This window comes from Pseudomonas glycinis, assembly GCF_054871425.1.
On record NZ_JBTYHF010000002.1, the window covers coordinates 1 to 57,671 of the forward strand.

A 57,671-nucleotide genomic window follows, 5' to 3' on the forward strand; every position below is an offset into this window, starting at 1 on the left:
CCCCAATTTCAACTTTATTCAGATTTCAGCGTAATACGTGCAAAAGCCTTCTTGCCGGCCTGGCAAACGTGAGTCGCGCCCAGTGCATATATAAAGGAGCGATCAACCACCTCACCATCGACACGCACGCCGCCAGCCGCCAACAGATCTCGCGCCGCCGCTGAGTTCTTCACCAAGCCAGCCTTATTAAGGACAGCAGCGATCGGCATATCCTCAACCGAAGACAGTTCGATCTCAGGCAAGTCATCTGGAAGCTCGCCATCCTTCATGCGGTTGCCGGCGCCTCGGTGAGCATTCGCCGCAGCTTCTTCACCATGGAAGCGCGCAACGATCTCTTCAGCCAGCTTGATTTTGATGTCGCGTGGATTCGCTCCAGCTTCGACGTCAGCCCGGAAGGCGTTGATCTCATCCATCGAGCGAAAGCTGAGCAACTCGAAGTAACGCCACATCAGCGCATCCGGGATGGAAACCAGCTTGCTGTACATAACGCCTGGTGCTTCCTGAATACCGACATAGTTGCCCAGCGACTTGGACATCTTCTTCACGCCATCCAGACCTTCCAGCAATGGCATGGTCAGAATGCACTGTGCCTCCTGGCCATAACCACGCTGCAACTCACGCCCCATCAGCAAGTTGAATTTCTGATCGGTACCGCCCAGCTCGACATCGGCGCGCAGCGCGACCGAGTCATAACCCTGAACCAGCGGATAGAGGAACTCGTGAATAGCGATCGGCTGGTTGGTGGTGTAGCGCTTGTCGAAGTCATCGCGCTCAAGCATGCGAGCGACGGTGTATTGCGAGGTCAGACGAATGAAATCCGCCGGCCCCATCTTGTCCATCCAAGTGGAGTTGAAGGCAACTTCGGTTTTCGCCGGATCAAGGATTTTGAAAACCTGAGTCTTGTAGGTCTCGGCATTCTCCAGAACCTGCTCACGCGTCAGTGGCGGACGCGTGGCGCTCTTGCCACTCGGATCACCGATCATCCCGGTGAAGTCACCTATAAGGAAGATCACCTGGTGCCCCAGCTCCTGGAACTGACGCAGCTTATTAATAAGCACGGTATGACCAAGATGCAGATCCGGAGCGGTAGGGTCGAAACCAGCCTTGATACGCAGCGGTTGGCCGCGCTTGAGCTTCTCGACCAGCTCGGACTCGACCAATAGTTCTTCCGCACCACGTTTAATCAGCGCTAGCTGCTCTTCAACCGACTTCATAACAGACCCGCAAGGCTCAGATTCAAAGGGAACCAACCATACAAGAACGCGCACCAATTACAAGTTTTGCCCGGCGCACGGACACCAATCCACAGACCCGAGGTCTGTAGACTTGCTTCAGCGATGATTTGGTTATATTTTATACAGTTATTTCATCTTCATCATGTCATTCATCTTTTCCAATTCATCTATTTCAAAGTCAAAAATTACCTATGACCACAGAACCGTCTAAAGCGCCCCCGCTTTACCCGAAGACCCACCTGCTCGCCGCAAGTGGAATCGCCGCCCTTCTCAGCCTGGCGCTGCTGGTATTTCCCTCCAGCGATGTTGAAGCCAAAAAGACGACTCTGAGTCTTGAACTGGAAAGTCCTGCTGAACAACTGACACAAGATCAAGACGCTGCTGATGCGGCTCAAGCCACAAACGAGCCCGTAGCTTCGCCGTTCGCACAAATCGAAAACAGCGACGAAAACGCCGCGCAAACCGCTGAAACCGCGCCAGCACCTGTAGCCCCTGCTGAGAAACCAAAAGAGCCTAGGCACCGTGAAGTCGTGGTTTCCAAAGGCGATACGCTGTCTACCCTGTTTGAAAAAGTCGGCCTACCGGCAGCCTCCGTGCACGAAATACTGGCTAGCGACAAGCAAGCCAAGCAGTTCAGCCAACTCAAGCGCGGTCAGAAACTCGAATTCGAACTCAGCCCGGAAGGCCAGTTGACCAGCCTGCACAGCAAAGTCAGCGACGTTGAAACCATTACTTTGACCAAGAACGATAAGGGCTATTCGTTCAACCGAGTGACTGCCAAGCCAACCGTTCGCACTGCCTACGTCCACGGTGTCATCAACAGCTCACTGTCGCAGTCCGCAGCCCGCGCCGGCCTTTCTCACAGCATGACCATGGATATGGCCAGCGTCTTTGGCTACGACATCGACTTCGCGCAGGACATTCGTCAAGGCGACGAATTCGATGTGATCTACGAGCAGAAAGTCATCAACGGTAAGGCGGTCGGCACCGGCCCGATCCTGTCGGCGCGTTTCACCAACCGCGGGAAGACTTACACCGCTGTTCGCTACACCAACAAACAAGGCAACAGCAGCTATTACACTGCCGATGGCAACAGCATGCGCAAGGCCTTCATCCGTACGCCGGTTGACTTCGCCCGCATCAGCTCGAAGTTCTCCATGGGCCGTAAGCACCCTATCCTCAACAAGATCCGCGCGCACAAAGGTGTCGACTATGCAGCGCCGCGAGGCACGCCGATCAAGGCTGCCGGTGACGGCAAAGTGTTGCTGGCCGGTCGTCGTGGTGGTTACGGCAACACCGTGATCATTCAGCACGGCAACACTTACCGTACGCTCTATGGCCATATGCAGGGCTTTGCCAAAGGCGTGAAAACCGGTGGCAGCGTCAAGCAAGGTCAAGTCATTGGCTACATCGGTACAACTGGCCTTTCCACCGGCCCGCATTTGCACTATGAGTTCCAGGTCAACGGCGTTCACGTCGATCCGCTGGGCCAGAAGCTGCCGATGGCCGATCCGATCGCCAAGTCCGAACGCGCGCGCTTCCTCGCGCAGAGCCAGCCGTTGATGGCGCGCATGGATCAAGAGAAGGCTACCATGCTGGCTTCGAGCAAGCGCTAAGCCATGGCCCTGTATATCGGTGTGATGTCCGGAACCAGTCTCGACGGGCTGGACATCGCCCTGATCGAGCAGACCTCGGCGATCAAACTGATCGCCACCCATTACCTGCCAATGCCTGACTCCCTGCGCGCCGAGCTGCTTGGCTTGTGCGCCAGCGGCCCCGACGAGATCGCCCGCTCGGCGATTGCTCAGCAACACTGGGTCGAACTTGCCGCGTCGGGCATTCACACCCTCCTCGCGCAACAACAACTCAAGCCCGATGCCATTCGTGCCATCGGTAGCCACGGTCAGACCATTCGCCATGAGCCGGCGCGCGGGTTTACCGTGCAGATCGGTAATCCAGCCCTGCTGACTGAGTTGACCGGTATTACCGTCGTCAGCGATTTCCGCAGTCGCGATGTCGCAGCGGGTGGCCAAGGTGCGCCTCTGGTGCCAGCCTTTCACGAAGCGTTGTTTGAAGAGCGTACTGGTAACCAGGCAGTCTTGAATGTCGGCGGATTCAGCAATCTCAGCCTGATTGAGCCGAACAAACCTGTGGCCGGTTTCGACTGCGGCCCGGGAAATGTTCTGATGGACGCCTGGATTCACCGGCAACGTGGCGAAAACTATGACCGGGACGGCAAATGGGCTGCGACCGGCAAGGTTGAACCAGCCCTGCTCACGGCACTGCTGAGCGACCCGTTCTTCGTCACCAAAGGCCCGAAGAGTACCGGCCGGGAAGTCTTCAATCTGCCATGGCTGGAACAGCATCTATCGCGTCTGCCGACTTTCGCTGCCGAAGACATTCAGGCCACGCTGCTCGAACTGACGGCGCTGACCATCGTCGAGTCGCTACAAGGCGCTCAATCGGACACTCAGGAATTGCTGGTTTGTGGCGGCGGCGCGCACAACGCGACGCTGATGAGACGTCTGGCGGATCTGCTGCCAAATACCCAAGTCGCCAGCACCGCAACTCACGGCGTTGACCCTGACTGGGTAGAAGCCATGGCCTTCGCCTGGCTGGCTCATTGCTGCCTCGAAGGCATCGCCGCCAATCGGCCAAGCGTCACCGGCGCTCGCGGCCTGCGCGTACTTGGCGCCATCTACCCGGCATAAACTTCAGATACAAAAACGCCGCAGAACCGAAAGGCTCTGCGGCGTTTTGTTGTGTGCGGTGAAGCGCGATCAGATCGAGAACGACGAACCGCAACCACAAGTCGTGGTGGCATTCGGGTTCTTGATCACGAAGCGCGAACCTTCCAGACCTTCCTGATAATCCACCTCGGCACCGGCCAGGTACTGGAAGCTCATCGGATCGACCACCAGGCTCACGCCTTCGCGCTCGACGATGGTGTCGTCATCGGCCACGTCTTCATCGAAGGTGAAACCGTATTGAAACCCTGAACAACCGCCGCCCGTAACAAATACGCGCAGCTTCAAGCGATCATTCCCCTCTTCATCGACCAGGCTCTTCACCTTGTGCGCAGCACCTTGAGTGAATTGCAAAGCCGTGGGGGTGAAGGATTCGACGCTCATGCTGACTATCTCCCGGCGTTACGCCGCCATAATGCGTGATGACGCGCATTATCCGCTTGTCCTAGAAAATTGGTCAACTATTAGAGGAGCATCGGCAAGCTTCAAGCGGTGAGCTTCAAGCTTGCCTCTGATCTCTTGTAGCTTGTGGCTTGAAGCTCGTAGCTGCTTTTAAGGCAGCATGCCGGCGTGTGACAGGCCGAAGCGCTCGTCCAGTCCGAACAGGATGTTCATGTTCTGCACCGCCTGGCCCGAGGCGCCCTTGACCAGATTGTCGATCACCGACAGCACGACCACCAGATCGCCATCCTGTGGACGATGCACGGCGATGCGGCAGACGTTGGCGCCGCGCACGCTACGGGTTTCCGGGTGGCTGCCGGCTGGCATGACATCGACGAACGGTTCGTTGGCATAGCGCTTTTCGAACAGTGCCTGCAGATCAACCGAGCGATCCACTACTGTCGCGTAGAGCGTGGAGTGAATACCGCGAATCATCGGCGTCAGGTGCGGGACGAAGGTCAGGCCGACGTCCTTGCCCGCCGCGCGACGCAGGCCCTGGCGAATTTCCGGCAGATGACGATGACCTTTTACCGCATAGGCCTTCATGCTTTCCGACGTCTCGGAGTACAAAGAACCTACAGCGGCACCACGCCCGGCACCACTGACACCGGATTTGCAGTCGGCGATCAAACGCGATGCGTCGGCCAGACCTGCTTCCAGCAATGGCAGGAAACCCAATTGCGTTGCGGTCGGATAGCAACCCGGCACCGCGATCAGGCGCGCTTTCTTGATCTGCTCGCGATTGACTTCCGGCAGACCATAGACCGCTTCGTCCAGCAATTGCGGTGCGCCGTGTGGCTGGCCGTACCACTTGGCCCATTCATCAGCATCTTGCAGACGGAAATCAGCGGACAGGTCGATGACCTTGGTGCCCGCCGCCAGCAGCTCGCCTGCCAAGGCGTGAGCCACGCCGTGTGGCGTGGCGAAGAAAACCACATCGCAGGCGCCAAGGGTTTTCACGTCCGGCACGCTGAACGCCAGCCCGTCATAGTGACCGCGCAGGTTCGGGTACATGTCAGCCACGGCCAGACCGGCCTCGGATCGGGAAGTGATGACGACCACTTCTGCCTGCGGATGCTGTGCCAACAGACGCAGCAGTTCGACACCGGTGTAACCCGTGCCGCCGACGATACCGACCTTGACCATAAACCTGCCCTCAACGAACCCACTGGAAAGCCGTCGATAATAGGGGCCGCGCGCGCCTGCGACAACCGCCAAGGTGACGCGCGGACGCTCAAGCCTCTACTATCTGGCTACCGTGAATGAGGGAATAACCAAAAATGCTCTATCTATGGCTCAAAGCGTTTCACATTGTCAGCGTCGTCTGCTGGTTTGCCGGGCTGTTCTACTTGCCGCGCCTGTTCGTTTACCACGCGCAAAGCACCGACACGATCAGCCAGGAACGCTTCAGCGTCATGGAGCGCAAGCTGTATCGCGGCATCATGGGCCCGGCGATGATCGCCACGCTGATCTTCGGTGGCTGGCTGATCTACCTCAACCCGAGCCTTTTCAGCCAGGGCGGCTGGATTCACGCAAAACTGACTCTGGTCGTTCTGCTGATCGGTTACCACCATATGTGCGGCGCGCAGGTAAAACGCTTCGCCCGTGGCGAAAACACCCGCAGCCATGTCTTTTATCGCTGGTTCAATGAAGTGCCGGTTCTGATATTGCTGGCTATCGTAATTCTGGTCGTGGTCAAGCCGTTCTAACTTCAACCAATACAGATCCTCGGGGTGTTCTCAATGTCGCTGCCCGCTCTGCTCGAACAACGTCTGCGTCTGCCCGTAGTAGCAGCGCCGATGTTCCTGATCTCCAATCCGGAACTGGTGCTCGCCTGCTGCCGCAACGGCGTGGTCGGCAGCTTTCCGGCGCTGAACCAACGCGAAAGCAGTGGGTTCAAGGCCTGGCTGGAACAGATCGGAGCGGGCCTGGCGACGCTGGCTAATCCGGCTCCTTATGCGGTGAACCTGATTGTTCACCACAGCAACCCGCGTCTGCAGGCGGATCTGGACATTTGCGTCGAGCACAAGGTGCCGATCGTTATCACCAGCCTCGGCGCGGTGAAGGAACTGGTCGACGCGGTGCACAGCTACGGCGGTCTGGTGTTTCACGACGTGACCACGCGGCGCCATGCCGAGAAAGCCGCTGAAGCCGGTGTCGACGGGCTGATTGCCGTCGCGGCCGGCGCCGGCGGGCATGCCGGCACCTGGAGTCCGTTTGCGCTGATTGCCGAGATCCGTGAGTTTTTCGACAAGACGCTGTTGCTTGCAGGATGTTTGAACCACGGCCATGAGATTCTCGCCGCGCAGCTGCTCGGCGCGGATTTGGCCTACTTCGGTACGCGATTTATCGGCACCACCGAAAGTCACGCGCCTGACGCTTATAAAGAAATGCTGCTGACAGCCAAGGCTGCCGACATCATTCATACTCCAGCGGTGTCGGGAGTGCCGGCCAGTTTCATGCGCCAGAGCCTGGAGGCGGCCGGTTTCGACATGGCGGCCCTGCAAGGCAAGGGCGAGGTCAATTTCGGCGACAAGCTCAAGCCGATCAACGATGAAGCCAAAGCCTGGAAGACCGTGTGGTCGGCGGGTCAGGGTGTTGGCCAGATTGGTGATCTGCCAAGCGTGGATCAGTTGATCGCGCGGCTCGACGCTGAATATCGTCAGGCCCAAGCGCGCGCTGCACAGTTGCCACAACGCTGGCCGCGCTGAAAAACATATCTGGCCAGTCCTGATCAGACTGGCTGCCAAATGAATCGCGACAAGGATGCCTCGGCCATGAGCGACCCCCGTTACAAGATCGTCTTCGACGGCGCGCTGCAGCCCGGCGTCGACTTCACCACCGCCAAACTGAATCTGGCGGATCTGTTCAAAAGCGATGTGGCCGCCATCGAGCGCCTGTTCAATGGCCGCACCGTCGCCCTCAAACGTGATTTGTCTCACAGCGATGCGCAGACGTATCTGCAGGCGTTGAACAAAACCGGGATCGATGCGCGGATCGAAGCGGAAACAGCCATCGAGCTGAATCTCGCGGACGTCCACGATAACCCTGCAGCGGTGGTGGAACCGGACTCGCCTTACGCCCCACCGCGCGCCAATGTCGGTGAAGCTCTGCCGCCATTCGCCACGCTCAAGCCATTCAGCGTCGAAGGCCGGATCGGTCGCCTGCGCTTTCTGGCCTGGACCATGGTCTTGAGCCTGGTGACCCTGCCCATCGTCGGCGTGTTTGCTTTGATTGCGTTGGGCTTGGTCAGCGGCGACTCGACTACCGGGCTGATCCTCGGCGGCATTCTGGCGGTCTTCCTGTTCCTCGGCTTCATGATCGTCAGCATTCTGTTCAGCGTTCAGCGCCTGCACGATATCGGCTGGTCGGGCTGGCTGTGGTTGTTGAATCTGGTGCCGTTCGTCGGCAGTTTTTTCCCGCTGGTAATGATGGTCGTACCCGGCAATGCCGGCGCCAACCGCTATGGGCCGCCACCACCGCCCAACAGCACGGCGGTCAAAGTGCTGTGCTCGTTGTGGATCGTATTCTTCGCACTGATTTTTGCCGGCGGCCTGCTTGGCGGCTTCTCGGCTGTGCAGGAAGAATATGAAAGCAGTCTGGAGAGCAGCTATGACAGCGGCGCGGTGACCACCGACGAAGTTGAAGTTGTCGAGCCGCCAGCGATTTCCGCTGACGAGGCAGCCGAACCGGCGCAGGCCCCTGTAGACTCTGCGCAAGAATGAACAGCGCTCCCTGCCGCGACAACCGCGTCGCCGGCGCGGAGCTGTTGCGATGGAGAACTGCATGACCCGTTACGCTCTGATCACCGGTGCTTCCAGCGGCATCGGCCTGGCCATGGCCGAAGCGCTGGCCCGGCGCGGCCGCAGCCTGATTCTGGTGGCACGACAGCGTGATCAGCTGGAAAGTATCGCCATCGAGCTGACCCAGCGTTTCGATGTCGAAGTATTGTTTCGTGCCTGCGATCTCGGCGAACCGTTGCGCCTGTCGGGCTTTTTGCTGGAGCTGGAAGAAGGCGACCGGCAGATCGAGCTGCTGGTCAATTGCGCAGGCATCGGCACCTGCGGGCCATTCCTCGCGCAGGATTGGATGACTGAGCAGGACCTCATCGAGGTCAACATTCTCGCCCTCACCCGCCTCTGCCATGCGGTGGGTAACAGCATGGCGCTGCTGGGTGGCGGGCAGATCCTCAATGTCGCCTCGGTGGCTGCGTACAGCCCCGGCCCATGGATGAGCACCTACTACGCCAGCAAAGCCTACGTGCTGCATTTTTCCGAAGCCCTGCGCGTGGAGCTCAAACAAAGCGGCGTGAAAGTCTCCGTGCTTTGCCCCGGCCCGACGCGCACACCGTTCTTCCGAACCGCACAGATGAGTCGCGAAAAGATCGAAAGCAGCCACTCGCTGATGAGTCCGGAAGAAGTGGCACTGCATGCCGTACGCGCACTGGATAAAAACCGCGCCATCATTATTCCGGGACGGCGCAACCGCTGGCTGGCGTTCCTGCCGCGACTGGGTTCGCGCTGGCTTAACCGGACGATTGTCGGCATGGTCAATAAAGCTTACTGCCCCCGCTAGGAACACTACTTCGAAGCGGTACACTCGATTCAGCCCAACTCAACGGAGAAACAGCAGTGGATACTCTGTTCACCAAGATCATCAACCGGGAAATCCCGGCCAATATCATCTACGAGGACGACCAGGTTCTGGCCTTCCACGACATCGCCCCACAGGCTCCGGTGCACTTTCTGGTGATCCCGAAAAAACCGGTGCGCACGCTCAACGACCTGACCGAAGACGACAAGGCACTGGCCGGGCACATCCTGTTCACCGCGCAGCGTCTGGCGCTGGAACTGGGTTGCGAAGAAGGCTTCCGCGTGGTGATGAACTGCAATGAACTTGGCGGGCAGACTGTCTATCACATCCATATGCACGTGCTGGGGCAGCGCCAGATGAACTGGCCGCCGGGCTGATTGGCGACAACCAACCGTGGGAGCGAGCCTGCTCGCGAAGGCGCCGATACATCCAACACTTCAGTAGCCGATAATCCGCTTTCGCGAGCAGGCTCGCTCCCACAAAAAAGCCTGACCGCGCAGCAAGTGACCCAGCGCAAACCCTCGCCGGCCGATTCGGTTAAACTGGCCGCCGAGATTCTTCCCGGAGGTCAGCATGACTACCCAACGTCACTACTCGCCCATAGACCGTCTGCTACTGCAAGCCGATACCGCGATGCGCACCCTGTTGCCCTTCAGTGGCCAGCCGTACCGCCCGTCGCCAGCGATTCTGCAGCCGGATACGCAGATGAGCGATGAAGACACCCGCCATGTCGCCGGTCTGATGCGCATCAACCACACCGGCGAAGTCTGTGCCCAGGCGCTGTATCAGGGGCAGGCGCTGACCGCCAAGTTGCCGCAGATACGCGCAGCCATGGAGCACGCGGCTGAAGAAGAGATCGATCATCTGGTCTGGTGTGAACAGCGCATCCATCAGCTGGGCAGCCACACCAGCGTGCTGAATCCACTGTTTTACGGCATGTCGTTCGGTATCGGCGCGGTCGCCGGACTGATCAGCGACAAAGTCAGCCTTGGTTTCGTTGCGGCGACCGAGCATCAGGTGTGCAAGCACTTGAACGAACATCTGCAGCAATTGCCGGCCGAGGACGAGAAGTCCCGGGCGATTCTCGAACAGATGCGCATCGATGAAGAACAGCATGCGGAAAGTGCGTTGGATGCGGGCGGATTTCGTTTTCCGGCGCCAGTGAAGTTCGGCATGAGTTTGTTGGCGAAGGTGATGACCAAGAGTACTTATCGGATCTGAGATCCGTGTCGGTGCTGATGACATCTTCGCGAGCAGGCTCGCTCCCACAGAGGTTTTGTGTGAGGCATGAAAAAGGCGACCAGGAGGTCGCCTTTTTTGTGTCCGGGAATCTTAGGTCGGCATGTTGCGCGCGTAGAAGATTTCCAGCATTTCGTGTTTCACACGGTCGGTCACCTGGGCACGCTGCTCGGGCGAGAGGTTGCTGGTGGCATCGCCGAACAGGTAGTTGTCCAGTTCGAAGTTCTTCAGCAGCATTTTGGTGTGGAACAGGTTTTCCTGGTACACGTTCACGTCGGTCATCTGGTACGCGTCGCGAGTGTCTTCGGAGAGGTAGTTCTGGATCGAGTTGATCTCGTGGTCGATGAAGTGCTTGTTGCCTTCAACGTCACGGGTGAAGCCGCGCACACGGTAATCCACGGTCACGATGTCCGAATCGAACTGGTGAATGAGGAAGTTGAGCGCTTTGAGCGGTGAAATGACACCACAGGTCGACACGTCGATATCCACACGGAAGGTCGCAATACCATCGTCCGGATGGATTTCCGGATAGGTGTGCACCGTGATGTGGCTCTTGTCGAGGTGGGCCAGAATAATTTCGGGCAAAGGGCCCGGCGATTCTTCGATCTGGCTGTCAGTCGGGGTTACCGGCTCTTCCGAAATCAGAATCGTGACGCTGGCGCCCTGGGGTTCATAGTCCTGACTGGCGATGTTCAGGATGTTGGCACCAATGATCTCGACAACTTCTGTGAGAATCTGCGTCAGGCGTTTCGCGTTGTACTCTTGATTGATGTACTCAACGTAAGCCTGCTGGTCTTGCGGGGTTTCCGCGTAGCAGATGTCATAGATGTTGAAGCTCAAGGTCTTTGTCAGGTTATTGAACCCGTGGAGCTTGAGTTTGCTTTTCACCGTTAAAAACTCTCTATGTATGCGGCGCGGCCGCGTGATCAAGCATGCCCGTCAAGTGCGAACAACGCACCTGCGTAGGACGGTTAACACCTCTTCGCGATGGCGATTTTGGTTATCTGTTCAGGCGGATGACCCGTCGGCTGACCGATCACTGCCCTGAAAAAAGTGGCGCATTATGCAGACGTCAGCGGGGGATCGCCAGAGTCTGCACTGCTTTTATGATAGTTGAATGTCGGTTCAGCCGAGTTCGACGATTTCATAATCGTGGGTGATTGCCACGCCAGCCGCGCCGAGCATGATCGACGCCGAGCAATATTTCTCGGCCGACAGTTCGATGGCGCGCTTGACCTGAGCTTCTTTCAAGCCCCGGCCCTTGACCACGAAGTGCATGTGGATCTTGGTAAACACCTTGGGATCTTCAGTCGCACGCTCGGCGTCGAGGAAGGCTTCACAGCTTTCAACGGCCTGACGTGACTTCTTCAGGATGCTGACCACATCGAAATTGCTGCAACCGCCGACACCCAGCAAGAGCATTTCCATCGGGCGAACCCCGAGGTTACGGCCACCGGCATCTGGCGGGCCGTCCATTACCACGACATGACCGCTGCCGGATTCGCCGAGGAACATGGCTTCGCCAGCCCATTGGATGCGTGCCTTCATCGCCCAGACTCCACTGTAAAAAAAGGGTCGCCAGCTTAGCACAGCACTTTGTTCCGACAGGAACGACGTCCTAGGACGAATGCTTTCTGGCTGTAGGTAATTTCTCGAATTCTCGACGAAGTGTCTGGTAAGCTGGCGCCAATTCGCTGGCGCCAATTCGTCAGCTCTGTAGCGACCGCCTTCAGCGCCTCATAAAAACTCAAACATCACCGTGCAGTCTTTTCGGGATACAACCATGGTTGCTATTACCCCCACACCCAAAATCAAGAACATCGACAAGCTGTTGATGCATTGCCAGCGCCGGCGTCATGCGGCCAAGAGCAATATAATCTGCGCCGGGGATCGCTCGGACACGCTGTTTTTCATCATCAAAGGCTCGGTCACCATCCTCATCGAAGACGACGATGGTCGCGAGATGATCATCGCTTACCTCAACGCCGGGGATTTCTTCGGCGAACTGGGTCTGTTCGAGCAGGCAGGTCAGGAGCAGGAACGCAGCGCCTGGGTGCGTGCCAAGGTTGAATGTGAAACCGCAGAAATCAGTTACGCCAAGTTCCGCGAGTTATCGCAGCAGGATCCAGACATTCTTTACGCCCTCAGCGGACAAATCGCACAACGCCTGCGCAACACCACGCGCAAAGTCGGCGACCTGGCATTTTTTGACGTCACCGGCCGCGTCGCCCGCTGCCTGCTGGAGCTGTGCAAACAGCCGGACGCCATGACCCACCCGGACGGCATGCAGATCAAAGTCACCCGTCAGGAAATCGGTCGGATTGTCGGTTGTTCGCGAGAAATGGTCGGCCGCGTGCTCAAGGATCTGGAAGAACGCAATCTGGTCGACGTGAAGGGCAAGACCATGGTGGTCTTCGGCACGCGCTAGACGTAAATCTGCGCCAGCATCAAACGAAACAATTCATCGAGACGCGCCAACGCCTGTGGCGCTTTGAATTTCTCATGCAGGGCGATGTGGCTTTGCGCCCTCACCCGCTGCTCCAGGCCGCAGGCTTCATTGAAGCGATTGACCGAAGCAACCATCGCTTCGCGCTCGTCATCCATCAGCATCGCACCGTGCACCAAGCCCACCGGACGCTGGCCGCCCTGGCTCTGGCGCCAGCGCTGGGCGGTGCCGACCATCTTGCGACCGTCGAGATTGACGTTGAAACGTCCATCACAGAATGCGCCGTCGATTTCCCCGACCGACGAGGTGCCACCCAATTCATCCAGCAACTGACAGATCGGATCGCACAGGCGGCGGTAGCCGGTTTCGATGCGGTTCAGATCGCCTTCGCTGCGAGGCGGGGCATACACCAAGGCAATGTTGATGGTCGCAGCGGATTGCGGGACGGGCTCACCACCGGTTTCACGCAACAGCACCGGCCAGCCAGCGGCAGCGGAGACTTCGCAGGCGTGGTCGAATTGCGCGAGACGGTTGAGGCGGCGCGGCATGACCAGCGCGCGGTCGGTGGGTTGCCAGAACAGCAGGCCGAAGTCGGCGTCGCCAGCACAGACCGAGGCCAGCAAGTCCTGTTCGGCTTGCAGGCCAAATTCGATGGTCAGCGGGGTTGGCAGCGACATAACAGGCTCCGGCAACATGAAAATCTTTAGCGGTTTCGATGGCCCCTTCGCGAGCAGGCTCGCTCCCACACTGGAATGCAATCCTCTGTGGGGGCGAGCCTGCTCGCGAATGAGGTCGACTCGGTCAGTCGAGGGTCGAACCGCTGATCGGCACACCACGCTCCGGAAAGAACAGGCGCTGCAATTCAATGCCCGGATTTTCCGCGCGCATGAACGCTTCGCCGACCAGGAACGAGTACACATCGCTGATTTCCATCAGCTCGACGTCGGCCCGATTGAGGATGCCGCTCTCGGTGATCACCAGACGATCGCGCGGGATGCGCGGCAGCAGGTCGAGGGTGGTTTCCAGGCTGACGTCGAATGTGTGCAGGTTGCGGTTGTTGACCCCGACCAGCGGCGTGTCGAGAGTTTTCAACGCGCGCTCCAGTTCGTCACCGTCGTGCACTTCCACCAGGACGTCGAGACCGACGCCTTTGGCCACGGCGGCCAGCTCGGCCATTTTCACGTCGTCCAGTGCGGAGACGATGAGCAGCACGCAATCGGCGCCCAGCGCGCGGGCTTCAACGATCTGGTACGGATCGATCATGAAATCCTTGCGGATCACCGGCAGCTTGCAGGCGGCGCGCGCCTGTTGCAGGTAGGCATCGGCGCCCTGGAAGTAATCGATGTCGGTCAGCACCGACAGACAGGTCGCCCCGCCCTTTTCGTAGCTCTTGGCGATGTCGGCCGGCACGAAGTCTTCGCGGATCACGCCTTTGCTTGGCGAAGCCTTCTTGATTTCGGCAATCACGGCCGGTTGTTTCTTCTTCGCTTGCGCCAGCAACGCCTGGGCAAAACCACGGGGTGCATCGGCCGCCTTGGCCAGACTTTCCAGCTCGCTCAGGCTGACCCGAGCGCTGCGCTCGGCGACTTCCTCAACCTTGCGCGCCAGAATGTTTTCCAGAACCGTCGGTACACTCATCCTTCATTCTCCACTTTGAATACCGCGGTAAAGGCACCCAGCTCCTCGAGCTTTTCCCGAGCGAGGCCGGTGTGCAGCGCGTCGTGCGCCAGCTCCACACCTTGTTTCAGACTGCTTGCCAGGTCGGCGGCGTACAGCGCCGCACCGGCATTGAGCACAATCATCTCGGCAGCTTTCTGACCGTTTTCCGTCTTGCGCTTGCCAAGGGCGTCACGGATCAGCGCCAGCGACGCTTCCGGGCCTTCGACCGACAGACCGTGCAGGCTCTGGCTCTTCATGCCGAGGTCTTCCGGTTCGACCCAATACTCAGTGATTTCGTTGTTCTTCAGCTCGGCAACAAAGGTCGGCGCGGCGAGGCTGAACTCATCCAGACCGTCCTTCGAATGCACGACCAGCACGTGTTTGCTGCCCAGTCGCTGCAAGACTTCGGCCAATGGCCGGCACAGCGTCTGGGTGAATACGCCGACGACCTGATGTTTCACACCGGCCGGATTCGTAAGCGGGCCGAGCATGTTGAACAGCGTGCGCAGGCCGAGTTCGCGGCGCGGGCCGGCGGCGTACTTCATCGCTTTGTGGTGGGTCTGGGCGAACATGAAACCGATGCCGACGTTGTCGATGCAGCGCGCGACCTGCACCGGGGTCAGGTTCAGATAAATGCCGGCAGCTTCCAGCAGATCGGCACTGCCGCTCTTGCCGGACACCGCGCGGTTGCCGTGCTTGGCCACGGTGCAACCGGCCGCTGCGACAACAAAGGAAGATGCGGTCGAGACGTTGAAGATATTCGCACCGTCACCGCCGGTGCCTACCACATCGACGACGCCGTCGAGGGTTTTCAGCTCGACCTGATCGGCCAGCTCGCGCATCACCGACACCGCGCCGACGATCTCGTCGATGCTCTCACTCTTCATGCGCATGGCCATCATGAAAGCGCCGATCTGCGCTTCGGTGCACTGGCCGGTCATGATCTCGCGCATCACATCGCGCATTTCATCGGTGCTGAGGTCGAGGTGTTCGACGATACGGCTGAGGGCTGTCTTGATATTCATGGGAAGTCCTTAGCGCGTGCCGCCGGTTTGTTTGAGGAAATTGGCAAACAGTTCATGACCCTGCTCGGTGAGGATCGACTCGGGGTGGAACTGTACGCCCTCGATGTTCAGGGTCTTGTGACGCAGGCCCATGATCTCGTCGACCGAACCGTCATCGTGCTGGGTCCATGCGGTCAGCTCGAGGCAATCGGGCAGGCTGTCATGCTTGACGATCAGCGAGTGATAGCGGGTAACAGTGAGCGGATGATTGAGGCCGGCGAACACGCCCTTGTCCTCGTGGAATACCGGGCTAGTCTTACCGTGCATGACCTGGCGGGCACGCACCACATCACCGCCGAAGGCCTGGCCGATGGACTGGTGGCCGAGGCAGACGCCGAGGATCGGCAGTTTGCCGGCGAAGTGCTTGATCGCATCAATGGAAACGCCCGCCTCGGTGGGCGTGCACGGCCCCGGGGAAACCACGATGCGCTCGGGATTCAGCGCTTCGATTTCGGCGATGGTCAGTTCGTCGTTGCGCACCACTTTGACCTCGGCACCCAGCTCGCCGAGGTATTGCACAACGTTGTAGGTAAAGGAGTCGTAGTTGTCGATCATCAGCAACATGGCGTTTCGAACCTCTTGAATTCCGACTTGATGACAGCCTTCAGATGACTTGCCCGCAGGGCGCTGCGCGATGTCGGACGCGCACAGGGCGCCAGCACAGCGGCATTTCAAACAGACAAGGAAGGCAAAGCGATACAGATCCGGCGGAGCCGGCAGAGAAGATTCAGGCGCGCCAACGCCAGCGGGCGTGTGCCTTGATGACTTGATCCAGGAGTTTGCTGGTGATCAACACGGGGAAGGTCTCGTTCATACGTTCCGGCACAGTAACTTAGCTGGGCGGAGCGTGCAATATGGCGGGGCCTGCGGGTTATAAAACGGCAGAGGGATTCGCGACCGATGGCAAAAGGCCGAAAGTTTTTGGTACTGTCGTTTCGTTCACCTACAACAATAAATAAACGGACTTGCTCATGATCAGACAGACGTTGTTTGTACCGCTGGCCAGCTGCTTGCTCGCACTCGCCTGCGCCCAGGCCAATGCGGCGCCCAATCCTTATTCCAGTTTCATCGTCTTCGGCGACAGCCTCAACGATGCCGGCACCTTCGCCGACACCGGCGGCCCGGCGGGCTCCACCGAGCGTTACACCAACCGTACCGGGCCGGTGTATCAGGATGGCAGCGGCGAAGTTTTTTCATTGAATTCCACCCAGTTGCTCGGCGGCCGCCTGGGCTTTTCACCCGACCAGACAGCCTCTTCCAGCTCCGCAGTGCGCGCGGAAAACGGCCAGCCTGACGGCAACAACTGGGCGGTCGGTGGCTATCGCACCGACCAGATTCTCGACTCGATCACCACCCAATCGGCCACCGGCGAACGCACCCGCGCCGGATACCTGCCGTCGAACGGCTTCCGCGCCGACCCGAATGCGCTGTATTACATTTCCGGTGGCGGCAACGACTTCCTCCAGGGCCGCATTCTCAGCCTGCCCCAGGCCAACGGCGCAGCCGATCGACTGGCCGACAGCGTGCAGACCCTGCAGACCGCCGGCGCCAAATACGTGATGGTCTGGCTGCTGCCCGACGTGGGCCTGACCCCGGCCCTCAATGGCACGCCGCTGCAAGCGTTCAGCAGCACCCTCGCCAACCAGTTCAACAGTCAGTTGGTGACGCGCCTGCAAGGCATCAACGCCGAAGTCATTCCGCTGAACATTCCGGTGCTGCTCTCGGAAGTCTTCGCCGACCCGGGGCGCTTTGGTCTGGCTACCGACCAGAACCTCACCGCGACCTGCTTCAGTGGCAATAGCTGCACGGAAAACGCCCGCTACGGGATCAACAGCGCCACGCCGGATCCGACCAAGCTGATCTACAACGACGGTGTACACCCGACCGAATCCGGGCAGAAACTGATCGCCGATTACGCCTATTCGCTGTTGGCTGCGCCGTGGGAATTGAGCCTGCTACCTGAAATGGCCCACGGCACCGTGCGTGCGCATCAGGATGAATTACGCAACCAATGGCAGGCAGACTGGGAGAACTGGCAAGCGGTCGGCCAATGGCGTGCGATTGTCTCGGCCGGCGGACAGCGTCTGGATGTCGACAGCCAAAGCAGCGGCGCCAGCGCCGATGGCAGCGGTTACAACCTCAACGTCGGCGGCAGCTATCGCTTGAACGAGGCCTGGCGCGTGGGCGTGGCGGCCGGTTTGTACCGGCAGAATCTCGAGGCCGGGCACAACGAATCCGACTACAAACTCAACAGCTACATGGCCACCGCGTTTGCCCAGTTCCAGCAGAACCGCTGGTGGGCCGACGCGGCGTTGACCGGCGGCAAACTCGACTACGACAACCTCAAGCGCAAGTTCGACCTCGGCGCCAGCGAGGGTGCAGAGAAAGGCGATACCGACGGCAGCCTGTGGGCGTTCAGCACGCGCCTGGGCTATGACATTGCGCAACCGGGCAGCCAATGGCATCTGTCGCCATTTGTCAGCGCTGATTACGCCAGTGTCGATGTCGACGGTTACTCGGAAAAGAGCAACCGCGCCACCGCGCTGACCTTCGATGACCAGAGCCGCGATTCGAAACGCCTGGGCCTGGGCATCCAGGGCAAGTACAACTTCACCGCGCAAACCCAGGTGTACGGCGAATACGCCCACGAGCGTGAGTACGAAGATGACGTGCAGAAGGTCAACATTGCCCTCAACACCCTGCCGGCCAATGACTTCACCCTTGAAGGCTACACACCGGCAAGTCACCTGAACCGCTTGAGCCTGGGTGTCAGTCACAAGCTCACGGCGGATCTGGCGCTGCGTGGCGGTTATACGTTCCGCAAGGATGATGACTTCAAGCAGCAGGGACTGAATGTCGGGGTTGTGCTGGATTTCTGAGTCGTAGATGCAAAAAAGCGGCGCCTGTCAGGGCGCCGCTTTTTTTATGCCTCAACACAAAACCCAATGTGGGAGCGAGCCGGCTCGCGAAAGCGCTGGGTCAGTCAGCATCAACGGTGACTGACACACCCTGTTCGCGAGCAGGCTCGCTCCCACACGGGAAATTGCGTGGCTCAGGCGTCCGGGGTTTGCTCAGCCAGGGCAACGGCGCGGAACATCGCGCGGCGTTTGTTCAGGGTTTCTTCCCATTCCAGCGCCGGCACCGAGTCGGCGACGATGCCGCCGCCGGCCTGCACGTGCAGCTCGCCGTTCTTGATCACTGCCGTGCGAATGGCAATGGCGGTGTCCATGTTGCCGTTCCAGGCGAAGTAACCGACCGCGCCGCCGTACACACCGCGCTTGACCGGCTCCAGCTCGTCAATGATTTCCATCGCGCGAATCTTCGGCGCGCCCGACAACGTACCCGCCGGCAGAATCGCCCGCAGTGCGTCCATCGCGGTCAGGCCCGACTTCAACTGGCCGGTGACGTTGGAGACGATGTGCATTACGTTGGAATAACGCTCGATGACCATTTTCTCGGTGAGCTTCACCGAACCGATTTCCGAGACTCGCCCGGTATCGTTGCGGCCCAGATCGATCAGCATCAAGTGCTCGGCGATCTCCTTGTCATCCGAGAGCAGATCCTGCTCCAGCGCCACATCGGCTTCTTCGGTGGCACCGCGTGGGCGCGTGCCGGCGATCGGGCGCACGGTGATCAGGTTGTCTTCGACGCGCACCAGCACTTCCGGCGAACTGCCAACGACGTGGAAATCGCCGAAGTTGAAGAAGTACATGTACGGCGTCGGGTTGAAGCAACGCAGCGCGCGATACAGATCGATTGGCGCTGCCTTGAAGTCGATCGACATGCGCTGCGATGGCACCACCTGCATGCAGTCGCCGGCGAGGATGTATTCCTTGATGGTGTCGACGGCTTTTTCGTAATCGTCCTGAGTGAAACTGGAACGAAACACCGGATCGGCCGATTGCTGTTTGCTGAAATCCAGGCCACGACGCGGGGTGATCGGCTGACGCAGTTGCTCGAGCAGTTCCTGCAACCGCGCCTGGCCTTGCTCGAAGGCATCGGCCTGCGCAGGGTCGGCGAGGACGATCGCGTGCATCTTGCCGGCCAGGTTGTCGAACACCACAACGGCGTCGGAAACCATCAGCAGAATGTCCGGCACGCCCAGCGGATCCGGGTTCGGGCATTTGCCCAGACGCTTCTCGACATAGCGCACACAGTCGTAACCGAAGTAACCGACCAGTCCACCGTTGAAGCGCGGCAGGCCGGCGATGGTCGGTACGTTGTAGCGCGCCTTGAAGGTTTCAACGAAGGCCAGCGGGTCTTCAACCTCGTGGCTTTCGGTCTCGACGCCATCAACGCTGATGCTGACGTGATGATCATGAACCCGCAGCACGGTGCGGCACGGCAAGCCGATGATCGAATAACGGCCCCATTTCTCGCCGCCCTGCACCGATTCGAGCAGGTAGGAGTTGGGCTGGTCGGCCAGTTTCAGGTAGATCGACAGCGGCGTGTCGAAGTCGGCCAGGGTTTCGCAAGCCAACGGGATGCGGTTATAGCCGTCAGCGGCCAGACGCAGGAATTCTTCGCGATTCATAAGGTGCCTCGTGGTGTGAGGTGCAATCAGTCAGGTATGCAAACGCGCCGGCACGGCCGGCCAGAATCAGTCAGGCGCGCCAACGCCAGCGGGCCAGGGCCTTGATGACTTTCATCCAGAGTTTGCGGGTGACCACCACGATGGCGTTTCCAGAAGGGGGTTGAACAGCGTCGGGCAACGTTATCCCACCGGCCAGATCCAGGCAACCGGGAATTAGTTTGCGCAAATCGTCGATCACCAGTGCCGGGGATTCCTCGGCAATCGGCCGGCCATGGTTGTAGCCATAACTCAGCGCGACACACTTGACCCCCGCTGCTTTCGCCGCCTGCACATCGCTGCGCGAGTCGCCGACGAACAACGATTGCGAGGCCGGAATGTTGGCCATTTTCATCACGAAAAACAGAGCCGCCGGGTCAGGCTTCTTCTGCGGCAGGGTATCGCCGCCGATGATCCACTTGAAGTAGCGGCCGATCTTCATCTGATCGAGCAGAGGCGCGACGAAGCGCTCGGGCTTGTTGGTGATCAGCGCCATGGCCACGCCTTGCTTGTGCAGCCACTTGAGCGTGTCGCGCACACCGGGATAGACCACGGTCAGCTCATGGCTGGCGCCGTAAGCCTCCATGAAAATCTCCAGTGCGCGCTCGGCTTCAGCGTCGTCCACTGCCGAGTCATCGATACCACCCGCCAAGGCCCGACGCACCAGCACCGGCGCGCCATTGCCGACCCATTCGCGCACCGCTTCGATACCTGCCGGCGGACGGCCGAGGGAGAGCAGCATGGTGTCCACCGCCGCTGCCAGGTCGGGAACCGAATCGATCAGCGTGCCATCCAGATCGAACATCACCAACCGTGGCAGCTGCCCCGGGAACAACTGCTCAAAACCGCTCATGGGCGTGCCAGTGCCAGTTCGGAACGCATCTTGTCGATGACTTCCTGATAGTTCGGCGCGTTGAAAATGGCCGAGCCGGCGACGAAGGTGTCAGCACCAGCAGCGGCAATTTCGCGGATATTGTTGACGTTGACGCCGCCGTCGATTTCCAGGCGGATGTCGCGGCCCGAGGCGTCGATGATCGCCCGCGCTTCACGCAGTTTGTCGAGGGTGCCGGGAATGAACTTCTGCCCGCCGAAGCCCGGGTTGACGCTCATCAGCAGGACCATGTCGACCTTGTCGATCACGTACTTGAGCACGTCCAGCGGAGTCGCCGGATTGAACACCAGACCGGACTTGCACCCGCCTTCGCGGATCAGTTGCAGCGAGCGATCGACGTGCAGCGTGGCTTCCGGGTGGAAGGTGATGTAGGTCGCGCCGGCTTCGATGAAGTCGCCGACGATGCGGTCCACCGGGCTGACCATCAGGTGCGCGTCGATCGGCGCGGTGACGCCGTACTTGCGCAGTGCCGCGCAGACCATCGGGCCGATCGTCAGGTTCGGTACGTAGTGGTTGTCCATGACATCGAAGTGGACGAAGTCGGCGCCGGCGGCGAGAACGTTGTCCACTTCCTCGCCGAGGCGGGCGAAGTCGGCGGAGAGGATCGACGGAGCAATTACGAAGGGCTGCATGACGCACCTGTGCTGAGCTAAATCACGATGGCGCGCATTGTATACCTCAAGTTTCCACGCGCGCACCGGGACCGCGATGATTGGGTTGTGCCATGTGCCCTCGCGCCCGCGCCTCAGTAAGCCGCGCGGTAGATCTTCTCGATATCGCCGGCGCTGAGTTTGCGCGGATTGTTGCGCATCAGCCGCTCGATGCCGGCGGCTTCCACGGCCATCGCAGGGATCGCTTCCTCCGGCACGCCGAAACTGCGCAGCCCGGCAGGGATTTCCACCGCCGCGCACAGGTCGGTCATGGCCTGCACGGCTTTGTCCGCAGCTTCGCTGGCGCTCAGATGAGCGGTCTTCACGCCCATGGCTTCGGCAATATCCTGCATGCGTTCGACGCAGGCCATTTTGTTCCAGGTCATCACATAGGGCAGCAGCAAGGCGTTGCTGACACCATGGGCAATGTTGAAGCGACCGCCCAGCGGATACGCCAGCGCATGCACCGCACCGACCCCGGCGTTACCGAACGCCATGCCGGCCATGAGGCTGGCGGTGGCCATGTCTTCGCGCGCTTGCAGATTGGCGCCGTTGGCGTAGGCCTTGGGCAGAGCGCTGGCGATCAGCTTGATTGCGCCGATGGCGAGGGAGTCGGTGATCGGCGAGGCGTTCACCGACAGATAGGATTCGATAGCGTGCACCAGTGCATCGACACCACTGGCGGCGGTAACGCTGCGCGGACAGGTCAGGGTCATTTGCGGACTGACCAGCGCCACATCGGGCAACAGATAGTCGCTGACGATGCCTTTCTTCAACTGCGCGACCTTGTCCGAGAGGATCGCCACATTGGTGACTTCAGAGCCAGTGCCGGCGGTGGTCGGAATGGCGATCAGCGGCGGACCCTTGCGCGGCACCTGATCGACACCGAACAAATCTTCCAGCGCGCCGTGGTAACCGGCGTAGGCGGCGACACTTTTGGCAATATCGATGGCGCTGCCACCCCCGAGGCCGATCAAACCGTCATGCCCGCCCTCACGGTAGGCACGCATGCAATCTTCGACGATGGCGATTTCCGGGTCGGGCAGCACACGGTCGAAAATCTCGTACTCGCGCCCGCCAAGTTGCACCAGCGCCAGCTCGACAGTACCGGACTTGACCAGCGCGGCGTCGGTGACGATCAGCGGGTTGTCGATGTCGAGGCGGGTGAGTTCGGCGGCCAGTTGCTCGATGGCTGCGGCGCCGGTGATCAGTTTGTGAGCGATTTTGAACTGGGACAGACTCATGGTGCGCAGCCTCTTATAGATGTGGGAGCTGGGCACAAGATTAGCTGGGGATTTGGGGTTGTCTGCTATTCACCCTATGAATGGCCAGATCGAGAAGACCACGATCAACTGTGGGAGCGAGCGTGCTCGCGAATACGGTAGCCCTTTCAACTGATATGCCAGCTGACACACCGCCTTCGCGAGCAGGCTCGCTCCCACATTTTTGACCGCTTTCGAAGTCAGACTTGCGCGGTGCGGAGTTTCTCGCTGCGCCCGCGCAGCCATTCCAGCGTCAGCAGCAAGATCACCGAGAAGGCAATCAGCAACGTCGCCGCCGCGGCAATCGTCGGGCTGAGGTTTTCGCGAATCCCGCTGAACATCTGCCGAGGCAATGTCGCCTGCTCGGGCCCGGCAAGGAACAGCGTCACCACCACTTCATCGAAAGAAGTCGCAAAGGCAAACAGCGCCCCGGAAATCACTCCCGGCGCAATCAGCGGCAAGGTCACCCGGCGGAATGCAGTCAGCGGCGATGCACCGAGACTCGCAGCAGCACGCACCAGGTTGTGATTAAACCCCTGCAACGTCGCCGACACGGTGATGATCACAAACGGCACACCCAATACCGCATGCACGACGATCAGCGAGAAGAAGCTGTTACCCAGCCCCAGCGGCGCGAAGAACAGATAACTCGCCACGCCGATGATCACCACCGGCACCACCATCGGTGAAATCACCAGTGCCATCACCAGTGACTTGCCAGGGAAGTCGCCACGGGTCAGGCCGATCGCCGCCAGGGTGCCGAAGATCATCGCCAGCACCGTCGCCGCCGGAGCGACGATGATGCTGTTCTTCAGCGCACGCATCCATTCCGCCGAGGCGAAGAAGTCGTGGTACCACTGCAGCGAGAAACCTTGCAGCGGATAGACCAGGAAACTCCCCGAGTTGAACGACAGCGGAATGATCACCAGCACCGGCAGGATCAGGAACAACAGAATCAGGCCGCAGAGAATCCGCAGGCTGTAGAACCACACCCGTTCGATGGGCGACATGTAAGGACTCAGCATCGCAAATTCCCCTTAGCTCAGGCGCAGGCGACTGGCGCCGACCAGCCAGCTGTAGATCAGATAAAGCACCACGGTCGCCAGCAACAGCAGCCCGCCGAGCGCAGTGGCCATGCCCCAGTTGATGCTGGTGTTGGTGTAGAAGGCGACGAAGTAACTGACCATTTGGTCGTTCGGGCTGCCGAGCAGCGCCGGGGTGATGTAGTAGCCAATCGCAAGGATGAACACCAACAGGCAGCCGGCGCCGACACCAGCGTAGGTCTGCGGGAAGTACACCCGCCAGAAACTGGCGAACGGATGACAGCCGAGGGAAATCGCCGCGCGCATGTAGGTGGGCGAGATGCCTTTCATCACGCTGTAGATCGGCAGAATCATGAACGGCAGCAGAATGTGCACCATCGAGATGTATACGCCGGTGCGGTTGAACACCAGTTCCAGCGGTTTATCGATGATGCCCATGGCCAGCAGCGCACTGTTGATCAGACCGCCGGATTGCAGCAGCACGATCCACGCTGCGACCCGCACCAGAATCGAAGTCCAGAACGGCAGCAGCACCAGGATCATCAGCAGGTTGCTCTGCCGCGAAGGCAGGTTCGCCAGCAGGTAGGCCAGTGGATAGGCGAGCAGCAGGCAGATCACGGTGATGACCAGGCCCATCCAGAAGGTGCGGGCGAAGATGTCGAGGTAGATCGCTTGATCCGGGGTGGCCGGGGCCAGTTCGCCGAGATCATCGATACGGTGATCGACCGCCGCCAGCAGGTAATACGGAGTGATGCTGCTGGTGTTGCGTTTCACCGCTTGCCAGTAGGCCGGGTCGCCCCAGCGTTCGTCGAGCGCTTCCAGCGCTTCTTTATAAGAGGCCGGTTCGCTGGCGAACGGCAGCGCCCGGGCGGTTTTGGTCAGCAGGCTGCGGTAGCCGGCCAACTCCATGTTCAAGCGCTTGGACAGATCGCCCAGCGCCTGGTTTTTGCGGGCTTCGGCGAGGTCTTCGCTGGCAGCCTTGTACACCGGTTCGGCGGGCAGACCACGGCCGTCCCAACTGGCGATGGCAGTGACAGTGCGCGGCATGCCGCCAACCACTTCCGGGTTGCCGACGCTTTTATAGAGCAGCGCCACGATCGGCACCAGAAACACCAGCAGCAGAAACAGCACCAGCGGAGCAATCAGCGCCTGGGCCTTCCAGCGGTTGACCCGCTCGGCGTGCTTGAGCTTCTGCTTCAAGGTGGGGCTGGCGCCCTCGTTCAGGGGAACGGCGATGGCCATGACGTACTCCGCAAATCTTTGATCGTTACAGAGGTGGCGAACCACCTCTGTTGCGTTGAAACACTGCTACCTGTGGGAGCGAGCCTTCCTGTGGCAGCGAACCTTTGTGGCGAGGGGATTTATCCCCGTTCGGCTGCGCAGCAGTCGTAAAACCTGAGAATGCGGTTTACCTGACCCACCGAGCGGGTATGGCTTCGGGGCTGCTTCGCAACCCAACGGGGATAAATCCCCTCGCCGCAAAAGCCCCCTTGCCATCTCCATACAGGTAAATAAGTGGTTATTTGGCGGCCCAGGAATTGAAGCGCTGCTCCAACTGCTCACCGTTATCAGCCCAGAAGCTGACGTCGATCTGCACCTGGTTGGCGATGTTTTCCGGGGTGGTCGGCATGTCTTTCAGGACATCCTTGGCCAGCAGCGGCACGGCTTGGGTGTTGGCCGGGCCGTAGGCGATGTTTTCCGAGTAGGTCTTCTGCTGCTGCGGCTGCACCGAGAAGGCGATGAATTTCTTCGCCGCTTCGGCGCGCTTGGCGTCCAGACCTTTCGGGATTGCCCAGGCGTCGAAGTCGTAGATGCCGCCGTTCCACACCACTTTCAGGTTGGATTCTTTCTGCACCGCCGCGATGCGACCGTTATAGGCCGAACTCATCACCACGTCGCCGGAAGCGAGGTATTGCGGCGGTTGTGCACCGGCTTCCCACCACTGAATGCTTGGCTTGAGCTCATCGAGTTTCTTGAACGCCCGATCCTGGCCGCCCTTGCTCGCGAGCTCTTTGTAGACGTCTTTCGGCGCCACACCATCGGCCATCAGCGCGAATTCGAGGGTGTACTTGGCGCCTTTGCGCAGGCCGCGCTTGCCCGGGAATTTCTTCGTGTCCCAGAAATCCGCCCAGCTGGTCGGTGCGGTTTTCAGTTTGTCGGCGTTGTAGGCCAGCACGGTAGACCACACAAAGAAACCTACGCCGCACGGCTGAATCGCGCCTTTGACGTAGTCTTCGGTCTTGCCGAACAGTGCCGGGTCGAGTTGTTCGAACATGTCTTCGTCGCAACCACGGGACAGCTCTGGCGATTCAACTTCGACCAGATCCCACGACACGCTCTTGGTATCGACCATGGCTTTGACCTTGGCCATCTCGCCGTTGTATTCGCCGGCAACGATCTTGCCGTTACCCGCCGCTTCCCACGGTGCATAGAAGGCTTTGACTTGCGCCGCCTTGTTCGCCCCGCCAAACGACACCACGGTCAAGTCCGGGCCGGCAGCCATCGCGCCGGTCGCACCCATCAGGCCCAGAGTCAGGGCGGTGAACTTCAGGGATCTCAACATTTATTGTTCTCTCCACGTGCAGGGTTGGTGTTGGTATTGCCGGGGCGCTTAGTGCGCCTCTAAAAGCGGATCGAGCGCGCGAACGTGCTCGACCTGCCAGCCAAGCGGTACCACGTCGCCGACGCTGAGCGCAGGATCGAGCTCGGCAATCGGTTGTTTCACGAAGAAGTCGGTCTTGCCGCAGACTTCCAGGCGCACCCGGACGTGGTCGCCCAGATAGATGAATTCCGCCACCCTCCCTGAGAAGCGGTTGACGCATTGATCGCTCGAACCGTTGAGGCTGACGCGCTCCGGTCGGATCGACAGAGTCACCGGTTCGCCGGTCTGACCGACGTTGACGGCCAGCGCCTCGACTTTTTCGCCACGCCCCAACTCGACCACGCAGCGCTCGCCACTCTGGCTGAGCAGGCGGCCGTTGAGGCGGTTGTTCTCGCCAATGAAGTTGGCGACAAAGGTGTTCTTCGGCTCTTCGTAAAGGGTGCGCGGTGGCGCGATCTGCTGGATCTCGCCCTGATGGAACACCGCAACGCGGTCGGACATGGTCAGTGCTTCGCCCTGGTCGTGGGTCACGTAGACCACGGTCACGCCGAGGCGCTGGTGCAGGTGCTTGATCTCCATCTGCATGTGTTCACGCAGTTGTTTGTCGAGGGCGCCCAGCGGCTCGTCCATCAGCACCAGTTGCGGCTCGAATACCAGCGCGCGGGCCAGTGCCACACGTTGCTGCTGACCACCGGACAACTGCGCCGGATAGCGCGAAGCGAAGGCATCGAGCTGAACCATGCTGAGGACTTTCTTCACCCGCTCGCTGACATCGCTTTTGTTCAAGCCGCGCACGGTCAACGGGAAAGCAAGGTTCTCCGCGACAGTCATGTGCGGGAACAGTGCGTAGTTCTGGAACACCATGCCGATATCGCGCTTGTGCGGCGGCACGTTGTTGATCGAACGCCCGGACAGGAGGATTTCACCGGCGGTCGGCGTTTCGAACCCGGCGAGCATCATCAGGCTGGTGGTCTTGCCGGAACCGGACGGCCCGAGCAGGGTAAGAAATTCGCCCTTGCGAATGTCCAGGTTGAGGTCTTTGACGATCAGGTTCTCGCCGTCGTAGCTCTTCTGCACACCACGAAAGCTGACCAGCACATCACTGGTCCCTGCGCTTGTATCGACCTGGCTCATACCCACACCTTTGTTGTTGATGACTGCTTGTTCATCAAGCCTAGTGGCTGGCGGCGCCCACGCAAATCGGGGCGCAGGAGAGAATCGCTTAAGTGCAATGGAAGGTTGGGGGTAGGGATTGCCCTACAAGGATGGCGCGTTTGGGCAAACGCAGCGGCAAGGGGCAAGCTGCAAGCCGCTAGTAAAGGCAAAAGCGTCTGTCGCTAATGGATATGCCAACTCCGAACCTGTGGGAGCGAGCCTGCTCGCGAATGCGGTGGGTCATCAAACTGAATGGCTGACTGTTACGCCGCTTTCGCGAGCAGGCTCGCTCCCACATGAGGGCAGTGATGGTCAGAGAAGTTTGTGCTCCATCGCATATTTCACCAGTTCGGCCAGCGAGGTGATGTTGAGCTTCTGCATCAGCCGCGCCTTGTGGGTGCTGATGGTCTTGCTGCTCAGGGCCAGTTGCTGGGCGATGTCGTTGACGTTGGCGCCCTGGGCCAGGCGTTCGAACACCGAGAATTCGCGTTCTGACAACAGCGAATGCAGCGGCCGGGTATCGGTCAGGCCGACTTCGAAGACCATGCGGTCGGCCAGTTCCGGGTCAATGTAGCGCCCGCCCGCCGCGACTTTGCGGATCGCCGTGAGCAGCAGCGCCGGATCGCTGTCCTTGGTCGCATACCCGGCCGCGCCGACCTTCAACGCGCGCGCGGCCATTTGCGCTTCGTCGTGCATCGACAGCACCAGAATTGCCGGCGGATTGTTCAGCGCCCGTATGCGCGGGATCGCTTCCAGGCCATTGACCCCGGGCATGGAGATGTCCAGCAACACCACCTCGCACGGCACGCTGCGCAGGGTTTCGAGCAGTTGCTCGCCATTGCTCGCCTCCCCCACGACTTGCAGATCCTTGGCCAGGCCGATCAATTGCTTGATGCCTTCACGGACGATGGTGTGGTCTTCGGCTACCAGTACACGGATCACGTTCTTCTCCAGATTTCAGGTACACACCAATCCCTGTGGGAGCGAGCTTGCTCGCGAAGGCGCCAGTCCAGACACCGCAACATGTCAAACCTCACTCACCGGCACTCGCACCACCAGACTGGTGCCCTCCCCCGGCTCACTCACCAGCTCCAGCCGCCCGCCCATGATCAGCACCCGCTCACGCATGCCGACCAGGCCAAACGACGTCGGCCTACCCTCGGCCGCGACAAATCCTACGCCATCATCGCTGACGGTCAGACACAATTCATCGCCCGCAAGCTCCAGCGTCAGCTCCACCGTGTGCGCCTGAGCATGGCGCATCACATTGGTCAGCGCCTCCTGCAAAATCCGGAACAGCCCCACCGCTTTGGCATCGCTGAGTGCCGGCAGGTTGTCCGGCACCTGCACCAGACACGGTATCTGTGTGCGCGCCTCGAAACGCCGAGCCTGCCACTCGATGGCCGAGGCAATCCCGGCATCAAGGATCGGCGGGCGCAACGCCGTCGCCACATCGCGTACCAGCTGAAACAACTGCGCGATCAGGCGTTTCATGCTGTTGAGCCGCTCGTTGAGTCCCGGATCAAGCTGCGCGTAGGCCAATTCGCACATCGATGTCTCCAGTTTCAGCACGGTGAGCATCTGCCCCAACTCATCATGGACTTCCCGGGCGATGCGCGCCTTCTCTTCTTCGCGCACGCTTTCCAGGTGCGCCGACAGTTCGCGCAGTTGCTCGCGCGAGGCCGCCAGTTCCAGCTCGATGCGTTTGCTTTCGCTGATGTCCCAGACGATGCCGTCCCACACATAGGCGCCGTCCTCCAGCTGGCGGGTGATCGCTTTGATCTCGGCCCAGCGCTGCTCACCCTGGCGCGTGACGATGCGGCCCTGCCACGACCAGTCGCTGTCAGTGTCCAGCGCCTGATCCTGGGTGCGGTGATAACTGGCCTTGTCGTCGGGATGCACCAGGCTGCGCAGGCCCATGTCGCGATGAGCGATGGCTGCCGGCGCATAACCGACCAGACTTTCGCTGCCCTCGCTGATGTAGGCAAAGTCGATCTGCCCGGTGACCGGTGCCCGCTCCAGCCTGAACACCAGACCCGGAACGTTGGCGGCGATGCCTTGCAGGCGCGCCTCGCTTTCCTGCAAAGCGGCGAGCGCGCGGCGGCGATCGGTGACGTCGGTGAGGTAGACCACCAGATATTCACTGTCGCGAAAACGCAGGAAGCTCAGGGAAACGTCCGCCGGCAGCACACTGCCATCTGCGCGCAGGCAGCTGGTTTCGAAGCTCAGCGGCCCTTCTTCACTGGCCCGTGCACGCTTCCACAGATTGAGCCAGCGATCCATGTGCAGGCCGGGCTCGAAATCGATCAGCGGCCGTTCGATCAGCCCGCCCGAGGTATAACCAAGCATGTTTTCCGCCGCGCGGTTGGCGTAACGCACATGGCTGTCCCAATTGACCCAGAGAATGCCGACGGTGCTTTGGTCGATGGAAAACTGCGTCAGTCGCAGCGCCTCTTCACTGGCCGCGCGCAACGCAATGTCTTCGCGGGCGCTGAGCAGGCGTTGTTCGAGGCTGCGCTGTTGGCGACGCTGCCACGCCACGATCGCCGCGCAACTGAGCAGCATCACCGCGAACAACAGACTGAGGTTCTGCCAGAACCCCGGCGACTCGGTCAGCCGTGGATATTTCGGCTGCAGCCATTGGTTGTGCAATTGTTCCAGATCCTTGGCCGGGATCGCGCGCAAGGCGCTCTGGACGATGCCGGCCAGTTCCGGCCAATCGCGCCGCGAGGCCACACGCAGCAGTTGCGGCAGGCCGATATCGCCGACCACCACCAGTTCGGCAAACTCCGGCTCCACCGACAGCCGGCCCAACTGTGCTTCGTCGACCACCGCGTAGGAGGCTTGCTGACTCAACAGCAGTTGCAACGCTTGCCGTTCCAGCGGCACGCCTTGCAAATTCAAGTGCGGATAGTTGCTGCGCAGGTAATCGGCGGTGCTGCTCGGCATGCGCACGGCGACGCGGGTCTGGCTGTCGAGCTTTTCCAGATCGACCGCGCCGCTGCTTTTCTGGTCGCTGACCACCAGTTGCGGCACGCGCATGTACGGGTCGGAAAACTGCCAGAGGCGCAGCGCGCTCGGGGTCTGGCTGAGGCCCGGAGCGATGTCGATCTCGCCCTCGCGCAAAGCGTTTTCCAATGCCCCCAGATCCTGAAAGTTGCGCCAGCTCAGTTCCACGCCGAGGGTGTTGGCCAGCAGTTTCATCAACTCGACATTGGCCCCGGACAATCGCTGCAGGCGCCGATCGTAGGTCGCGTAGGGCGCCTGCAAGACCAGGCCGACGCGCAATTCGTTGTGCTGCGCCAGCCATTGCTGCTGCTCTGGCGACAATTGCGCGGCATGATCCGGTGGCGCAGGCGCCGCCCAGCCCATCAAGGGAAACCACAAACAGCCGATAACCCACAGGCAGCAAAATCGCTTCATTGAAGTCTCATACACTGACAAATTCTGACCAACCCATTAGGCTGCCGGGATACTTTTCTGGCCTGGAATAACCAATGCCCTCTGTCTACCGCCTGGCACTGCCAGCATTGTGCCTGTCGCTGATCCTGCCTTGTGCGTTTTCCGTCGAAGCCGCCGACCCGGCGCCTGCCGCCACGGATAAACCCGCCGAAGAAAAACCGGCCGAGCGCCAGCCACTGCTTGAGCGTAGTCAGGAAGAGGCCGCCGCACTGCAACGTAAACTGCCGGCGCAAGAGCAGCAACAACTGCAGGCTGGCAGCGACACCTTCCTCGCCCTGTGGAAACCGGCCAACAGCGCCGACCCCAAAGGCGCGGTGATCATCGTTCCCGGTGCCGGCGAAACCGCTGACTGGCCGCAGGCAATCGGCCCGTTGCGACGCAAATTGCCGGACGTCGAGTGGAGCAGCCTGAGTATCACCCTGCCGGATCTGCAAGGCGACGCCATTGCTCCGCGCGTGATCGAACCGGCCGCGGCGCCGAAAGCCCCGGAAACCACAAGCAAGGATGCCGCCACCGCACAACCGATCGAACAGGCCGCTGGCGGTGAAGCGGAGGTCGCCGAACAGGTGGTCGCCGAAACCAGCGAAGAACAGGCCAAGGCCGACGCCGAGCGCATTTTCGGACGCATCGACGCAGCGATTGCCTACGCCGAACAGCAGAGCGCGCGCAGCATTGTCGTGCTCGGCCACGGCACCGGCGCTTATTGGGCGGCGCGTTTTCTCAGCGAGCGGCAGACGCCGCAGGTGGAAAAACTGGTGATGGTCGATGCGCAAGTCCCGACCAAAGCCCTGCCGCCACTCGCCGAACTGACGCCGACACTGAAGCTGCCGACGGTGGATATTTTCTACATGGACAGAGCGCTGGATCGCAACGCGGCGCTGGAGCGCATGCAGGCGAGCAAGCGTCTGAAGACCTCGGCGTTCAGCCAGGTGGCGCTGAAGGTATTGCCGGACAAGAAGGCTGAGCAGGAACAATTGTTTCGGCGGGTGCGGGGCTGGTTGAATCCTCAGGCTGTTGACTGACTGTTCCACCGAGTCGCCCTTAATTCGCGAGCAGGCTCGCTCCCACATTGGATCTATGCACAATTCAATGTGGGAGCGAGCCTGCTCGCGAAGAGGCAAGCACAAGCAAAACCCATCTAATTCCTAGCGAAAATCCCGCCGCTCCCGAATCAACGTATAGGCGTTATGCAATTCCCGCGTCCGCTCGGTCGCCTCACGCACCTGTGCCGGGGTCGCGCCACTGCCGGCGATCTTGTCCGGGTGATGGCGACTGAGCAATCGCCGGTAAGCGCGCTTGATCTGTGCCGGCTCGCTGCTCGCCGACACCCCAAGCAACTTCATTGCCTCCTGGTAACTCACTGCCGCACTGACGATCGGCCGCTTGCCCGGCTCGTAATCGCTGGCCAATGCCTGCACCTGCTGCGCCGTCCAGCCGAGCCATTTGCCCCACTGCGCCAGCAACTCGCGTTCGCTGACCCCGGCGCGACCATCAGCCCAGACCATTCGCCAGCAGGCACGCAACACGCCCTCAGCCGCATGCGGTTGCGCACTCAATCGACGCAGATAGCCGCGCAGATTGTCGCTGCCGGACTTGCCGCGATTGAATGCAGCAATGGCCCGCCGTGTCGCCGGCTCGCTCATTTCCAGCGCGCGCATTTCGTTGCGCGCCTGCTGGATATGCCCGTCAGTGACGCGCCCGTCGCTCTTGGCCAGACGCCCGAGCAAAACGAACAGCAATTCATCGTTGCGCAGCATCGGCCGGCCGCCGAGCTTTTCGCGTAAATGTCCCCAGCTCTGCAAGTGCAAGCGCCGATCCAGCGCCTGCCCCAACAACGCCCCAAGCATGGCCCCCGGAATGCTGGCAATCGCGTACCCCACTCCGGCTCCAATCAGAGTCCCTGGCCACAGCATCTCAGCGACTCGCTTCTATCAAGGCTTCGGCTTCGGCCAGACGCTCGTAGGTACCAACATCTACCCAATGCCCCTTCAACCGCTCGCCTGTTACTTCACCGTTGGCCATGGCGTTGCGTAGCAGCGGTGCAAGCTTGAACGCGCCATCGCTGCAACCATCGAACAACTGCGGATGCAGCACGGCGATACCGCTGTACGTCAGCGTCTGCGCATCAGGCTCGCCGTCCTGCACTTTGCCGTCGATCAGGCTGAAGTCGCCTTTCGGGTGATGCGGCGGATTGTCCGCCAGCACCAGATGCGCCAGGCCATTGATCGGCTGGTGCAGCACGCTGAAGTCGTAATCGGTCCAGATGTCGCCGTTGACCACCAGAAACGCATCGTCACCAAGTAACGGCAGCGCTCGGAAAATCCCGCCACCGGTTTCCAGCGGCTCGCCTTCCGGCGAGTACTGGATGCTCAGGCCGAAACGCGAACCGTCGCCCAGATGATCCTCGATCTGCTGACCGAGCCAGGCGTGGTTGATGACGATTTCGTTGAAGCCTGCGGCCGCGAGGGCGTGCAGGTGATACTCGATCAGCGGCACGCCAGCGGCCTGCACCAGCGGTTTCGGCGTGGTCAGGGTCAGCGGGCGCATACGCTCGCCTTTGCCCGCCGCCAGAATCATTGCCTTCATGCCGTCGCTCCAGCACGCAAGCTGCTGAACAGCGCTTGCAGCTCCGCCAGTTCAGGACGGCGGGCGATCACTGCTTCTATATAAGAGAAGAAGCGCGGCACATCGGCCAGATAACGCGGCTTGCCATCGCGATGGCAGATACGCGCGAAGATGCCGATGACTTTCAGGTGACGCTGCACGCCCATCAGGTCGCTGGCGCGCAGGAATTCTTCGAAGTCCGCCTGCACCGGGATGTCCAATGCCGAGGCTTGCTGCCAATAACTTTCCAGCCAGCCGCGAACACGTTCTTCCGGCCAGCTGAGGAAGGCGTCCTTGAACAGGCAAGTCACGTCGTAGGTCACCGGGCCGTACACCGCGTCCTGGAAATCCAGCACGCCGGGGTTGGGCTCGCTGAGCATCAGGTTGCGCGGCATGTAGTCACGGTGCACCAGCACTTTCGGCTGCGCCAGCGCGCTGTCGATCAGCAACTCGCTGATGTGTTGCCATTGTTGCTGCTGGGCCGCATCGAACTCGACGCCCAGCTCGCGCTTGACGTACCACTCGGGGAACAGTTCCAGCTCACGACGCAACAAGGCGACGTCGTAACTCGGCAACGGCGCAACCATCGGCAACTGTTGAAAAGCCAACAGCGCTTGCAGGGCATCGTGGAATAACGCGTCGGCATTTTCGCCATCGATGACGTCGAGATAGGTCTTGTTGCCCAGGTCATTGAGCAAAAGAAAACCGCGCTCGAGGTCTTCGGCGTAAATTTTCGGCACATTAATTCCGGATTTCGCCAGCAAAAAAGCGATATCCACGAACGGTTTGCAGTTTTCCTGGGGTGGCGGCGCGTCCATCACGACGAAGCTGCGACCATCGCCCTCCCAGCGGAAGTAGCGGCGGAAACTCGCGTCGCTGCTGGCCGCGGTCAACGTGGCCGGGGGCACGGTGCCCCAGCCCTGCTCGACAAACAGCTTTGCCAACTGCTCATCGAGCCAAACTTTCAGGTGTTGCAAGCGTACATCTTGGTCAGGCATTGCAAGGGTCTCCGACGGCGCTAGCCGTCAAGCGGGTCATGCTTTATTATCCAGCATCTTTTTCAGACCATCGAGAGGCGTGCGGCCCACACCGCGGGCAGATGGCACGCAGGAAGCCCGGACTAATAAGATGGCATTGAAATCCCCCGCGTTTCGTAAAAAATTTCCGTTGTTGGTAACCGGCAGTCTGCTGGCTATGCAACCTCTGGCCAGTCAATTCGTTGTTGCCGCCGAGCAGTATGACTGCTCCGTCTCGGCTACGGGTGGCTGGGACTGTGCGCCCAAGTCGCCCGCTGCGGCATTGCCGCCGCGCCCGGTGCATGACGGCAGTGCCGTCAGCTCTGCTGGCGAGGCCCCGGCCGACAACGGTTCCGGCGCAGAGACCGGTGCAAAAACCGCACTGGTCACTGAGTCCAAGGGCCGCGGCCTGAAATCCCGTAGCGAAGACTACAGTCACCTCGACTGGGTTCCGCGCGAGAAGCTCACCGCCGCCCAATTGGCCGAGACCGGTCCTTACTGCTCTGGTTCCTATATCGAACCGATTCGTCCTGGCATGAATGACAAGACGAATAAAAGTGACGCGCCGACCTTCATCGGTGCCAAAGCGTCGCGTTACGAGCAGGACACACAAGTCGCCAGCCTCGCCGGTGACGTGATCATGCGTCAGGGCAGCATGCAGGTCGAAGCTGACGAGGCCAATCTGTATCAGGCCGAGAGCCGTGGCGAACTGGCCGGCAACGTGCGCATCCGTGACAACGGCGCGCTGATCGTCGGCGACCACGCCGATGTGCAGCTCGACACCGGCGAAGCCAAGGTCGACAACGCCGAATACGTGATGCACAAATCGCGCATCCGCGGTAACGCGCTGTATGCCAAGCGTGCCGAAAACGCGATCATCCGCTTGAAGGACGGTACGTACACCACGTGCGAACCGAACAGCAACGCCTGGCAGCTCAAGGGCAACAACATCACCTTGAACCCGGCGACCGGTTTCGGTACCGCAACCAACGTGACATTGCGCGTCAAAGACATCCCGATTCTGTACACCCCGTACATCTACTTCCCGATCGACGACCGTCGCCAATCAGGCTTCCTGCCGCCGACCATCGGCAGCACCACCGATACCGGCTTCATGCTGGTCACCCCGTACTACTTCAACCTGGCGCCGAACTACGACGCCACGTTGTACCCGCGCTACATGAGCAAGCGCGGCATGTTGGTGGAAGGCGAATTCCGTTACCTGACCAAGTCGAGTGAAGGTCAGTTCGGTGCCGCGTATCTGAATGATGACGATACCGAGCGCAGCAAACAGACCGACTACGAAAAGACTCGCTACATGTACAACTGGCAGCACAAGGGCGGTCTTGACTCCCGCGTGTTCACCGAGGTCGATTACACCAAGATCAGCGATCCGTATTACTTCCAGGATCTGGAAACCGACCAGATCGGCGTGAAATCCAGCGACTACGTCAATCAGCAAGGCGCCGTCAGCTATCGTGGCGACAGCTATGTTGCACGTTTGAATGCCCAACAGTACCAATTGGCGACCGTTTCCAACATCACGCCGTATGGCCGCCTGCCGCAGATCACGTTCAACGGCAAATTGCCTTATCATCCGCAAGGTCTGGATTTCGACTACGAGACCGAGATCGTTCGTTTCGAGCGCGACTTGCTCAAAGGTGACTTTACCAATGAAGACGGTGAAGTGGAGCGTCGCCTGGATACAAACGTATTTGGTCTGGCACGTGCCAACGGCAATCGATTGAACCTGAAACCTGCTGTCAGCCTTCCACTCAACTGGACATACGGTTTTCTGAAGCCGTCGTTAAAGTATCAATACACCCAATACGACCTGGATCTCGATTCTCAGGGTAAACGCGATGTTGCCGGGCAAAGTGCAGAACAAGAGCGCTTGAACGGTTCTTACAGCCGCAACCAGAGTCGCGGAGTGCCCATCGTCAGTATCGACAGTGGACTGTATTTTGATCGCGACACTTCATGGTTTGGCAAAAACTATCGCCAAACCCTCGAGCCTCGTCTGTTCTACCTATACGTTCCGGAAAAAGACCAATCCGACATCCCGGTTTTCGACACTGGCGAGTCCACCTTCAACTATTCAACACTGTTCCGCGACAATCGGTTTTCCGGCTCTGACCGCATTGGCGACGAAAACAAGTTGTCGCTGGGTGTGACTAGCCGCTGGATCGAAGAAAACGGTTTCGAACGGCAACGCATTAGTGTTGGTCAGGCATTTTATTTCAAGGATCGGAACGTACAGCTGCCTGGAATCGATGCCAGAACGCGTGAGGATGCAAAATCCAGCGTTTCGCCATACGCATTGGAGTACGAATACCGCTGGAACCGCGACTGGCGCACCACCGCTGACTACAACTGGGATCCGGACAGCCGCAGCCCACGTTCCGGCAGTGCGATGTTCCACTACCAGCCTGAAGACAACCCGAACAAAGTGGTCAACGTTGGTTATCGCTATCGCAACGACCAGATTCGTTACGACCAGAACACCGGTCGCTGGACTGTGGGCGGTGGCGACTACGGCACCCCGGGGCAGCCTGGCTACGTGAAGGACTACTACAAGATCCAGCAGCATGATTTCTCGGTCATCTGGCCGATCGTTCCGCAGTGGAACGCCATCAGCCGCTGGCAGTACGACTACAACCGCAATCGCACGCTGGAAGCCTTCGGTGGTTTCGAATACGACAACTGCTGCTGGAAACTGCGCCTGATCAATCGTTACTGGGTCGCTTATGACGAAAACAGTCAGAACGCCCCGGAAAACGAAAAAGGCGACCATGGCATCTTCCTCCAAATTGTTCTGAAGGGACTCGGCGGCCTGACTGGCGCCAAGGTAGAGAGCTTCCTCGACAAAGGCATTCAAGGTTATCGTGAACGTGAAGACCAAGCTTTCTGATTGTCTGCGCCCGCTGATGCTGGGCGCGCTGTTCCTGGGTACGGCGGCCAACGCCGCCGTACAGTCCATCGATAAAGTGGTGGCGATCGTCGATAACGACGTGGTCATGCAGAGCCAACTGGACCAGCGCGTTCACGAAGTTCAGCAGACCATCGCCAAGCGCGGGGGCGGTCTGCCGCCTCCGGGCGTGCTCGATCAGCAAGTGCTCGAGCGCCTGATCGTCGAAAACCTGCAACTGCAGATCGGCGAACGTTCGGGCATCCGCATTACTGACGAAGAGCTGAACCAGGCTGTCGGCACCATCGCCCAGCGCAACAATATGACTGTTGATCAGTTCCGTGCTGCGCTGGCTCGCGATGGCCTGAACTATGACGACGCCCGTGACCAGATCAAGCGCGAGATGATCATCAGCCGCGTGCGTCAGCGTCGCGTGGCAGAACGTATTCAGGTTTCCGAGCAGGAAGTGAAGAACTTCCTCGCCTCTGACCTCGGCAAGATGCAACTGTCCGAAGAACTGCACTTGGCCAACATCCTGATTCCGACCCCGGAAAGCGCCAACTCTGAAGCGATTCAGAGCGCTTATCGTCAGGCCATGGATGTTTACCAGCAGCTCAAGCAAGGCGCTGACTTCGGTCAGATGGCCGTGGCCAAATCCGGTAGCGACAACGCGCTGGAAGGCGGCGAGATGGGCTGGCGTAAAGCCGCGCAACTGCCACCGCCGTTCGATCGTGAATTGAGCAGCATGGCCGTAGGCGACATTACTCAGCCTGCGCGTACACCGGGCGGCTTCATCATTCTGAAGCTGCTGGGCAAACGTGGCGGCGAAGCGCAGATGCGCGACGAAGTTCATGTGCGTCACATCCTGGTCAAGCCGAGCCCGATCCGCGACGAAGCCAAGACCAAGGCACTGGTGCAATCGTTGTATGACCGCATCACCGCCGGCGAAGACTTTGCCGAACTGGCGAAAAACTACTCGGAAGATCCGGGTTCCGCTCTCAACGGTGGCGACCTGAACTGGATCGACCCGAACGTGCTGGTACCGGAATTCCGCGAAGTGATGGCTTCGACCCCACAAGGTCAGCTGTCCAAGCCATTCCAGACCCAATACGGCTGGCACGTGCTGGAAGTCCTTGGCCGTCGCGCCACTGACGGAACCGAACAGGCCCGTGAGCAGCAAGCCATGACCGTACTGCGTAACCGCAAATACGACGAAGAGCTGCAGACCTGGCTGCGTCAGATCCGTGACGAAGCCTACGTAGAGATCAAACTTCCTGGTGCAGACCAGGCAGCGCAGTGAAACCCAAGCGTTTCGCGCTGACACCCGGCGAACCAGCCGGCATCGGTCCCGACCTGTGCCTGCTGCTCGCCTCGCAAGCCCAGCCACATCCCCTGATTGCCATCACCAGCCGCGACCTGCTCCTTGAGCGGGCCGCGCAACTGGGGCTGGCCATCAACCTGCTGGATGTCGCGCCAGGGCAGTGGCCAGATGTTCCAGCGCCGGCCAACAGCCTGTACGTCTGGGACACGCCGCTCAGCGCACCGGTAATCGCCGGGCAACTGGACAAGGCCAACGCGGCATTCGTCCTCGAAACCTTGACCCGCGCCGGCAACGGCTGCCTGAATGGCGACTTCGCCGGGATGATCACTGCGCCGGTACACAAAGGTGTGATCAACGAGTCGGGCATCGCATTCTCTGGACACACTGAGTTTCTCGCCGACCTGACGCACACCGCGCAAGTAGTGATGATGCTGGCCACTCGCGGTTTGCGCGTGGCGCTGGTCACCACGCATCTGCCTCTGCGCGAGATTGCCGACGCGATCACCCCGGAGCGGCTGGAGCGCGTCACGCGAATCCTGCACGCCGACCTGCAAGACAAATTTGGCATCGCCCGGCCACGCATCCTGGTCTGCGGCCTCAACCCGCACGCCGGTGAAGGCGGCCACCTGGGCCATGAAGAAATCGACATCATCGAACCGACATTAGAGCGCCTGCGCGGCGAGGGCATGGACCTTCGTGGCCCGCTGCCTGCCGACACTCTGTTTACCCCCAAATATCTGGAGCACTGCGACGCAGTGCTGGCGATGTACCACGACCAGGGCTTGCCCGTGCTCAAGTACAAAGGCTTCGGCGCTGCCGTCAACGTGACGCTGGGCCTGCCGATCATCCGCACCTCGGTCGACCATGGCACCGCCCTGGATCTGGCCGGCAGCGGCAGGATCGACACCGGCAGCCTGCAAGTCGCCCTGGAAACCGCCTACCAGATGGCCGAGACCCGTTTATGAACGAGCAATACCAACACAAGGCGCGCAAACGCTTTGGTCAGAACTTCCTCCACGATGCCGGCGTTATCGACCGCATTCTGCGCTCCATCCACGCCAAGCCTGACGACCGCCTGCTGGAAATCGGCCCCGGTCAGGGTGCGCTGACCCAAGGTTTGCTGGGCTCCGGCGCGCAACTCGACGTAGTGGAGCTGGACAAGGATCTGATCCCGATCCTCAACCAGCAGTTTGCCGGCATGAGCAATTTCAACCTGCATCAGGGCGATGCGCTGAAGTTCGACTTCAATACGCTGAATGCCGCGCCGAACAGCCTGCGGGTGGTTGGCAATCTGCCGTACAACATCTCCACGCCGCTGATTTTTCACCTGCTGAACAACGCCGGCATCATTCGTGACATGCACTTCATGTTGCAGAAAGAAGTGGTCGAGCGTCTGGCAGCAGGCCCTGGTGGCGGTGACTGGGGTCGTTTGTCGATCATGGTTCAGTACCATTGCCGCGTGGAACATCTGTTCAACGTCGGCCCGGGCGCATTCAATCCGCCGCCGAAAGTCGATTCGGCGATCGTTCGTCTCGTGCCCCACGCGGTACTGCCGCACCCGGCCAAGGATCACAAGCTACTGGAGCGCGTGGTACGCGAAGCCTTCAATCAGCGCCGCAAAACCTTGCGCAATACCCTCAAGCAATTGCTCAGCAACGCCGAGATCGAAGCCGCTGGCGTTGATGGCAGCCTGCGTCCCGAGCAACTGGATCTGGCCGCATTCGTGCGCCTGGCCGACCAGCTCGCGATACAGGTCCCGGCAGCTCCCGCCGCCGACTGACCCGCGATGAACGCTATCGGGCAGCACACCACTCTGGTTTACTGCCCGATACTTGCCTAGACTGATTCCCCATCAGCTACGCCCCGCGTTCCGCTTCGTTAAGGCCTTCTTGCATGTCCGATTCCCGTTATCAGGTCGATGTCAGCGTCGTCACCCATTATCTGGCAGACCAATCGCAACCCGAACACGACCGTTTCGCCTTCGCCTACACCATCACCGTGCAGAACAACGGCGAGATTGCGGCCAAGCTTCTGTCCCGGCACTGGGTGATCACCGATGGTGACGGCCATGTCGAACACGTGCGCGGTGAAGGCGTCGTCGGCCAGCAACCATTGATCGATGCAGGCAAGAGCCATACGTATACCAGCGGCACGGTGATGACCACCAAGGTCGGCACCATGCAAGGCTCCTATCAGATGCTCGCCGACGACGGCAAACGTTTCGATGCGACCATCAAACCGTTTCGCCTCGCCGTACCCGGAGCCCTGCACTGATGACGACGTACGCCGTCGGTGACCTGCAAGGCTGCCTCGAACCGCTCAAGTGCCTGCTCAAGCAAGTCGCTTTCGATCCGGCGCTTGACCGGTTGTGGCTGGTCGGCGATCTGGTCAACCGTGGTCCGCAGTCGCTGGAAACCCTGCGCTTTCTCTACGAGATGCGCGAGTCGCTGGTGTGTGTCCTCGGCAATCACGATCTGCATCTGCTGGCCGCCGCGAAAAAGATCGAGCGCTTGAAGAAAAGCGACACCTTGCGCGAAATCATCGAGGCCCCCGACGGCCCGCAATTGATGGAATGGCTGCGCCAGCAGAAGCTGATGCATTACGACGAAACACGCGATGTTGCGATGGTCCATGCTGGCATCCCGCCGCAATGGTCGCTGCGCCGTGCGTTGAAGTGCGCCGCCGAAGTCGAGACCGCCCTGCATGACGACAACGTATTCCCCGCCTACCTTGACGGCATGTACGGCAACGAACCGGCGAAATGGGACAACGACCTCAAAGGCATTGATCGCCTGCGGGTGATCACTAATTATTTCACACGCATGCGCTTTTGCACCGCCGAGGGCAAGCTCGACCTCAAGAGCAAGGAAGGCCTGGACAGCGCCCCGCCCGGCTACAAGCCGTGGTTCCAGCACAAGGAGCGCAAGACCAAAGGCCTACGCATCATCTTCGGTCACTGGGCTGCGCTCGAGGGCAATATCCACGAGCCGGGCATTTCCGCGCTGGACACCGGATGCGTCTGGGGCGGCAGCCTGACGCTGATGAACGTCGACAGCGGCGAACGCCTGTCATGCAAATGCGACGAGCACGGCGGGCTTGCACACACGATTGCACCACTTATCCCCGAACCTTCGCCAGTCGACGCGCCGCGTTAGACTGCACTTTCAGTTGAGCTACAGGAACCCGCCATGAGCGAATTCAAACGAATCCCCCCGGAACAGGCGCAGGCCCTGCGTGAACAAGGCGCCGTTGTGGTTGACGTACGCGATCCAGCGACCTTTGCCGCGCTGCACATCAGCGGCTCCAAACATCTCGACAACCATTCGCTGCACGCTTTCATTCAAGGCGCCGACCTTGATGCACCGACCGTCGTGGTTTGCTACCACGGCAATTCCAGTCAGGGCGCAGCCGCCTATCTGGTCAGCCAAGGCTTCTCCGACGTTTACAGCATGGACGGGGGCTTTGAGCTGTGGCGTACGACTTATCCGTCGGAAACCGCGCAAGGCACCGCCGAATAATTTTTTTGCGCAGCGCAGGCCCCGGCTGCCGTGGGCCTGCGCGCGGCAGACGAACGGTCTGCCACAACTAATTACGTATCTCGCCTTTACCTCTCGAATTCCCAACTATCCTTAAGCGCAGGCCATCCAAATCAGGGGAGAGCCGGTACACCGGCGCGCGGATCATCGGGAGTAGCTTTCGCGGTTTGTCGACCGTGGGAGAATTCTGGGGGGTAAACAGCAGCTGCCACAGCGACTGCTGCCAGCATCGACTGAGTGATCCGGCGTCGGCTCCACGTATCGAGCGAGGTGACGTCATGAGTATCTTTAGCCACTTCCAACAACGCTTCGAATCCACACGCCAGGAAGAACTCTCTCTGCAGGAGTACCTGGAGCTATGCAAAAACGATCGCAGCGCCTACGTTTCCGCCGCCGAGCGTCTATTGATGGCGATCGGCGAACCGGAACTGCTCGACACTTCGACCAATTCGAGGCTGTCGCGCATCTTCTCCAACAAGGTGATCCGCCGCTATCCGGCCTTTGAAGACTTCCACGGGATGGAAGAATGCATCGACCAGATCGTCTCGTATTTCCGCCACGCTGCCCAAGGCCTGGAAGAGAAGAAACAGATTCTTTATCTGCTCGGCCCCGTCGGTGGCGGTAAATCGTCCCTGGCCGAGAAGCTGAAACAGCTGATGGAGAAGGTACCTTTCTACGCCATCAAAGGCTCGCCGGTCTTCGAATCACCTCTGGGTCTGTTCAACGCCACTGAAGATGGCGCGATCCTTGAGGAAGATTTCGGCATTCCACGACGCTACCTGAACACCATCATGTCGCCTTGGGCGACCAAACGCCTGGCCGAATTCGGCGGCGACATCAGTCAGTTCCGCGTGGTCAAGCTGTACCCGTCGATCCTCAATCAGATTGCGGTGGCCAAGACCGAACCCGGTGACGAGAACAACCAGGACATCTCGGCGCTGGTCGGCAAGGTCGATATCCGCAAACTCGAAGAATTCCCGCAGAACGACGCTGACGCCTACAGCTACTCCGGTGCGCTGTGCCGAGCCAACCAGGGCTTGATGGAATTCGTCGAAATGTTCAAGGCGCCGATCAAGGTGCTGCACCCATTGCTGACCGCTACTCAGGAGGGCAACTACAACAGTACCGAAGGCCTCGGCGCGATTCCCTTCACCGGCATCCTGCTGGCTCACTCCAACGAGTCGGAGTGGCACACCTTCCGCAACAACAAGAACAACGAGGCGTTCATCGACCGGATCTACATCGTCAAAGTGCCGTACTGCCTGCGCGTCAGCGATGAAGTGAAGATCTACGACAAACTTCTGTTCAACAGTTCCTTGTCCAAGGCGCACTGCGCACCGGACACCTTGAAAATGCTTGCGCAGTTCACCGTGCTGTCGCGCCTCAAGGAGCCGGAAAACTCCAACATCTACTCGAAGATGCGCGTCTACGACGGCGAGAATCTAAAGGACACCGATCCGAAGGCCAAGTCGATTCAGGAGTATCGCGATTCGGCCGGTGTCGACGAAGGCATGAACGGTCTGTCGACCCGCTTCGCCTTCAAGATTCTCTCCAAGGTATTCAACTTTGATCCGCATGAAATCGCCGCCAACCCGGTGCACCTGCTCTATGTGCTGGAGCAGCAGATCGAACAGGAACAGTTCCAGGCCGAAACCCGCGAACGCTACCTGCGCTATCTGAAGGAATACCTGGCGCCGCGCTACATCGAGTTCATCGGCAAGGAAATCCAGACCGCTTATCTGGAGTCCTACAGCGAATACGGCCAGAACATCTTCGATCGCTACGTGCTGTACGCGGATTTCTGGATTCAGGATCAGGAGTATCGCGACCCGGAAACCGGCGAGATTCTCAACCGCGTGGCCCTAAACGAAGAGCTGGAAAAAATCGAGAAACCGGCCGGCATCAGCAATCCGAAGGATTTCCGCAACGAAATCGTCAACTTCGTCCTGCGCGCCCGGGCCAACAACAACGGCAAGAACCCGACCTGGCTCAGCTACGAAAAACTGCGGGTGGTCATCGAGAAGAAAATGTTCTCCAACACCGAAGACCTGCTGCCCGTCATCAGCTTCAACGCCAAGGCCAGCAAGGAGGATCAGCAGAAACACAACGACTTCGTTACGCGAATGGTTGAACGTGGCTACACCGATAAACAGGTACGCCTGCTGTCCGAATGGTACCTGCGGGTCCGCAAGTCGCAGTGAGGCAGCTGCAAGCTATAAGCCACAAGCTGCAAGAACTAAGCGCGTGAACCCGAAAACACGGGGCATTCGCTTCTACTTGCAGCTTGCAGCTCAAAACTTGAAGCTCCCCGGAGGGGCCTTATGAGCTATGTGATCGACCGACGCCTCAATGGCAAGAACAAGAGCACGGTGAACCGTCAGCGCTTTCTGCGGCGATACCGTGATCACATCAAAAAGGCTGTCGAAGAGGCAGTCAGTCGCCGCTCCATCACGGATATGGAGCACGGCGAGCAGATCAGCATTCCCGGTCGCGACATTGACGAACCGGTGCTTCATCACGGACGCGGCGGCAAACAGACCGTGGTGCATCCCGGTAACAAAGAGTTCACGGCCGGTGAACATATCGCTCGTCCACCGGGAGGCGGCGGTGGACGCGGTCCGGGCAAGGCGGGTAATTCCGGCGAAGGCATGGACGAGTTCGTCTTCCAGATCACGCAGGAAGAGTTTCTCGAATTCATGTTCGAAGACCTGGAACTGCCGAACCTGGTCAAACGCAACCTGACCGGCACCGACACATTCAAAACCGTACGCGCCGGGATCAGCAACGAGGGCAATCCGTCGCGGATCAACATCATCCGCACCCTGCGCTCAGCGCATGCGCGTCGTATTGCCCTGTCTGGCAGCAGCCGCGCGAAATTGCGCGAAGCCAAGGAAGAGCTGGCACGGCTCAAGCGCGAAGAACCGGACAACTTCGGCGATATCCAGGAACTCGAGGCTGAAATTGAAAAACTCAGCGCACGCATCCATCGCGTGCCGTTCCTAGATACCTTCGACTTGAAATACAACCTGTTGGTCAAGCAACCCAATCCCAGTTCCAAAGCAGTGATGTTTTGCCTGATGGACGTTTCCGGTTCGATGACGCAGGCGACCAAGGACATCGCCAAGCGCTTCTTCATCCTGCTGTACCTTTTCCTCAAGCGTAACTACGACAAGATCGACGTGGTGTTCATCCGTCACCACACCAGCGCCCGGGAAGTGGACGAAGAGGAGTTTTTCTATTCTCGTGAGACCGGCGGCACCATTGTTTCCAGCGCCCTGAAGCTGATGCAGGAGATCATGGCCGAGCGCTATCCGAGCAATGAGTGGAACATCTACGCCGCTCAGGCCTCCGACGGCGACAACTGGAACGACGATTCGCCGATCTGCCGCGACATCCTGATCAATCAGATCATGCCGTTTGTGCAGTACTACACTTACGTGGAGATCACCCCGCGCGAACATCAGGCCCTGTGGTACGAGTACGAACGCATCGCCGAAGCCTTCTCTGACACGTTTGCCCAGCAGCAACTGGTCTCGGCCGGAGATATCTATCCGGTCTTCCGTGAACTCTTCCAGCGCAGGTTAGTGACATGACCGCCAAAGAGCAGAAACGCCAACCCATTTCCACCGGCTCCGAATGGACATTCGAGCTGATCCAGACCTACGACCGCGAAATCGCCCGGATCGCAGCCCGCTATGCTCTGGACACCTATCCCAACCAGATCGAAGTGATCACCGCCGAGCAGATGATGGACGCCTATGCCTCGGTGGGCATGCCGCTGGGCTATCACCACTGGTCCTACGGCAAACACTTCCTCAGCACAGAGAAATCCTACAGTCGCGGACAGATGGGCCTGGCTTACGAGATCGTGATCAACTCCGATCCGTGCATCGCCTATCTGATGGAAGAAAACACCATCTGCATGCAGGCGCTGGTGGTGGCCCATGCCTGCTATGGCCACAACAGCTTCTTCAAGGGCAACTACCTGTTCCGCACCTGGACTGATGCCAGTTCGATCATTGATTACCTGGTGTTCGCCAAGCAGTACATCATGCAGTGCGAAGAGCGCCACGGCATCGACGCAGTGGAAGATCTGCTCGACTCTTGCCATGCCCTGATGAACTACGGTGTCGACCGCTACAAGCGCCCGTATCCGATTTCCGCCGAGGAAGAGCGCCGGCGGCAAAAGGATCGCGAAGAGCACATGCAGAAGCAGATCAATGATCTGTGGCGCACCATTCCCAAAGGCGCGGACAAATACAGCGACAAGGACAACGCCCGCTTCCCGGCCGAGCCGCAGGAAAACATCCTCTATTTCATCGAGAAACACGCACCGCTGCTGGAGCCGTGGCAGCGCGAGATCGTGCGCATAGTGCGCAAGATCGCCCAGTATTTCTATCCGCAGCGCCAGACCCAGGTCATGAACGAAGGCTGGGCAACGTTCTGGCATTACACGCTGATGAATGATTTGTACGACGAAGGCCTGGTCACCGACGGCTTCATGATGGAATTCCTCACCTCGCACACCAGCGTGGTATTCCAACCGGGTTTCGACAGTCCGTACTACAGCGGCATCAACCCCTATGCGTTGGGTTTCGCCATGTACCGCGACATTCGGCGCATGTGCGAAGAGCCTACCGAGGAGGATCGCCGCTGGTTCCCGGACATCGCCGGTTCCGACTGGCTGTCGACCATCAAGTTCGCCATGAGCAGTTTCAAGGACGAGAGCTTCATCCTGCAGTACCTGTCCCCCAAGGTGATCCGCGATCTGAAGCTGTTCAGCATTCTCGATGATGACCAGAAAGACGACCTGCTGGTGCCGGCCATCCATGATGAGGGCGGCTACCGGATCATCCGGGAAACCCTGGCCGCGCAGTACAACCTCGGCAATCGTGAGCCGAACGTGCAGATCTACAGCATTGATCGGCGCGGCGATCGCTCGCTGACCCTGCGCCATCAGCAACACGATCGCAAACCATTGGGCGACTCCACCGAGGAAGTGCTCAAGCACCTGCACCGGCTCTGGGGCTTCGACATTCATCTGGAAACCCTGCAAGGCGACCAGATCATGAAAACCCATCACGTGCCGCCCCGCAGTGAACACAGCGAGGGCGATTACGGCCGGCTCGATCTGGCCGTGATTCATCTTTGATCCGGTTCTGGCCTCCGAAAGTCTGACGCAAGGGTTATCCTGTCGGACTGACGGAGGTTTTTTATGCAGGTTTACAAGGTTGGTGGCGCAGTACGTGATCGCCTGTTGGGGTTGCCGGTCACTGATGTCGACCGGGTCGTGGTCGGCGCGACCACTGAAGAAATGCTCGCCAAGGGATTCCGCCCGGTCGGCGCAGATTTCCCGGTGTTTCTGCACCCCAAAACCGGTGAGGAATATGCCCTCGCCCGCACGGAGCGCAAAAGCGGTCGCGGTTACGGCGGTTTCACTTTCTACGCGAGTCCCGAAGTCACGCTCGAAGAAGACCTGATTCGACGCGACCTGACGATCAATGCCATGGCCGAGGACGATCAGCTCAACCTGACCGATCCGTATCATGGTCAACGCGACCTCGAAGCACGAATCCTTCGCCATGTTTCCCCGGCGTTCGCCGAAGATCCGTTGCGAGTGCTGCGTGTTGCCCGTTTTGCTGCGCGTTACGCAGGACTGGGCTTCACGGTCGCCGACGAGACCATGGGTTTGATGCGCCAGCTCAGTGAGTCCGGCGAATTGCAGGCGCTGACCGCTGAGCGCAGCTGGAAAGAGATTTCCCGCGCACTGATGGAAGACCATCCACAGGTGTTTATCCAGGTCTTGCGCGACTGTGGCGCACTCAAAGTGCTAATGCAGGAGGTCGACGCCTTGTTCGGCGTGCCGCAGCCAGAGACCCATCACCCGGAAATCGACACAGGCCTGCACACTCTGAGCGTGCTGGAGCAATCATCCCTGCACAAACAACCACTGACAGTGCGCTGGGCCTGCCTGCTGCACGACTTGGGCAAAGGCCTGACGCCGGAAGAAGAATGGCCCAGGCATATCGCCCATGAGCACACCGGGCTGAAGCTGATCAAAGCGGTCAACGAGCGCTTCAAGGCCCCCAAAGACTGTCAGGAACTGGCGCTGCTGGTCGGGCAATACCACACCCATGGGCACCGGGCGCTGGAGCTGAAAGCCTCGACGCTGCTGGAGTTGCTGCAGAGTTTCGATGTTTATCGCCGGCCGCAGCGATTCGAAGAGTTTATCGCCGCGTGCGAGATGGATGCCCGTGGCCGCAAGGGCCTGGAGCAGCGCAGTTATCCACAGGCGGATTATTTGCGCGGAGCGGCGAAAGCTGCACGAGAAGTGGCCGTGCAGCCGTTGCTGGAGCAGGGATTCAAGGGGCCTGAACTGGGCGAAGCGCTGAAGCGGGAACGACTGAAGGCGTTGAAAGCCTACAAAGAGGCGGCGACAGCCTGATGAAAAAACTTCGCGCCCAGGCTCGCTCCCACAGGAGACCGCGATCCCATGTGGGAGCGAGCCTGCTCGCGAAAGCGAATTTGATATCACCGCAAATCCGAAGGCGTGAGCTGCTCCCCCCGCCATTGGAACGCAACCGGCGCCAACACCTGATCAATTTGCGCCTCGGCCCACAACATCGCAAAGCTCTTGCCCACCCCCGGATGCACTCGCTCCGGCGCAATCAACGACAGCGGCCACAGCACAAAGGCATTTTTCAGAATTTCCGCACGCGGCAGTACCAATCCGTCGAAGTTACCCACCAGATCGCCATACAGCAGCACGTCGATATCCAGCGGCAAGCCCTTGCGATCCGGGGCATAACGACCGTTGTCCGCCTCGATGAATTTCAAGCGCCGATCGAGCTCCATCAACGGCAGGTCCGTGTAGGCCGAGACCACGAAATTGAAGAATGGCCCGCTCTTGATGCCCACCGGCTGGCTCTCGAACACCGCCGAACATCGGATATCCACCAGGAACGTGGCCAGCGCATCGAGACCGGCGCGCAAATGGGTTTCGCGCTCGATATTGCTACCGAGCCCGAGGTAGACCTGAGTCAGCGACATCCGCGCTCGATCTCCACACCCACACCGCCCTTGGCCGCCGGCACCGCGCCCGGTTTGGTCAGTTTCAGCCGCACCCAGGTGATCTTGAATTCGGCCATGAGCACTTCAACCAGACGCTCGGCAAAGGTTTCGACCAGTTGGAACTGCGCCTGCTCGGCAAAGGCCTGAATGCGCGTGGAAACACTGGCGTAATCGAGCGCCAGGGTCAGGTCGTCACCGGCGGCAGCCGGGCGATTGTCCCAGGCGAAGCTCAGATCAAGACGCAGGCACTGACGGATGCCGCGCTCCCAGTCGTAGGCACCGATCACGGTGTCGACTTCCAGGCCCTCGATAAACACTCTGTCCAAGCACTTCTCTCCGCTGCACGACAAGGGCGCGATGCGCCGTTAGAATCAGGGCGTCCTCGCCCGGAATAGTTAGCATGTTTTGGTTACTGGCGATTCTCGCCTACCTGCTCGGCTCGCTGTCCTTCGCCATTTTGCTCAGCCGCCTGACCGGAAATCCGGATCCGCGAATGAGTGGCTCGGGTAATGCCGGCGCCACCAACATGCTGCGCCTGGCCGGTCGCAAACTGGCGATCCTGACCCTGCTCGGTGATCTGTGCAAAGGCCTGCTGCCGGTGCTGATCGCCTCGAGCGCGGGCCTCTCACTGCAGGATCAGGCCTGGATTGGCGTGTGCGCCGTGATCGGTCACCTGTTCCCTTTGTACTTTCGCTTTCGCGGCGGCAAAGGCGTTGCCACTGCCGCCGGCATGCTGCTCGGCCTGTATCCACCCGCCGCGCTGCTGGCGGTATGCGCCTGGCTGCTGACGTTCTACCTGACCCGCACCAGCTCGCTGGCGGCGCTGATTGCCACGCCACTGACCCTGCCATTGCTGGCCTGGCAGGAGCCGGAAGCCTTGCTGCCAATGAGCGCGCTGACCTTGCTGATTGTCTGGCGCCATCGCGGCAATCTACGCGACCTGTTTGCCGGGCGCGAACGGCATTTCTGACTGCCGTTCATGAGCGTCGCTCATTACAGCGCCGACAACTGCTCCATTGGCCAGCGTGCGTGCACGGTGATTGCCAGACTTTCCTGCTGACCGGCCTTCAGGCGCTGGCAACCGGCAAACGCGATCATCGCGCCATTGTCGGTGCAGAACTCCGGGCGCGCATAGAACACATCGCCCTTCATATCGCCGAGCATCTTTTCCAGCGAAACCCGCAACGCCTTGTTGGCGCTTACGCCGCCGGCAATCACCAGCCGCTTCATGCCTGCCTGTTTCAGGGCGCGCTTGCACTTGATGGTCAAAGTCTCCACCACGGCCTGCTGGAATGCCAGCGCGATGTCGCAACGGGCTTGCTCGCCGTCGTCCCCGGCGCTGACGCATTGCTGCCAGGTGTTGAGGGCGAAGGTTTTCAAGCCGCTGAAGCTGAAGTCCAGACCTGGGCGATCACACATCGGACGCGGAAAAGTGAAACGTCCTGCGACGCCCTTCTCGGCCAGTTTGGCGATTTCCGGCCCGCCGGGGTAATTGAGGCCCATCATCTTTGCGGTTTTGTCGAAGGCTTCACCGGCCGCATCGTCGAGCGTCTCGCCGAGCAGGCTGTATTGGCCAATGCCGTCGACCTGAACCAACTGCGTATGGCCACCGGAAACCAACAAAGCGACGAACGGGAATTGCGGCGGTTTCGGCTCCAGCATCGGAGCCAGCAAGTGGCCCTCCATGTGGTGCACGCCAAGCGCCGGAATACCCCAGGCAAACGCCAGCGCCTGCGCGCAGGATGCACCCACCAGCAGCGCGCCGACCAGGCCAGGACCTGCGGTATAGGCGATTGCGTCGATCTCGGTCGGCACGCAGTCGGCCTCGGCCAACACCTGACGGATCAAGGGCAGCATGCGTTTGACGTGGTCACGCGAGGCCAGCTCCGGCACCACACCGCCATAGACGCGGTGCAGGTCGATCTGACTGAACAGCGCATCGGCCAGCAGACCGCGTTCACTGTCATACAATGCGACGCCGGTTTCGTCGCAGGAGGTTTCTAATCCCAGTACTAGCATGGGTTTGCGCCTTGTTTAGGCTGAATTCGAAGGCGCGCATAATAGTCGCCACGTGATGCCCCGACCAGCGGTTTTCGATCAGAGGCTTTGCATTCCGAGCGATGAGGGGTTAACATCCGCAACCCTTAAAAACCGACGTCTTCAAGTGCTCTTTTGCCGCGAGGATGTTGACCCCGGTAATGAATGAAGGTAGCTCTGGATGCCAGCCGTCAAAGTAAAAGAGAACGAACCCTTCGACGTAGCTCTGCGTCGTTTCAAGCGCTCCTGCGAAAAAGCCGGTGTACTGGCTGAAGTTCGTAGCCGCGAATTTTACGAGAAGCCAACTTCTGAGCGTAAGCGCAAAGCAGCAGCCGCTGTTAAGCGTCACGCCAAGAAAGTTCAGCGCGAACAGCGCCGCGCCGTTCGTCTGTACTAATCCACAGACGTTCGTAGCAAGCTTCTTGCCTAAGCCCGGCCCTCAGCCGGGCTAATGGCATTTGCGTAAAACGCTTGATGCTTCACCGTCGACGCCGCCGATGCGACCGAGACAAATCTGCTTCACCGCGTCAGGCCTGGCTCTTTTGCCAGCGGTGCACGTCTTTTCTGACGAGCCTTTCAAGGCTACTGACGAGCACACCCACTGATTCCTCTTACGACGATCAGCCCAAGGCACCTGCATGCGTGCCCGCTTTATTGAGCTATCCGAGGCCGACAACCGGCCGTCAGCGGATTCAGCGCAACACTTTCAAATAGTCGAAGACTGATAGGTACTAACGTCAGTGGATTTTCGGCAGATACACTTCCCGACAGCGACACGCAGACGACACCGGTCGAGCCGCACTTTTTGTGCGTTTCCAGCAATGGCCCGCGTCCGACAGCCTGTCGCAACGGATTTATTGCAGCGCAGACGACGAGAACGCCATGGCCGGGCTGATACCCCAGAGCTTCATTGACGACCTGCTGAACCGCACCGACATCGTCGACGTGGTCAGCTCGCGCGTGCAATTGAAGAAGGCCGGCAAGAACTACACCGCCTGCTGCCCGTTCCACAAAGAGAAAACCCCGTCGTTCAGCGTCAGCCCCGACAAGCAGTTCTATTACTGTTTCGGCTGCGGCGCTGGCGGCAATGCCCTCGGCTTTCTCATGGATCACGACAATCTGGATTTCCCCCAGGCCGTCGAAGATCTGGCCAAAGCCGCCGGCATGGAAATCCCCCGCGAAGAAAGCGGCCGCGAGCGCAAGCCGCGTCAGCCGACCGATTCGCCGCTGTACCAGCTGCTCACCGCCGCCGCTGATTTTTACCGGCACGCACTCAAGAGTCATCCGTCGCGCAAGGCTGCGGTGGATTACCTCAAGGGCCGCGGCCTGACCGGCGAGATCGCTCGGGATTTCGGCCTCGGTTTTGCACCGCCGGGCTGGGACAACCTGCTCAAGCATCTGAGCAGCGACACGCTGCAACAGAAGGCCATGATCGAAGCCGGCCTGCTGATCGAGAACGCCGAAACCGGCAAGCGCTATGATCGCTTCCGCGATCGCGTGATGTTCCCGATCCGCGACACCCGTGGACGGATCATCGCCTTCGGCGGTCGCGTACTGGGCGACGACAAGCCCAAGTACCTGAACTCACCGGAAACCCCGGTATTTCATAAAGGCCAGGAACTCTACGGCCTCTATGAAGCGCGCAAGAACAATCGCAACCTCGATGAAATCATCGTTGTCGAGGGTTACATGGACGTCATCGCCCTCGCCCAGCAAGGCTTGCGCAATGCCGTCGCCACGCTGGGTACCGCGACCAGCGAAGAACACCTCAAGCGCCTGTTTCGCGTCGTGCCGAACGTATTGTTCTGCTTCGACGGCGACCAGGCAGGCCGCAACGCCGCTTGGCGCGCACTGGAAGCGACCCTGCCGTGTCTGCAAGACGGTCGTCGCGCGCGGTTCCTGTTTTTGCCCGAAGGCGAAGACCCGGACACCCTGGTTCGCGCCGAAGGCACCGACGCTTTCAAAGCGCGCATCAATCAGCACGCGCAGCCGCTGGCCGATTATTTTTTCCAGCAACTGACCGAAGAATCCGACCCGCGCTCGCTTGAGGGCAAGGCGCACATGGCCACCCTCGCCGCACCATTGATCGACAAGGTGCCGGGAGCGAACCTGCGCATCCTCATGCGTCAGCGCCTGACCGAGATTACCGGCCTGAGCAGCGAGACCGTCAGCCAATTGGTTCAGAGCGCACCGCAGGAAGCACCGCCCGCCTACGATCCGGGCTTCGATTACGACGCCATGCCGGACTACAGCGACTACCATCAGCCGCAGGCACAGGACATGTACGCGCCGCAGCAGGAATGGACGCCGAAGAAACCCGGCGCCGGCGGCAAGAAGTGGGACAAGAAACCATGGGACAAGAACGGCAAGCGCGGTGGCGATCGCGAACCGCAGCGCCCGCGTACGCCGATTGGCGTTGAATCGCCGACCCTGACGGCATTGAGAACATTGCTCCATCATCCGCAACTGGCCAAGCGCGTCGAAGACGCCGGGCACATTGCCGATGAAAATCAGACCAACGCCCAGTTGCTTGTGGCGCTGCTCGAAGCCGTACAGAAGAATCCCAAGCTAAACTCATTTCAGTTGATCGCGCGATGGCACGGTACTGAACAGGGTCGCTTGCTCAAGGCGCTGGCAGAAAAGGAATGGCTGATTGACGGAGATAACCTTGAACAACAGTTTTTCGACACCATTACTAGCTTGTCCGCCCGCCAACGCGAGCGAAATCTCGAACAGTTACTCAGGAAAGCGCGGCAAAGCGAACTGAGCGTCGAAGAGAAAAATCAACTGCGCGACCTTTTAAGTCGCAATGTTTCCGCATCAAACCCGACCTCAACTGGCGCGTGAGGTCATAGCTCAGGTATAATCCTCGGCTTGTTTTTTGCCCGCCAAGACCTTCAGTGGATAGGGTGTTATGTCCGGAAAAGCGCAACAGCAGTCTCGTATTATTGAGTTGATCAAACTGGGTCGTGAGCAGAAGTATCTGACTTACGCCGAGGTCAACGACCACCTGCCCGAGGATATTTCAGATCCGGAGCAGGTGGAAGACATCATCCGCATGATTAACGACATGGGGATCCCCGTACACGAGAGTGCTCCGGATGCGGACGCCCTTATGTTGGCCGACGCCGATACCGACGAGGCCGCTGCGGAAGAAGCAGCCGCTGCGTTGGCGGCGGTGGAGACCGATATCGGTCGCACCACTGACCCGGTGCGCATGTACATGCGTGAAATGGGTACGGTCGAGCTTCTGACCCGTGAAGGCGAAATCGAAATCGCCAAGCGGATCGAAGAAGGCATTCGTGAAGTGATGAGCGCAATTGCGCACTTCCCTGGCACGGTTGACCACATTCTCTCCGAGTACACCCGCGTCACCACCGAAGGTGGTCGCCTGTCCGACGTCCTGAGCGGTTATATCGACCCGGACGACGGCATCGCGCCGCCTGCGGCAGAAGTGCCGCCGCCGGTTGACCCGAAAGCCGTCAAGGCCGACGACGATACCGATGACGATGATGCCGAATCTTCCGATGACGAAGAAGAAGCCGAAAGCGGTCCGGACCCGGTCATCGCGGCGCAGCGCTTCGGCGCCGTCGCCGACCAGATGGAAATCACCCGCAAGGCCCTGAAAAAGCACGGTCGTCACAACAAGGCAGCGGTTGCCGAGTTGCTGGCCCTGGCCGAGCTGTTCATGCCGATCAAACTGGTGCCGAAGCAATTCGAAGCCCTGGTCGAGCGTGTGCGCAGTGCCCTGGATCGTCTGCGTCAGCAAGAGCGCGCGATCATGCAGTTGTGCGTACGTGATGCACGTATGCCGCGCGCCGATTTCCTGCGTCAGTTCCCGGGTAACGAAGTCGACGAAAGCTGGTCCGACGCCCTGGTCAAAGGCAAGAGCAAGTACGCCGAAGCCATCGGTCGCGTGCAGCCGGACATCATCCGTTGCCAGCAGAAGCTGATTGCGCTGGAAACCGAGACCGGCCTGACCATTGCTGAAATCAAGGACATCAACCGTCGCATGTCGATCGGTGAGGCCAAGGCCCGCCGCGCGAAGAAAGAGATGGTTGAAGCCAACCTGCGTCTGGTGATCTCGATCGCCAAGAAGTACACCAACCGCGGCCTGCAATTCCTCGATCTGATCCAGGAAGGCAACATCGGTCTGATGAAGGCGGTGGACAAGTTCGAATACCGTCGTGGTTACAAGTTCTCGACTTATGCCACCTGGTGGATCCGTCAGGCGATCACTCGCTCGATCGCCGACCAGGCCCGCACCATCCGTATTCCGGTGCACATGATCGAGACGATCAACAAGCTCAACCGTATTTCCCGGCAGATGCTGCAGGAAATGGGTCGCGAACCGACTCCGGAAGAGCTGGGCGAACGCATGGAAATGCCTGAGGACAAGATCCGCAAGGTACTGAAGATCGCCAAAGAGCCGATCTCCATGGAAACCCCGATCGGTGATGACGAAGACTCCCATCTGGGCGACTTCATCGAAGACTCGACCATGCAGTCGCCAATCGATGTCGCCACGGTGGAAAGTCTGAAGGAAGCGACTCGCGAAGTGCTGTCCGGCCTCACTGCCCGTGAAGCCAAGGTACTGCGCATGCGTTTCGGTATCGACATGAACACCGACCATACGCTCGAAGAAGTTGGCAAACAGTTTGACGTAACGCGTGAGCGGATCCGTCAGATCGAAGCCAAGGCGCTGCGCAAGCTGCGCCATCCGACGCGAAGCGAGCATCTGCGCTCCTTCCTCGACGAGTGATACCAGAACCCCCGGCCCAGGCCGGGGGTTTTGTTTTATGGCAGATTAAATTCCCAGCTCCGCCCTCCCCGCCGCGTACCCCGTCTACACTCGAAACAATCATCCCCAAGCCGTGACGAGAGCGTTATGCCCAGACTGGCGCCCGTGATTTTTCTGCTGTCATTGATGATCTGCACCGCCACGGCTGACGCGCTGACTCTCACCGATGAAGAACGCAGCTGGCTGGCGGCTCACCCTGACTTGCGCCTGGGTGTCGACGCGTCGTGGCCGCCTTTCGAATTTCGTGACGATCAGAACCGCTATCAGGGTCTGGCCGCTGACTATATCGACGTGATTCGCCAACGCCTGGCGATCAAGCTGACGCCGATCGAACCGGCAAGCTGGACGGTGGTGCTGGAGCAGGTGAAAAAAGGCAAGATCGATTTGCTGCCGGGGATCATGTCCACGCCGGAGCGCCAGAGTTACTTGTCATTTACCCGGCCGTACCTCGACTTCCCGATCGTCATACTTGCCCATGTCGGCGGCGCCCAGCCGCGCAAACTCGACGACCTCTACGGTCTGAAAATCGCCGTGGTGGAAAACTACGCCCCCCACGAACTGCTGCGTACTCACCACCCCGATCTGAATCTGGTCGCCATGCCCAATGTCAGCTCGGCGCTGCAAGCTTTGGCGACCGATGAAGTGGACGCGGTGGTCGGCGATCTCGCTTCCAGCGTGTGGAGCCTGCGCCAACTCAAGCTCGACGGCCTCTACGTCAGCGGCGAAACCCCATATCGCTATCAATTGGCGATGGCCGTGCCCCGCGACAACAAGGTGCTGGTCGGGATACTTGATAAAGTCCTCGCCGACATGACTCCGGCGGAAATCAGTAGCATCCAGGAACATTGGGTCGGCAATGTGCTCGACCACCGCACGTTCTGGTCGGACCTGCTGATGTACGGCCTGCCCGGTCTGTTGCTGCTGATGACGATCCTCGCCGTGGTGATTCGCATCAACCGCCGCCTGAGTTCGGAAATCAGCCGGCGCATCGACCTCGAACAGGAATTGCGCAGTAGCGAATATCACTACCGTGGCCTGGTAGAGAGCTTGTCGGCGATCGCCTGGGAAGCGCGGATGAGCGACTTCACCTACAGCTATGTTTCGCCCCATGCTGAAGACCTGCTCGGTTATCCACAGTCTCACTGGCTGATTCCGGGCTTCTGGCACAACATCATTCACCCGGCCGACCTGACCCGCACGCAGAACTATTGCAGGGAAGCGCTGCGCCAGGGCCGTGATCACATCGTCGACTATCGCGTGATCACCGCCGACGGCCGCTGCCTGTGGGTGCGCGACATTGTCAGCCTGATCGAGCAT

Annotated in this window: 52 protein-coding genes (1 of these 52 running past the window's edge); 27 read left to right on the top strand and 25 right to left on the bottom strand. The window is 59.8% G+C overall.

Features of this window, described 5'->3' with window-relative positions; all coding sequences use genetic code 11:
* Positions 1–14: 14 nt before the first annotated feature.
* Positions 15–1,214, bottom strand: coding sequence for a tyrosine--tRNA ligase (gene tyrS, locus ACYSTU_RS04090; protein WP_024014528.1), 1,200 nt, complete (start codon positions 1,212–1,214; stop codon positions 15–17).
* 212 nt (positions 1,215–1,426) lie between these two features.
* On the opposite strand from tyrS, the gene ACYSTU_RS04095 reads away from it, so the two are divergent.
* Both ACYSTU_RS04095 and ACYSTU_RS04100 read left to right on the top strand, forming a co-directional pair.
* Positions 1,427–2,851 carry a peptidoglycan DD-metalloendopeptidase family protein gene (locus ACYSTU_RS04095; protein ID WP_498996212.1) on the top strand — a complete coding sequence of 475 codons (1,425 nt, stop codon included), beginning with the start codon at positions 1,427–1,429 and terminating at the stop codon, positions 2,849–2,851.
* A gap of 3 nt (positions 2,852–2,854) precedes the next feature.
* Complete coding sequence (locus ACYSTU_RS04100) at positions 2,855–3,946, top strand: anhydro-N-acetylmuramic acid kinase (protein ID WP_498996214.1); 1,092 nt, start codon at positions 2,855–2,857, stop codon at positions 3,944–3,946.
* 69 nt (positions 3,947–4,015) lie between these two features.
* Here ACYSTU_RS04100 and erpA read toward each other — a convergent pair whose 3' ends face one another.
* Positions 4,016–4,366, bottom strand: coding sequence for an iron-sulfur cluster insertion protein ErpA (gene erpA, locus ACYSTU_RS04105; protein WP_007918905.1), 351 nt, complete (start codon positions 4,364–4,366; stop codon positions 4,016–4,018).
* Positions 4,367–4,534: 168 nt separating this feature from the next.
* Positions 4,535–5,569, bottom strand: a complete 1,035-nt coding sequence (gene argC, locus ACYSTU_RS04110; protein ID WP_095181423.1) for an N-acetyl-gamma-glutamyl-phosphate reductase — start codon at positions 5,567–5,569, stop codon at positions 4,535–4,537.
* 134 nt (positions 5,570–5,703) lie between these two features.
* Between argC and hemJ the strand changes: the two genes are divergently transcribed.
* From hemJ to coq7, 6 genes are all read left to right on the top strand, one after another.
* Entirely contained in the window at positions 5,704–6,132 is a 429-nt protein-coding gene (gene hemJ / locus ACYSTU_RS04115; protein ID WP_016772928.1) for a protoporphyrinogen oxidase HemJ, read from the top strand.
* 33 nt (positions 6,133–6,165) lie between these two features.
* Positions 6,166–7,134, top strand: a complete 969-nt coding sequence (locus tag ACYSTU_RS04120) for an NAD(P)H-dependent flavin oxidoreductase (RefSeq protein WP_498996217.1) — start codon at positions 6,166–6,168, stop codon at positions 7,132–7,134.
* 66 nt (positions 7,135–7,200) lie between these two features.
* Positions 7,201–8,148 carry a DUF805 domain-containing protein gene (locus tag ACYSTU_RS04125; RefSeq protein WP_498996219.1) on the top strand — a complete coding sequence of 316 codons (948 nt, stop codon included), beginning with the start codon at positions 7,201–7,203 and terminating at the stop codon, positions 8,146–8,148.
* Between the two features lie 61 nt (positions 8,149–8,209).
* On the top strand, positions 8,210–8,998 hold the full coding sequence (locus ACYSTU_RS04130) for an SDR family NAD(P)-dependent oxidoreductase (protein WP_498996222.1): 789 nt from the start codon (positions 8,210–8,212) through the stop codon (positions 8,996–8,998).
* A gap of 56 nt (positions 8,999–9,054) precedes the next feature.
* Positions 9,055–9,393, top strand: coding sequence for a histidine triad nucleotide-binding protein (locus ACYSTU_RS04135; RefSeq protein ID WP_016772924.1), 339 nt, complete (start codon positions 9,055–9,057; stop codon positions 9,391–9,393).
* A 196-nt stretch (positions 9,394–9,589) separates the two neighbouring features.
* On the top strand, positions 9,590–10,237 hold the full coding sequence (coq7, locus tag ACYSTU_RS04140; protein WP_498996227.1) for a 2-polyprenyl-3-methyl-6-methoxy-1,4-benzoquinone monooxygenase: 648 nt from the start codon (positions 9,590–9,592) through the stop codon (positions 10,235–10,237).
* A 111-nt stretch (positions 10,238–10,348) separates the two neighbouring features.
* Here coq7 and speD read toward each other — a convergent pair whose 3' ends face one another.
* Both speD and ACYSTU_RS04150 read right to left on the bottom strand, forming a co-directional pair.
* Positions 10,349–11,143: an adenosylmethionine decarboxylase gene (gene speD, locus ACYSTU_RS04145; RefSeq protein WP_024014530.1), complete on the bottom strand. Its 795-nt coding sequence runs from the start codon at positions 11,141–11,143 to the stop codon at positions 10,349–10,351.
* A gap of 237 nt (positions 11,144–11,380) precedes the next feature.
* Entirely contained in the window at positions 11,381–11,803 is a 423-nt protein-coding gene (locus ACYSTU_RS04150) for an OsmC family protein (RefSeq protein ID WP_016772921.1), read from the bottom strand.
* Positions 11,804–12,038: 235 nt separating this feature from the next.
* Between ACYSTU_RS04150 and crp the strand changes: the two genes are divergently transcribed.
* Positions 12,039–12,683 carry a cAMP-activated global transcriptional regulator CRP gene (gene crp, locus ACYSTU_RS04155; protein WP_041476679.1) on the top strand — a complete coding sequence of 215 codons (645 nt, stop codon included), beginning with the start codon at positions 12,039–12,041 and terminating at the stop codon, positions 12,681–12,683.
* Here the strand turns inward: crp and ACYSTU_RS04160 are convergent.
* From ACYSTU_RS04160 to ACYSTU_RS04175, 4 genes are all read right to left on the bottom strand, one after another.
* Entirely contained in the window at positions 12,680–13,378 is a 699-nt protein-coding gene (locus ACYSTU_RS04160) for a lipoate--protein ligase family protein (RefSeq protein WP_498996235.1), read from the bottom strand. The genes crp and ACYSTU_RS04160 overlap by 4 nt on opposite strands.
* 124 nt (positions 13,379–13,502) lie before the next feature.
* Positions 13,503–14,339: an indole-3-glycerol phosphate synthase TrpC gene (gene trpC, locus ACYSTU_RS04165; RefSeq protein ID WP_041476681.1), complete on the bottom strand. Its 837-nt coding sequence runs from the start codon at positions 14,337–14,339 to the stop codon at positions 13,503–13,505.
* Positions 14,336–15,385, bottom strand: a complete 1,050-nt coding sequence (trpD, locus tag ACYSTU_RS04170) for an anthranilate phosphoribosyltransferase (protein WP_016772917.1) — start codon at positions 15,383–15,385, stop codon at positions 14,336–14,338. Before trpD ends, trpC begins: the two co-directional genes overlap by 4 nt.
* 9 nt (positions 15,386–15,394) lie before the next feature.
* A complete protein-coding gene (locus tag ACYSTU_RS04175) occupies positions 15,395–15,988 on the bottom strand; it encodes an aminodeoxychorismate/anthranilate synthase component II (protein ID WP_041476683.1) in 594 nt (197 codons plus the stop codon).
* A gap of 407 nt (positions 15,989–16,395) precedes the next feature.
* On the opposite strand from ACYSTU_RS04175, the gene estP reads away from it, so the two are divergent.
* Positions 16,396–18,303, top strand: coding sequence for an esterase EstP (estP, locus tag ACYSTU_RS04180; RefSeq protein WP_498996242.1), 1,908 nt, complete (start codon positions 16,396–16,398; stop codon positions 18,301–18,303).
* Between the two features lie 173 nt (positions 18,304–18,476).
* Here the strand turns inward: estP and trpE are convergent, their stop codons facing one another.
* From trpE to ACYSTU_RS04230, 10 genes are all read right to left on the bottom strand, one after another.
* The gene (trpE, locus tag ACYSTU_RS04185; RefSeq protein ID WP_016772912.1) at positions 18,477–19,958 is read right to left on the bottom strand and encodes an anthranilate synthase component I; all 1,482 of its coding nucleotides are present in this window, start codon (positions 19,956–19,958) and stop codon (positions 18,477–18,479) included.
* A gap of 70 nt (positions 19,959–20,028) precedes the next feature.
* The gene (locus ACYSTU_RS04190) at positions 20,029–20,847 is read right to left on the bottom strand and encodes a phosphoglycolate phosphatase (RefSeq protein ID WP_122612452.1); all 819 of its coding nucleotides are present in this window, start codon (positions 20,845–20,847) and stop codon (positions 20,029–20,031) included.
* Positions 20,844–21,518 carry a ribulose-phosphate 3-epimerase gene (rpe, locus tag ACYSTU_RS04195; RefSeq protein WP_007918813.1) on the bottom strand — a complete coding sequence of 225 codons (675 nt, stop codon included), beginning with the start codon at positions 21,516–21,518 and terminating at the stop codon, positions 20,844–20,846. The genes ACYSTU_RS04190 and rpe overlap by 4 nt, the downstream gene beginning before the upstream one ends.
* A 113-nt stretch (positions 21,519–21,631) precedes the next feature.
* The gene (locus tag ACYSTU_RS04200) at positions 21,632–22,780 is read right to left on the bottom strand and encodes an iron-containing alcohol dehydrogenase (RefSeq protein ID WP_016772910.1); all 1,149 of its coding nucleotides are present in this window, start codon (positions 22,778–22,780) and stop codon (positions 21,632–21,634) included.
* 218 nt (positions 22,781–22,998) lie between these two features.
* On the bottom strand, positions 22,999–23,823 hold the full coding sequence (locus ACYSTU_RS04205) for an ABC transporter permease (RefSeq protein WP_016772909.1): 825 nt from the start codon (positions 23,821–23,823) through the stop codon (positions 22,999–23,001).
* Between the two features lie 12 nt (positions 23,824–23,835).
* Positions 23,836–25,083: an ABC transporter permease gene (locus ACYSTU_RS04210; RefSeq protein ID WP_476307395.1), complete on the bottom strand. Its 1,248-nt coding sequence runs from the start codon at positions 25,081–25,083 to the stop codon at positions 23,836–23,838.
* A 277-nt stretch (positions 25,084–25,360) separates the two neighbouring features.
* Positions 25,361–26,404: an ABC transporter substrate-binding protein gene (locus tag ACYSTU_RS04215; protein ID WP_016772907.1), complete on the bottom strand. Its 1,044-nt coding sequence runs from the start codon at positions 26,402–26,404 to the stop codon at positions 25,361–25,363.
* 48 nt (positions 26,405–26,452) lie between these two features.
* A complete protein-coding gene (locus tag ACYSTU_RS04220; RefSeq protein WP_041476689.1) occupies positions 26,453–27,577 on the bottom strand; it encodes an ABC transporter ATP-binding protein in 1,125 nt (374 codons plus the stop codon).
* Positions 27,578–27,910: 333 nt separating this feature from the next.
* Positions 27,911–28,540 (bottom strand): response regulator, encoded by a 630-nt coding sequence (locus tag ACYSTU_RS04225; protein ID WP_003228820.1) that lies wholly within the window; start codon positions 28,538–28,540, stop codon positions 27,911–27,913.
* Between the two features lie 84 nt (positions 28,541–28,624).
* On the bottom strand, positions 28,625–31,021 hold the full coding sequence (locus tag ACYSTU_RS04230; RefSeq protein WP_498996253.1) for a PAS domain-containing sensor histidine kinase: 2,397 nt from the start codon (positions 31,019–31,021) through the stop codon (positions 28,625–28,627).
* A gap of 74 nt (positions 31,022–31,095) precedes the next feature.
* On the opposite strand from ACYSTU_RS04230, the gene ACYSTU_RS04235 reads away from it, so the two are divergent.
* Positions 31,096–32,082, top strand: coding sequence for an alpha/beta hydrolase family protein (locus ACYSTU_RS04235; RefSeq protein ID WP_498996255.1), 987 nt, complete (start codon positions 31,096–31,098; stop codon positions 32,080–32,082).
* Positions 32,083–32,205: 123 nt separating this feature from the next.
* Here ACYSTU_RS04235 and ACYSTU_RS04240 read toward each other — a convergent pair whose 3' ends face one another.
* Genes ACYSTU_RS04240 through ACYSTU_RS04250 form a run of 3 tightly spaced genes read right to left on the bottom strand, consistent with a single transcriptional unit; the run spans position 32,206 to position 34,662 of the window.
* Positions 32,206–32,973 carry a TerB family tellurite resistance protein gene (locus ACYSTU_RS04240; protein WP_073476573.1) on the bottom strand — a complete coding sequence of 256 codons (768 nt, stop codon included), beginning with the start codon at positions 32,971–32,973 and terminating at the stop codon, positions 32,206–32,208.
* A gap of 1 nt (position 32,974) precedes the next feature.
* Positions 32,975–33,646 carry an N-acetylmuramate alpha-1-phosphate uridylyltransferase MurU gene (gene murU / locus ACYSTU_RS04245; protein ID WP_498996261.1) on the bottom strand — a complete coding sequence of 224 codons (672 nt, stop codon included), beginning with the start codon at positions 33,644–33,646 and terminating at the stop codon, positions 32,975–32,977.
* Entirely contained in the window at positions 33,643–34,662 is a 1,020-nt protein-coding gene (locus tag ACYSTU_RS04250) for an aminoglycoside phosphotransferase family protein (RefSeq protein ID WP_498996264.1), read from the bottom strand. The genes murU and ACYSTU_RS04250 overlap by 4 nt, the downstream gene beginning before the upstream one ends.
* A gap of 130 nt (positions 34,663–34,792) precedes the next feature.
* Here ACYSTU_RS04250 and ACYSTU_RS04255 point away from each other — a divergent pair, with 130 nt between their 5' ends.
* The 11 genes from ACYSTU_RS04255 (at position 34,793) to ACYSTU_RS04305 (ending at position 48,890) form a co-directional block, all read left to right on the top strand.
* Complete coding sequence (locus ACYSTU_RS04255) at positions 34,793–37,591, top strand: LPS-assembly protein LptD (protein ID WP_498996267.1); 2,799 nt, start codon at positions 34,793–34,795, stop codon at positions 37,589–37,591.
* Positions 37,566–38,888: a peptidylprolyl isomerase SurA gene (gene surA, locus ACYSTU_RS04260; protein ID WP_498996270.1), complete on the top strand. Its 1,323-nt coding sequence runs from the start codon at positions 37,566–37,568 to the stop codon at positions 38,886–38,888. Before ACYSTU_RS04255 ends, surA begins: the two co-directional genes overlap by 26 nt.
* Positions 38,885–39,874, top strand: a complete 990-nt coding sequence (gene pdxA / locus ACYSTU_RS04265) for a 4-hydroxythreonine-4-phosphate dehydrogenase PdxA (RefSeq protein WP_498996274.1) — start codon at positions 38,885–38,887, stop codon at positions 39,872–39,874. The genes surA and pdxA overlap by 4 nt, the downstream gene beginning before the upstream one ends.
* Entirely contained in the window at positions 39,871–40,689 is an 819-nt protein-coding gene (gene rsmA, locus ACYSTU_RS04270; RefSeq protein ID WP_041476699.1) for a 16S rRNA (adenine(1518)-N(6)/adenine(1519)-N(6))-dimethyltransferase RsmA, read from the top strand. The genes pdxA and rsmA overlap by 4 nt, the downstream gene beginning before the upstream one ends.
* A 113-nt stretch (positions 40,690–40,802) precedes the next feature.
* Positions 40,803–41,183: a Co2+/Mg2+ efflux facilitator ApaG/CorD gene (gene apaG / locus ACYSTU_RS04275; RefSeq protein ID WP_016772895.1), complete on the top strand. Its 381-nt coding sequence runs from the start codon at positions 40,803–40,805 to the stop codon at positions 41,181–41,183.
* Positions 41,183–42,064, top strand: a complete 882-nt coding sequence (locus ACYSTU_RS04280; protein WP_498996279.1) for a symmetrical bis(5'-nucleosyl)-tetraphosphatase — start codon at positions 41,183–41,185, stop codon at positions 42,062–42,064. The genes apaG and ACYSTU_RS04280 overlap by 1 nt, the downstream gene beginning before the upstream one ends.
* Positions 42,065–42,097: 33 nt before the next feature.
* Positions 42,098–42,427, top strand: a complete 330-nt coding sequence (gene glpE / locus ACYSTU_RS04285) for a thiosulfate sulfurtransferase GlpE (RefSeq protein ID WP_016772893.1) — start codon at positions 42,098–42,100, stop codon at positions 42,425–42,427.
* A gap of 296 nt (positions 42,428–42,723) precedes the next feature.
* Positions 42,724–44,646, top strand: coding sequence for a PrkA family serine protein kinase (locus ACYSTU_RS04290; RefSeq protein ID WP_016772892.1), 1,923 nt, complete (start codon positions 42,724–42,726; stop codon positions 44,644–44,646).
* A gap of 120 nt (positions 44,647–44,766) precedes the next feature.
* Positions 44,767–46,038, top strand: coding sequence for a YeaH/YhbH family protein (locus ACYSTU_RS04295; RefSeq protein WP_039757709.1), 1,272 nt, complete (start codon positions 44,767–44,769; stop codon positions 46,036–46,038).
* On the top strand, positions 46,035–47,597 hold the full coding sequence (locus tag ACYSTU_RS04300) for a SpoVR family protein (protein ID WP_024014545.1): 1,563 nt from the start codon (positions 46,035–46,037) through the stop codon (positions 47,595–47,597). Before ACYSTU_RS04295 ends, ACYSTU_RS04300 begins: the two co-directional genes overlap by 4 nt.
* A 63-nt stretch (positions 47,598–47,660) precedes the next feature.
* Positions 47,661–48,890, top strand: a complete 1,230-nt coding sequence (locus tag ACYSTU_RS04305) for a multifunctional CCA addition/repair protein (protein WP_498996285.1) — start codon at positions 47,661–47,663, stop codon at positions 48,888–48,890.
* Between the two features lie 86 nt (positions 48,891–48,976).
* Here the strand turns inward: ACYSTU_RS04305 and folK are convergent, their stop codons facing one another.
* Together folK and folB are read right to left on the bottom strand one after the other, a co-directional pair.
* On the bottom strand, positions 48,977–49,495 hold the full coding sequence (gene folK, locus ACYSTU_RS04310) for a 2-amino-4-hydroxy-6-hydroxymethyldihydropteridine diphosphokinase (protein WP_122751591.1): 519 nt from the start codon (positions 49,493–49,495) through the stop codon (positions 48,977–48,979).
* A complete protein-coding gene (gene folB / locus ACYSTU_RS04315; protein ID WP_016772885.1) occupies positions 49,486–49,842 on the bottom strand; it encodes a dihydroneopterin aldolase in 357 nt (118 codons plus the stop codon). Before folB ends, folK begins: the two co-directional genes overlap by 10 nt.
* Positions 49,843–49,916: 74 nt before the next feature.
* Here folB and plsY point away from each other — a divergent pair, with 74 nt between their 5' ends.
* A complete protein-coding gene (gene plsY, locus ACYSTU_RS04320; protein ID WP_024014548.1) occupies positions 49,917–50,486 on the top strand; it encodes a glycerol-3-phosphate 1-O-acyltransferase PlsY in 570 nt (189 codons plus the stop codon).
* A gap of 23 nt (positions 50,487–50,509) precedes the next feature.
* Here the strand turns inward: plsY and tsaD are convergent, their stop codons facing one another.
* The gene (gene tsaD / locus ACYSTU_RS04325) at positions 50,510–51,535 is read right to left on the bottom strand and encodes a tRNA (adenosine(37)-N6)-threonylcarbamoyltransferase complex transferase subunit TsaD (protein ID WP_498996288.1); all 1,026 of its coding nucleotides are present in this window, start codon (positions 51,533–51,535) and stop codon (positions 50,510–50,512) included.
* Positions 51,536–51,734: 199 nt separating this feature from the next.
* On the opposite strand from tsaD, the gene rpsU reads away from it, so the two are divergent.
* The 4 genes from rpsU to ACYSTU_RS04345 all read left to right on the top strand — a co-directional run.
* A complete protein-coding gene (rpsU, locus tag ACYSTU_RS04330) occupies positions 51,735–51,950 on the top strand; it encodes a 30S ribosomal protein S21 (protein WP_002551877.1) in 216 nt (71 codons plus the stop codon).
* A gap of 485 nt (positions 51,951–52,435) precedes the next feature.
* Complete coding sequence (gene dnaG / locus ACYSTU_RS04335) at positions 52,436–54,400, top strand: DNA primase (protein WP_498997201.1); 1,965 nt, start codon at positions 52,436–52,438, stop codon at positions 54,398–54,400.
* A gap of 67 nt (positions 54,401–54,467) precedes the next feature.
* A complete protein-coding gene (gene rpoD / locus ACYSTU_RS04340) occupies positions 54,468–56,315 on the top strand; it encodes an RNA polymerase sigma factor RpoD (RefSeq protein ID WP_498996290.1) in 1,848 nt (615 codons plus the stop codon).
* Between the two features lie 126 nt (positions 56,316–56,441).
* Positions 56,442–57,671, top strand: the start of a protein-coding gene (locus tag ACYSTU_RS04345; protein WP_498996292.1) for a bifunctional diguanylate cyclase/phosphodiesterase. It continues 2,517 nt past the right edge of the window; only the first 1,230 of its 3,747 coding nucleotides appear in the window; it begins with the start codon at positions 56,442–56,444; its stop codon lies off the right edge, out of view.

Coding starts and splice junctions, on each gene's coding strand:
- ACYSTU_RS04290 (WP_016772892.1), top strand. CDS start 42,724: ATGAGTATCTTTAGCCACTTCCAACAACGCTTCGAATCCACACGCCAG.
- ACYSTU_RS04215 (WP_016772907.1), bottom strand. CDS start 26,404: ATGTTGAGATCCCTGAAGTTCACCGCCCTGACTCTGGGCCTGATGGGT.
- ACYSTU_RS04305 (WP_498996285.1), top strand. CDS start 47,661: ATGCAGGTTTACAAGGTTGGTGGCGCAGTACGTGATCGCCTGTTGGGG.
- argC (WP_095181423.1), bottom strand. CDS start 5,569: ATGGTCAAGGTCGGTATCGTCGGCGGCACGGGTTACACCGGTGTCGAA.
- ACYSTU_RS04250 (WP_498996264.1), bottom strand. CDS start 34,662: ATGCCTGACCAAGATGTACGCTTGCAACACCTGAAAGTTTGGCTCGAT.
- rsmA (WP_041476699.1), top strand. CDS start 39,871: ATGAACGAGCAATACCAACACAAGGCGCGCAAACGCTTTGGTCAGAAC.
- estP (WP_498996242.1), top strand. CDS start 16,396: ATGATCAGACAGACGTTGTTTGTACCGCTGGCCAGCTGCTTGCTCGCA.
- tsaD (WP_498996288.1), bottom strand. CDS start 51,535: ATGCTAGTACTGGGATTAGAAACCTCCTGCGACGAAACCGGCGTCGCA.
- tyrS (WP_024014528.1), bottom strand. CDS start 1,214: ATGAAGTCGGTTGAAGAGCAGCTAGCGCTGATTAAACGTGGTGCGGAA.
- ACYSTU_RS04300 (WP_024014545.1), top strand. CDS start 46,035: ATGACCGCCAAAGAGCAGAAACGCCAACCCATTTCCACCGGCTCCGAA.
- erpA (WP_007918905.1), bottom strand. CDS start 4,366: ATGAGCGTCGAATCCTTCACCCCCACGGCTTTGCAATTCACTCAAGGT.
- ACYSTU_RS04125 (WP_498996219.1), top strand. CDS start 7,201: ATGAGCGACCCCCGTTACAAGATCGTCTTCGACGGCGCGCTGCAGCCC.
- dnaG (WP_498997201.1), top strand. CDS start 52,436: ATGGCCGGGCTGATACCCCAGAGCTTCATTGACGACCTGCTGAACCGC.
- trpC (WP_041476681.1), bottom strand. CDS start 14,339: ATGAGTGTACCGACGGTTCTGGAAAACATTCTGGCGCGCAAGGTTGAG.
- ACYSTU_RS04100 (WP_498996214.1), top strand. CDS start 2,855: ATGGCCCTGTATATCGGTGTGATGTCCGGAACCAGTCTCGACGGGCTG.
- ACYSTU_RS04240 (WP_073476573.1), bottom strand. CDS start 32,973: ATGCTGTGGCCAGGGACTCTGATTGGAGCCGGAGTGGGGTACGCGATT.
- ACYSTU_RS04280 (WP_498996279.1), top strand. CDS start 41,183: ATGACGACGTACGCCGTCGGTGACCTGCAAGGCTGCCTCGAACCGCTC.
- ACYSTU_RS04150 (WP_016772921.1), bottom strand. CDS start 11,803: ATGAAGGCACGCATCCAATGGGCTGGCGAAGCCATGTTCCTCGGCGAA.
- coq7 (WP_498996227.1), top strand. CDS start 9,590: ATGACTACCCAACGTCACTACTCGCCCATAGACCGTCTGCTACTGCAA.
- ACYSTU_RS04210 (WP_476307395.1), bottom strand. CDS start 25,083: ATGGCCATCGCCGTTCCCCTGAACGAGGGCGCCAGCCCCACCTTGAAG.
- hemJ (WP_016772928.1), top strand. CDS start 5,704: ATGCTCTATCTATGGCTCAAAGCGTTTCACATTGTCAGCGTCGTCTGC.
- ACYSTU_RS04095 (WP_498996212.1), top strand. CDS start 1,427: ATGACCACAGAACCGTCTAAAGCGCCCCCGCTTTACCCGAAGACCCAC.
- rpe (WP_007918813.1), bottom strand. CDS start 21,518: ATGCAGCCCTTCGTAATTGCTCCGTCGATCCTCTCCGCCGACTTCGCC.
- ACYSTU_RS04190 (WP_122612452.1), bottom strand. CDS start 20,847: ATGAGCGGTTTTGAGCAGTTGTTCCCGGGGCAGCTGCCACGGTTGGTG.
- plsY (WP_024014548.1), top strand. CDS start 49,917: ATGTTTTGGTTACTGGCGATTCTCGCCTACCTGCTCGGCTCGCTGTCC.
- ACYSTU_RS04205 (WP_016772909.1), bottom strand. CDS start 23,823: ATGCTGAGTCCTTACATGTCGCCCATCGAACGGGTGTGGTTCTACAGC.
- ACYSTU_RS04230 (WP_498996253.1), bottom strand. CDS start 31,021: ATGAAGCGATTTTGCTGCCTGTGGGTTATCGGCTGTTTGTGGTTTCCC.
- ACYSTU_RS04175 (WP_041476683.1), bottom strand. CDS start 15,988: ATGTTGCTGATGATCGACAACTACGACTCCTTTACCTACAACGTTGTG.
- apaG (WP_016772895.1), top strand. CDS start 40,803: ATGTCCGATTCCCGTTATCAGGTCGATGTCAGCGTCGTCACCCATTAT.
- ACYSTU_RS04220 (WP_041476689.1), bottom strand. CDS start 27,577: ATGAGCCAGGTCGATACAAGCGCAGGGACCAGTGATGTGCTGGTCAGC.
- ACYSTU_RS04235 (WP_498996255.1), top strand. CDS start 31,096: ATGCCCTCTGTCTACCGCCTGGCACTGCCAGCATTGTGCCTGTCGCTG.
- rpsU (WP_002551877.1), top strand. CDS start 51,735: ATGCCAGCCGTCAAAGTAAAAGAGAACGAACCCTTCGACGTAGCTCTG.
- ACYSTU_RS04130 (WP_498996222.1), top strand. CDS start 8,210: ATGACCCGTTACGCTCTGATCACCGGTGCTTCCAGCGGCATCGGCCTG.
- murU (WP_498996261.1), bottom strand. CDS start 33,646: ATGAAGGCAATGATTCTGGCGGCGGGCAAAGGCGAGCGTATGCGCCCG.
- trpD (WP_016772917.1), bottom strand. CDS start 15,385: ATGAATATCAAGACAGCCCTCAGCCGTATCGTCGAACACCTCGACCTC.
- ACYSTU_RS04200 (WP_016772910.1), bottom strand. CDS start 22,780: ATGAGTCTGTCCCAGTTCAAAATCGCTCACAAACTGATCACCGGCGCC.
- glpE (WP_016772893.1), top strand. CDS start 42,098: ATGAGCGAATTCAAACGAATCCCCCCGGAACAGGCGCAGGCCCTGCGT.
- crp (WP_041476679.1), top strand. CDS start 12,039: ATGGTTGCTATTACCCCCACACCCAAAATCAAGAACATCGACAAGCTG.
- folK (WP_122751591.1), bottom strand. CDS start 49,495: ATGTCGCTGACTCAGGTCTACCTCGGGCTCGGTAGCAATATCGAGCGC.
- ACYSTU_RS04160 (WP_498996235.1), bottom strand. CDS start 13,378: ATGTCGCTGCCAACCCCGCTGACCATCGAATTTGGCCTGCAAGCCGAA.
- rpoD (WP_498996290.1), top strand. CDS start 54,468: ATGTCCGGAAAAGCGCAACAGCAGTCTCGTATTATTGAGTTGATCAAA.
- trpE (WP_016772912.1), bottom strand. CDS start 19,958: ATGAATCGCGAAGAATTCCTGCGTCTGGCCGCTGACGGCTATAACCGC.
- ACYSTU_RS04255 (WP_498996267.1), top strand. CDS start 34,793: ATGGCATTGAAATCCCCCGCGTTTCGTAAAAAATTTCCGTTGTTGGTA.
- ACYSTU_RS04295 (WP_039757709.1), top strand. CDS start 44,767: ATGAGCTATGTGATCGACCGACGCCTCAATGGCAAGAACAAGAGCACG.
- ACYSTU_RS04120 (WP_498996217.1), top strand. CDS start 6,166: ATGTCGCTGCCCGCTCTGCTCGAACAACGTCTGCGTCTGCCCGTAGTA.